At 66.0% G+C, this 56,466-nt stretch carries 57 protein-coding genes and 1 pseudogene (1 of these 58 only partly in view); 24 read left to right on the forward strand and 34 right to left on the reverse strand.

The window, feature by feature from the left end; genetic code table 11:
- Positions 1-356 precede the first annotated feature (356 nt).
- The 10 genes from A5782_RS13535 to A5782_RS13580 form a co-directional block, all read right to left on the reverse strand.
- Positions 357-2,081, reverse strand: coding sequence for a virulence factor Mce family protein (locus A5782_RS13535; RefSeq protein ID WP_067100474.1), 1,725 nt, complete (start codon positions 2,079-2,081; stop codon positions 357-359).
- 13 nt (positions 2,082-2,094) lie between these two features.
- On the reverse strand, positions 2,095-3,249 hold the full coding sequence (locus A5782_RS13540) for a virulence factor Mce family protein (protein WP_067100478.1): 1,155 nt from the start codon (positions 3,247-3,249) through the stop codon (positions 2,095-2,097).
- The gene (locus A5782_RS13545; protein ID WP_369815621.1) at positions 3,246-4,682 is read right to left on the reverse strand and encodes a virulence factor Mce family protein; all 1,437 of its coding nucleotides are present in this window, start codon (positions 4,680-4,682) and stop codon (positions 3,246-3,248) included. The genes A5782_RS13540 and A5782_RS13545 overlap by 4 nt, the downstream gene beginning before the upstream one ends.
- A complete protein-coding gene (locus tag A5782_RS13550) occupies positions 4,682-5,746 on the reverse strand; it encodes a virulence factor Mce family protein (protein WP_067100485.1) in 1,065 nt (354 codons plus the stop codon). The genes A5782_RS13545 and A5782_RS13550 overlap by 1 nt, the downstream gene beginning before the upstream one ends.
- Complete coding sequence (locus tag A5782_RS13555) at positions 5,736-6,791, reverse strand: virulence factor Mce family protein (protein ID WP_067100488.1); 1,056 nt, start codon at positions 6,789-6,791, stop codon at positions 5,736-5,738. Before A5782_RS13555 ends, A5782_RS13550 begins: the two co-directional genes overlap by 11 nt.
- Entirely contained in the window at positions 6,791-7,993 is a 1,203-nt protein-coding gene (locus A5782_RS13560; RefSeq protein ID WP_067100494.1) for a virulence factor Mce family protein, read from the reverse strand. The genes A5782_RS13555 and A5782_RS13560 overlap by 1 nt, the downstream gene beginning before the upstream one ends.
- Positions 7,994-8,012: 19 nt before the next feature.
- Positions 8,013-8,855, reverse strand: coding sequence for an ABC transporter permease (locus A5782_RS13565; RefSeq protein ID WP_067100498.1), 843 nt, complete (start codon positions 8,853-8,855; stop codon positions 8,013-8,015).
- A gap of 19 nt (positions 8,856-8,874) precedes the next feature.
- Positions 8,875-9,639: an ABC transporter permease gene (locus A5782_RS13570; protein ID WP_067100502.1), complete on the reverse strand. Its 765-nt coding sequence runs from the start codon at positions 9,637-9,639 to the stop codon at positions 8,875-8,877.
- A 235-nt stretch (positions 9,640-9,874) separates the two neighbouring features.
- Positions 9,875-10,789 (reverse strand): 3-oxoacyl-ACP reductase, encoded by a 915-nt coding sequence (locus A5782_RS13575; RefSeq protein WP_067100506.1) that lies wholly within the window; start codon positions 10,787-10,789, stop codon positions 9,875-9,877.
- Between the two features lie 44 nt (positions 10,790-10,833).
- Entirely contained in the window at positions 10,834-11,025 is a 192-nt protein-coding gene (locus A5782_RS13580) for a ferredoxin (RefSeq protein ID WP_003877155.1), read from the reverse strand.
- Positions 11,026-11,236: 211 nt separating this feature from the next.
- Here A5782_RS13580 and A5782_RS13585 point away from each other — a divergent pair, with 211 nt between their 5' ends.
- From A5782_RS13585 to A5782_RS13600, 5 genes are all read left to right on the forward strand, one after another.
- A complete protein-coding gene (locus tag A5782_RS13585) occupies positions 11,237-12,415 on the forward strand; it encodes an acyl-CoA dehydrogenase (RefSeq protein ID WP_067100509.1) in 1,179 nt (392 codons plus the stop codon).
- A 29-nt stretch (positions 12,416-12,444) separates the two neighbouring features.
- Positions 12,445-13,542: an acyl-CoA dehydrogenase family protein gene (locus A5782_RS13590; RefSeq protein WP_067100514.1), complete on the forward strand. Its 1,098-nt coding sequence runs from the start codon at positions 12,445-12,447 to the stop codon at positions 13,540-13,542.
- 5 nt (positions 13,543-13,547) lie between these two features.
- Complete coding sequence (fadD17, locus tag A5782_RS13595; RefSeq protein WP_067100517.1) at positions 13,548-15,059, forward strand: long-chain-fatty-acid--CoA ligase FadD17; 1,512 nt, start codon at positions 13,548-13,550, stop codon at positions 15,057-15,059.
- Positions 15,060-15,118: 59 nt separating this feature from the next.
- A complete protein-coding gene (locus A5782_RS25525; protein ID WP_082942918.1) occupies positions 15,119-15,346 on the forward strand; it encodes a hypothetical protein in 228 nt (75 codons plus the stop codon).
- A 138-nt stretch (positions 15,347-15,484) separates the two neighbouring features.
- Positions 15,485-16,198 carry a hypothetical protein gene (locus A5782_RS13600; protein ID WP_067100520.1) on the forward strand — a complete coding sequence of 238 codons (714 nt, stop codon included), beginning with the start codon at positions 15,485-15,487 and terminating at the stop codon, positions 16,196-16,198.
- Here A5782_RS13600 and A5782_RS13605 read toward each other — a convergent pair.
- The 4 genes from A5782_RS13605 to A5782_RS13620 are packed head-to-tail and all read right to left on the reverse strand — an operon-like array spanning position 16,184 to position 21,057.
- Positions 16,184-17,734 (reverse strand): acetolactate synthase large subunit, encoded by a 1,551-nt coding sequence (locus A5782_RS13605; protein WP_067100524.1) that lies wholly within the window; start codon positions 17,732-17,734, stop codon positions 16,184-16,186. The genes A5782_RS13600 and A5782_RS13605 overlap by 15 nt on opposite strands.
- The gene (locus A5782_RS13610; RefSeq protein WP_067100529.1) at positions 17,731-18,558 is read right to left on the reverse strand and encodes an amidohydrolase family protein; all 828 of its coding nucleotides are present in this window, start codon (positions 18,556-18,558) and stop codon (positions 17,731-17,733) included. Before A5782_RS13610 ends, A5782_RS13605 begins: the two co-directional genes overlap by 4 nt.
- 39 nt (positions 18,559-18,597) lie before the next feature.
- A complete protein-coding gene (locus tag A5782_RS13615) occupies positions 18,598-19,365 on the reverse strand; it encodes a fructosamine kinase family protein (RefSeq protein WP_067100533.1) in 768 nt (255 codons plus the stop codon).
- A gap of 30 nt (positions 19,366-19,395) precedes the next feature.
- Entirely contained in the window at positions 19,396-21,057 is a 1,662-nt protein-coding gene (locus A5782_RS13620; protein ID WP_067100537.1) for an acyl-CoA synthetase, read from the reverse strand.
- A 70-nt stretch (positions 21,058-21,127) separates the two neighbouring features.
- Here A5782_RS13620 and A5782_RS13625 point away from each other — a divergent pair, with 70 nt between their 5' ends.
- Together A5782_RS13625 and A5782_RS27285 are read left to right on the forward strand one after the other, a co-directional pair.
- Positions 21,128-21,964 (forward strand): crotonase/enoyl-CoA hydratase family protein, encoded by an 837-nt coding sequence (locus tag A5782_RS13625; protein WP_082942921.1) that lies wholly within the window; start codon positions 21,128-21,130, stop codon positions 21,962-21,964.
- Between the two features lie 169 nt (positions 21,965-22,133).
- Positions 22,134-22,334, forward strand: a pseudogene (locus A5782_RS27285) (hypothetical protein); the annotation flags it as partial.
- Between the two features lie 82 nt (positions 22,335-22,416).
- Here the strand turns inward: A5782_RS27285 and A5782_RS13635 are convergent.
- Positions 22,417-23,640 carry a cytochrome P450 gene (locus A5782_RS13635; RefSeq protein WP_067100543.1) on the reverse strand — a complete coding sequence of 408 codons (1,224 nt, stop codon included), beginning with the start codon at positions 23,638-23,640 and terminating at the stop codon, positions 22,417-22,419.
- A gap of 42 nt (positions 23,641-23,682) precedes the next feature.
- On the opposite strand from A5782_RS13635, the gene A5782_RS13640 reads away from it, so the two are divergent.
- The gene (locus A5782_RS13640) at positions 23,683-24,405 is read left to right on the forward strand and encodes an acetoacetate decarboxylase family protein (protein WP_067100546.1); all 723 of its coding nucleotides are present in this window, start codon (positions 23,683-23,685) and stop codon (positions 24,403-24,405) included.
- A 146-nt stretch (positions 24,406-24,551) separates the two neighbouring features.
- Here the strand turns inward: A5782_RS13640 and A5782_RS13645 are convergent, their stop codons facing one another.
- Entirely contained in the window at positions 24,552-25,583 is a 1,032-nt protein-coding gene (locus A5782_RS13645) for an LLM class F420-dependent oxidoreductase (protein WP_067100549.1), read from the reverse strand.
- A 65-nt stretch (positions 25,584-25,648) separates the two neighbouring features.
- On the opposite strand from A5782_RS13645, the gene A5782_RS13650 reads away from it, so the two are divergent.
- The 4 genes from A5782_RS13650 to A5782_RS13665 are packed head-to-tail and all read left to right on the forward strand — an operon-like array spanning position 25,649 to position 29,333.
- Positions 25,649-26,650 carry a Zn-ribbon domain-containing OB-fold protein gene (locus A5782_RS13650; protein WP_197694220.1) on the forward strand — a complete coding sequence of 334 codons (1,002 nt, stop codon included), beginning with the start codon at positions 25,649-25,651 and terminating at the stop codon, positions 26,648-26,650.
- Positions 26,651-26,665: 15 nt separating this feature from the next.
- Positions 26,666-27,730 (forward strand): thiolase domain-containing protein, encoded by a 1,065-nt coding sequence (locus A5782_RS13655; protein WP_067100555.1) that lies wholly within the window; start codon positions 26,666-26,668, stop codon positions 27,728-27,730.
- A complete protein-coding gene (locus A5782_RS13660; protein WP_067100558.1) occupies positions 27,730-28,929 on the forward strand; it encodes a thiolase domain-containing protein in 1,200 nt (399 codons plus the stop codon). Before A5782_RS13655 ends, A5782_RS13660 begins: the two co-directional genes overlap by 1 nt.
- Positions 28,926-29,333 carry a nuclear transport factor 2 family protein gene (locus A5782_RS13665; RefSeq protein WP_067100561.1) on the forward strand — a complete coding sequence of 136 codons (408 nt, stop codon included), beginning with the start codon at positions 28,926-28,928 and terminating at the stop codon, positions 29,331-29,333. The genes A5782_RS13660 and A5782_RS13665 overlap by 4 nt, the downstream gene beginning before the upstream one ends.
- Here A5782_RS13665 and A5782_RS13670 read toward each other — a convergent pair.
- Positions 29,330-29,854, reverse strand: coding sequence for a gamma carbonic anhydrase family protein (locus A5782_RS13670; RefSeq protein ID WP_067100564.1), 525 nt, complete (start codon positions 29,852-29,854; stop codon positions 29,330-29,332). The genes A5782_RS13665 and A5782_RS13670 overlap by 4 nt on opposite strands.
- Positions 29,855-29,981: 127 nt before the next feature.
- Here A5782_RS13670 and A5782_RS13675 point away from each other — a divergent pair, with 127 nt between their 5' ends.
- Positions 29,982-31,160 carry a Rieske 2Fe-2S domain-containing protein gene (locus tag A5782_RS13675; protein WP_067100568.1) on the forward strand — a complete coding sequence of 393 codons (1,179 nt, stop codon included), beginning with the start codon at positions 29,982-29,984 and terminating at the stop codon, positions 31,158-31,160.
- 5 nt (positions 31,161-31,165) lie between these two features.
- A complete protein-coding gene (locus A5782_RS13680) occupies positions 31,166-31,633 on the forward strand; it encodes a hypothetical protein (RefSeq protein ID WP_067100572.1) in 468 nt (155 codons plus the stop codon).
- 242 nt (positions 31,634-31,875) lie between these two features.
- On the opposite strand, the gene A5782_RS13685 is transcribed toward A5782_RS13680, so the two are convergent.
- From A5782_RS13685 to A5782_RS13715, 7 genes are all read right to left on the reverse strand, one after another.
- Positions 31,876-33,021 (reverse strand): sulfotransferase, encoded by a 1,146-nt coding sequence (locus A5782_RS13685; protein ID WP_067100575.1) that lies wholly within the window; start codon positions 33,019-33,021, stop codon positions 31,876-31,878.
- Between the two features lie 51 nt (positions 33,022-33,072).
- Positions 33,073-33,855, reverse strand: coding sequence for an SDR family oxidoreductase (locus A5782_RS13690; RefSeq protein ID WP_067100578.1), 783 nt, complete (start codon positions 33,853-33,855; stop codon positions 33,073-33,075).
- Positions 33,856-33,857: 2 nt separating this feature from the next.
- The gene (locus A5782_RS13695) at positions 33,858-34,985 is read right to left on the reverse strand and encodes a hypothetical protein (protein WP_067100582.1); all 1,128 of its coding nucleotides are present in this window, start codon (positions 34,983-34,985) and stop codon (positions 33,858-33,860) included.
- Positions 34,986-35,072: 87 nt separating this feature from the next.
- Positions 35,073-35,384 (reverse strand): hypothetical protein, encoded by a 312-nt coding sequence (locus tag A5782_RS13700; protein ID WP_067100719.1) that lies wholly within the window; start codon positions 35,382-35,384, stop codon positions 35,073-35,075.
- Between the two features lie 62 nt (positions 35,385-35,446).
- Positions 35,447-36,505, reverse strand: coding sequence for a 4-hydroxy-2-oxovalerate aldolase (gene dmpG / locus A5782_RS13705; protein ID WP_067100585.1), 1,059 nt, complete (start codon positions 36,503-36,505; stop codon positions 35,447-35,449).
- Positions 36,502-37,434: an acetaldehyde dehydrogenase (acetylating) gene (locus A5782_RS13710; RefSeq protein WP_067100588.1), complete on the reverse strand. Its 933-nt coding sequence runs from the start codon at positions 37,432-37,434 to the stop codon at positions 36,502-36,504. Before A5782_RS13710 ends, dmpG begins: the two co-directional genes overlap by 4 nt.
- Positions 37,435-37,442: 8 nt before the next feature.
- On the reverse strand, positions 37,443-38,228 hold the full coding sequence (locus A5782_RS13715; RefSeq protein ID WP_067100591.1) for a 2-keto-4-pentenoate hydratase: 786 nt from the start codon (positions 38,226-38,228) through the stop codon (positions 37,443-37,445).
- Positions 38,229-38,300: 72 nt separating this feature from the next.
- Between A5782_RS13715 and kstD the strand changes: the two genes are divergently transcribed.
- Both kstD and A5782_RS13725 read left to right on the forward strand, forming a co-directional pair.
- The gene (gene kstD, locus A5782_RS13720; RefSeq protein WP_067100724.1) at positions 38,301-39,992 is read left to right on the forward strand and encodes a 3-oxosteroid 1-dehydrogenase; all 1,692 of its coding nucleotides are present in this window, start codon (positions 38,301-38,303) and stop codon (positions 39,990-39,992) included.
- A 5-nt stretch (positions 39,993-39,997) separates the two neighbouring features.
- Positions 39,998-40,870, forward strand: coding sequence for a MaoC family dehydratase (locus A5782_RS13725; protein WP_067100594.1), 873 nt, complete (start codon positions 39,998-40,000; stop codon positions 40,868-40,870).
- Positions 40,871-40,933: 63 nt separating this feature from the next.
- On the opposite strand, the gene A5782_RS25530 is transcribed toward A5782_RS13725, so the two are convergent.
- The 7 genes from A5782_RS25530 to A5782_RS13755 all read right to left on the reverse strand — a co-directional run bounded on the left by A5782_RS25530 (position 40,934) and on the right by A5782_RS13755 (position 47,898).
- Entirely contained in the window at positions 40,934-41,779 is an 846-nt protein-coding gene (locus A5782_RS25530; protein ID WP_082942919.1) for a DUF559 domain-containing protein, read from the reverse strand.
- A 166-nt stretch (positions 41,780-41,945) separates the two neighbouring features.
- Complete coding sequence (locus tag A5782_RS13730) at positions 41,946-43,115, reverse strand: lipid-transfer protein (RefSeq protein WP_067100597.1); 1,170 nt, start codon at positions 43,113-43,115, stop codon at positions 41,946-41,948.
- Positions 43,115-43,516 (reverse strand): MaoC family dehydratase, encoded by a 402-nt coding sequence (locus A5782_RS13735; protein ID WP_067100600.1) that lies wholly within the window; start codon positions 43,514-43,516, stop codon positions 43,115-43,117. Before A5782_RS13735 ends, A5782_RS13730 begins: the two co-directional genes overlap by 1 nt.
- Positions 43,513-44,472, reverse strand: coding sequence for a bifunctional MaoC family dehydratase N-terminal/OB-fold nucleic acid binding domain-containing protein (locus A5782_RS13740; protein WP_067100603.1), 960 nt, complete (start codon positions 44,470-44,472; stop codon positions 43,513-43,515). The genes A5782_RS13735 and A5782_RS13740 overlap by 4 nt, the downstream gene beginning before the upstream one ends.
- Positions 44,469-45,632 carry an acyl-CoA dehydrogenase FadE29 gene (fadE29, locus tag A5782_RS13745; protein WP_067100606.1) on the reverse strand — a complete coding sequence of 388 codons (1,164 nt, stop codon included), beginning with the start codon at positions 45,630-45,632 and terminating at the stop codon, positions 44,469-44,471. The genes A5782_RS13740 and fadE29 overlap by 4 nt, the downstream gene beginning before the upstream one ends.
- Positions 45,623-46,648 (reverse strand): acyl-CoA dehydrogenase family protein, encoded by a 1,026-nt coding sequence (locus A5782_RS13750; RefSeq protein WP_067100610.1) that lies wholly within the window; start codon positions 46,646-46,648, stop codon positions 45,623-45,625. The genes fadE29 and A5782_RS13750 overlap by 10 nt, the downstream gene beginning before the upstream one ends.
- Positions 46,648-47,898 carry a cytochrome P450 gene (locus tag A5782_RS13755; protein WP_067100613.1) on the reverse strand — a complete coding sequence of 417 codons (1,251 nt, stop codon included), beginning with the start codon at positions 47,896-47,898 and terminating at the stop codon, positions 46,648-46,650. The genes A5782_RS13750 and A5782_RS13755 overlap by 1 nt, the downstream gene beginning before the upstream one ends.
- A gap of 132 nt (positions 47,899-48,030) precedes the next feature.
- On the opposite strand from A5782_RS13755, the gene A5782_RS13760 reads away from it, so the two are divergent.
- The 4 genes from A5782_RS13760 to A5782_RS13775 are packed head-to-tail and all read left to right on the forward strand — an operon-like array spanning position 48,031 to position 50,610.
- The gene (locus A5782_RS13760) at positions 48,031-49,194 is read left to right on the forward strand and encodes a steroid 3-ketoacyl-CoA thiolase (RefSeq protein ID WP_067100617.1); all 1,164 of its coding nucleotides are present in this window, start codon (positions 48,031-48,033) and stop codon (positions 49,192-49,194) included.
- Positions 49,195-49,217: 23 nt separating this feature from the next.
- Positions 49,218-49,610, forward strand: coding sequence for a hypothetical protein (locus A5782_RS13765; RefSeq protein ID WP_067100621.1), 393 nt, complete (start codon positions 49,218-49,220; stop codon positions 49,608-49,610).
- A gap of 55 nt (positions 49,611-49,665) precedes the next feature.
- Complete coding sequence (locus A5782_RS13770) at positions 49,666-50,118, forward strand: nitroreductase family deazaflavin-dependent oxidoreductase (RefSeq protein ID WP_067100625.1); 453 nt, start codon at positions 49,666-49,668, stop codon at positions 50,116-50,118.
- Between the two features lie 39 nt (positions 50,119-50,157).
- Positions 50,158-50,610, forward strand: a complete 453-nt coding sequence (locus A5782_RS13775; protein ID WP_067100628.1) for a nitroreductase family deazaflavin-dependent oxidoreductase — start codon at positions 50,158-50,160, stop codon at positions 50,608-50,610.
- Here A5782_RS13775 and A5782_RS13780 read toward each other — a convergent pair.
- Together A5782_RS13780 and A5782_RS13785 are read right to left on the reverse strand one after the other, a co-directional pair.
- Positions 50,607-51,521 (reverse strand): SDR family oxidoreductase, encoded by a 915-nt coding sequence (locus tag A5782_RS13780; RefSeq protein ID WP_067100631.1) that lies wholly within the window; start codon positions 51,519-51,521, stop codon positions 50,607-50,609. The two genes, A5782_RS13775 and A5782_RS13780, sit on opposite strands and share 4 nt — an antisense overlap.
- Positions 51,522-51,535: 14 nt before the next feature.
- Complete coding sequence (locus A5782_RS13785; RefSeq protein ID WP_197694221.1) at positions 51,536-52,321, reverse strand: SDR family oxidoreductase; 786 nt, start codon at positions 52,319-52,321, stop codon at positions 51,536-51,538.
- Between the two features lie 60 nt (positions 52,322-52,381).
- On the opposite strand from A5782_RS13785, the gene echA20 reads away from it, so the two are divergent.
- Genes echA20 through ipdC form a run of 4 tightly spaced genes read left to right on the forward strand, consistent with a single transcriptional unit; the run spans position 52,382 to position 55,840 of the window.
- The gene (gene echA20 / locus A5782_RS13790; protein WP_067100634.1) at positions 52,382-53,140 is read left to right on the forward strand and encodes a (7aS)-7a-methyl-1,5-dioxo-2,3,5,6,7,7a-hexahydro-1H-indene-carboxyl-CoA hydrolase; all 759 of its coding nucleotides are present in this window, start codon (positions 52,382-52,384) and stop codon (positions 53,138-53,140) included.
- On the forward strand, positions 53,137-54,021 hold the full coding sequence (gene ipdA / locus A5782_RS13795; protein ID WP_067100637.1) for a cholesterol ring-cleaving hydrolase subunit IpdA: 885 nt from the start codon (positions 53,137-53,139) through the stop codon (positions 54,019-54,021). The genes echA20 and ipdA overlap by 4 nt, the downstream gene beginning before the upstream one ends.
- Positions 54,018-54,770: a cholesterol ring-cleaving hydrolase subunit IpdB gene (gene ipdB / locus A5782_RS13800; protein ID WP_067100640.1), complete on the forward strand. Its 753-nt coding sequence runs from the start codon at positions 54,018-54,020 to the stop codon at positions 54,768-54,770. The genes ipdA and ipdB overlap by 4 nt, the downstream gene beginning before the upstream one ends.
- The gene (gene ipdC, locus A5782_RS13805) at positions 54,770-55,840 is read left to right on the forward strand and encodes a (3aS,4S,5R,7aS)-5-hydroxy-7a-methyl-1-oxo-octahydro-1H-indene-4-carboxyl-CoA dehydrogenase (RefSeq protein ID WP_067100645.1); all 1,071 of its coding nucleotides are present in this window, start codon (positions 54,770-54,772) and stop codon (positions 55,838-55,840) included. Before ipdB ends, ipdC begins: the two co-directional genes overlap by 1 nt.
- A 49-nt stretch (positions 55,841-55,889) precedes the next feature.
- Here ipdC and A5782_RS13810 read toward each other — a convergent pair whose 3' ends face one another.
- Positions 55,890-56,466, reverse strand: the 3' portion of a protein-coding gene (locus A5782_RS13810) for a phosphatidylserine decarboxylase family protein (protein ID WP_067100648.1). 677 nt of this gene lie beyond the right edge of the window; only the last 577 of its 1,254 coding nucleotides appear in the window; its start codon lies off the right edge, out of view; the stop codon is at positions 55,890-55,892.

A 56,466-nucleotide genomic window follows, 5' to 3' on the forward strand; every position in this document is an offset into this window, starting at 1 on the left:
CCCCCCCGGGGGGGGGGGGGGGTGCCCCCGCGTGTGCGGCGGGGGGGGGGGGGGGGGGGGGGGGGGGCCCCCCACCCCCCCCCCCCCCGCCACGCCACCGGCCAGGGCCCCGACGGCCAACAGTGCCGCCGCGAACGAGATCCATGCGACCAGGGCGCGGTGCGGTTGCCGCCGCGGCGGTGGCTTGAGCGACGTGAGGGTCTTGACGGGTTTTGCCGGCTGCGTCGGCGCGGTTGCAACGTCGGTGGCGACCGCAACGTTCTGGGCCGACTCGCCCTTGGCCGGACCAGCCGCGCGCGAGGCTCGTCGACGAGCACGCGGCGTGGTTGTTGGTTCGTCTGCCACGGCAGGGTCCATTACATCGGCCTTGGATCAAGCATGAGGTCCACCCAATTCTCGGCGCCGGAGGTGCCGGTAGCGCCGGCCGCGAAGATACCAGTGCCGCCGGCCGGATCGACAAACGCGCCGGTCTTTTCGTCGTAGGTGGCGTAGGCCGGGCCGCTGGCCTGGGGCTGCGGACCGGGTGGGGGCCCCCACGGCTTCTCCGGTCCAGGGCCCGCCGGCGGCGGACTGATGCCCTCCGGCGCCGGCGGCGGGGGCAGCCATTTCGGGTACGGAAGCTGAGGCGGCACCGGGGGTACCCCGGGCGGCTGCCACGACGTGAACGGCGGTGGCGGCCCGTTGTCATTGGGTGGCGGCGGATCGAATGCCGGCTGCTTGTTGGGCAACGGCCCCGGCCCGGGCACCACACCCGGAGGCGGCGGCCCGACCATGGGTGTACCCGGATCGGGTTCAGCGCCCGGCGGGATATACGGGAAATGGTTGGGCGGCAACACATTCAGCCCATTGGTGACGGGAGTGTCGTAGGGCACCGGCGGACCGCGCCACGGATTGCGGCCGACGGGCACGTAGCCCTTCGGATCACGACAGAGCTGGATCGTCGGTGCGCGTTTTCCGGGGAATTCCTGGCACGGGTAGTTGCGCGCGCCGCGCACCGTACTGGGATCGTTTTGGGCGGTCTTGCAGTACATGTCCTTCGGCAGCTCGCGCACCGTCTCGTCGGCCGGGGTGCGCATCAACGGCGGGGGCAGGAAGCCGACGGCGCATGGTGGGGGGTCGTTGAGGTCGAGCTTGAAGTCCAGCTTTCCGCCTTCGTCGATGGGCGGACCGCCCGCCATCGTGATGATGGCGGCGAACAGCGCCGGCAAGACGACCAGCAGCTGTTCGATCGACTTGTGGTAGATCACCCCCACCCGGCCCAGGTTGGACAGGCTGGCGGCCAGTGCCGGGAAGGAGGGACGGATGCCGGAGAACGCGGTGCTTGCTTCGTCCGTGGCGCCCGGAGCCGTCGCCAGGGTATCGCGAAGCTGCGGGTCGGCCTGACGGACCTCGGAGGTGAACCGCGCCAGCCCGTCGGATAGCGACTTGATGTCGCCGCCGGCGCGGATCTGGGCCTGCAGGAACGGGCCGGCCTGGTCGATCAACTGCGAGACTTGCGGATAGTTGGCATTGGCTTCGTCCACCAGCAGCCGAGCCGACTCGAACAGCCGCGCCAGCTCGGGACCCGATCCGTTGGCCGCGGTGAACGTCTCGTGCAGCAGCTCACGCAAGCGGGTATCGCCCAGGCTGTTGACCAACGTCTCCGAGCGCTTCAACAGGTCGGCGACGTCCTGACCGATCCGGGTGTTCTGCCGCGTGATGCGAGATCCGTTGCTCAACTTCGTCGTTGCCGGCGAGCTCGGGGGCACCAGGTCGATGTACTGCTCGCCCACGGCCGACACGCTTTTGACGGTGGCGGTGACGTTCGACGGGATGGCGGTCCCACTGTTCAGCCGCATATCGGCGATGACGCCGTTGGGGCTCAGACCCACCGACTCGACCCGACCGACGGCAACGCCGCGGTAGGTGACGTTGGCGTTCTTGTACAGGCCGCCCCCGGCAACGAAATCGGCACTCACGCCGTAGGTTCCGATACCAAACGTCGCGGGCAACCGCAGGTAGAAGATCGCCATCACGGTCAGGGTGATGACAGTGATCACGGCGAAGATCGCCAGCTGGATCTTGGTCAGTCTGTCATGCATCGGCGCCCACCCCCTACTGTCCTGAAGCCGTGCCGGGCGGAATCTTGAACGGATCCGCGGCCTGTCCGGACAGGTTGGCCAGTTCGCCGGTCAAGAAGTCGGGGGGATTGAGGATCTCGTTCATGTGGGCCATGTTCGGGTCGAAATACGCCGTGGTGAAGAACGTTTCACCAAGGCGGCGCAGGGTCAGGTCGAAGGTGGTGAACACGTTGAGGTAGTCGCCACGCACCGCCTGCTTGATCCCGTAATTGGGGAACGGGAATGTCAGCAAGATCTGCAACGAGGTGACGAGATTTTTCCGGTTGTCGTTGAGCGCTTTCACGACCGAGTACAGGTCCTTCATGTCGGCGGCGAAGTCCACCTTCGTCTTTGCCAAGATGTGCGAGGTGACGTTCGCCAGTTTGTGCAGCGCACTGAAGGCCTCAACGATGTGGTCGCGGTTCTTGTTGAGCACGCGAATCGCTTCGGGCAGCGTGTCCAGCGCCCGCCCCAGGTTGTCCTTGTCGTGCGCCAGCGTCGCCGAGAATCGATTTAATCCGTCGACTGCATCGATGATGTCGTTGACCTGGCGGTTGAGCCCCGAGGTCAGTTCCGCCAGCCTGGGGACCAAATCGACGAACTGGTCCTGCCGGCCGGCCACAGCCCGGTAGGTCTCGTCGGTGATCTCTTCCAGGGCACCGACGTTGCCCTTATTCACCACCACACCGAGCGCCGAAAGCACCTCTTCGGTGGTGGGATAGCGACCGGTGTTGGCCTCCGCGATTTTCGACCCGTCCTTCAGCTTGCCGACGGCCGGCTTGTCCTTCGGACGCGCCAAGTCGATGTGCATCGAACCGAGCAGAGATGTCTGGGCGACCGTCGCGGTCGAGTTGGCGGGCAGCACGACGTTTTTGTCCAACGCCAATTTCACTGCCGCATAGAACGATCCGTCGGATCGCTGTTCGGCCGCAATGCCCGCGACACTGCCGACGGTGACGTCGTCAACCATGACCGGGGAGTTCTGCGGCAGGGTCGCCACGTCGGGCAGTTCGACGGTGATCGAGTACGCGCCACTTCCGTGACCGGCAGTGCCCGGCATCGCCAACGAGTTCAGCCCGCTGAATTGGCAGCCGGCCAGCAGCATGCTGCCCGTCGCCAATCCGCCGGCGCGCAACCACATTCGGTTCATCTGCCACCGCCCAAGTCCGCAGCCGGCCCGTTAGGCGCCTGTCCCGGAGGCGGGCCCGGCAGCGGACCGAACGCGCTTCCGGCAGCGGGCCCGGGGGCGGGAGCAGCGCCCGCCGGCGACGGGCCAGGTGCAGTACCGGCCTGCGGCGCCGTCGGGACCAGCAGGGCCTGCAGATCCGCCGGGTTCTGAGCGGCCGGCGGTGTCTGGGCACCCTTGGCCGGGATCCAGGTCAGCTCCGGCACCGGAGTCGCCGACTTCGCCTGGGTTTCCGGGGTGTCGTAGATGATCTGACCCTTGTACGCCGTAATCGTGTTGAGCGGGTGGAACATCAGCGGCGGGTAGTTCACGGTGAGCCGGCGCAGCACCGGACCGAGCCGCTCACGACAGAGTTCGGCGCGCTTGAAATAGTCGGGTGCCCTGGGCCCGGCGGCGGTTTCGAAGGACCCACCGCAGATGAACTGCACCGGGTTGGCGAATTCCGGTATCGACAACAGGCCGTTGAGCGTGCCCTGCGCGGGGTCGTAGATGTTGTAGAAGTTGGCAATACCCGGACCCGCCACGTGCAGCACCTGCTCGATGTTGTCGCTCTGGTCGCTCAACGTCTTCGCAAAATCGTTGAGGTTGTTGACCGTGTCGATGATCGTCGAGTTGTTTTCGTGCAGGAACCCACGGATGTCCGACAGCGCTTTGTTGAGCGTCCCCAGCGTGGTGTCCAGATGGCGCGAGCTGTCGGCGAGCACCTGTGACACCGAGGCGACGTTTCCGGCGAACTGGACGATTTGTTCGTTACTGGACGAGAGCGCATTGACCAGTACCTGAAGGTTTTTCACCGTGCCGAAGATGTCGCCACGCGAATCCCCCAGGCGCCCAGCGGCTTGCGAGAGCTCGCGCAAGGCGCTGTGGAACGACTCGCCCTTGCCGTCGAAGGTGTCCGCGGCCTGGTTGATCGCCGCGCCCAACGGTCCCTGCATCGATCCGGCCGTCGGGCCGAGTTGGACGGCCAGCTGGGTCAGCGACTCCTTGACCTCGTCCCATTCCACCGGAACCGCGGTACGGCCCGGCCCGATGCTGGCGCCGTCGGGCATCGCCGGCCCACCGGTGTAGGCCGGCGTCAACTGGATGAACCTGGCCGCCACCAGGTTCGGCGACATGATGATGGCCTTGGCGTCCTTCGGGACCTTCACGTCCGTGGAGACCGCCATGGTGATCTTGACGTCGGACGGCCGCGGTTCGATCGTGTCGATGGTGCCGACCGGGACACCGAGGATGCGCACCTGGTCCCCCGGATACAAGCCGACCGCAGAAGTGAAGTAGCCGATGATCTTGCGGTTTTTCGCTTGCGACGACAGCACATACACGCCACCCACCAGCACCGCGACCAGCGCGATGACGGTGGCGTAGCGCAGCCCCCGGCTGTGCGTGATCCGCTGCATCACGGCGACTTCGGCCTGATGACCCAGCGCTCCTGAATCAAGCCGCGCAGGTAGTCGGCGAGGCTGGCAGGCATCTTGCCGGGCTGATAGAAGAAGTCGAACATGGTGGCAAGTAGCGGCGCCGGGATGACGCCGTAGACATTGACGTTGAATCCGGGACCCGAACCGACCACCTCGCCCAGCTCGGTGGCGTAGGTGGGCAGCCGCTTGAGGGCCTCGGTGATGTAGTCGCGGCGCTCATTGAGGTTGGACAGCACATCGTTGAGCTTGCCCAGTGCCGGACCGAATTCCTTGCGGTTGTCGGCGACGAAGCCGGAGATCTGCGTCGAGAGATCTCCGATTCCCGAAATCAGCTGGGCCAGCGCGCCGCGGCGTTCGTCGAGGGCGGCGAACAACTCGTTGCCATCATCGACCAGTTTGTTGACCTGGTCGGCGCGCTGGGACAACACACCGGTGACCGACTTCGCATGTGCCAGTAGGCTTTGCAGCGCCTCGTCGCGGCGGTCCAACGTGCGGGACAAGGACGTCACGCCGTCCAGCGCGCCGCGCAGCTGCGGGTTGGCGTCGTGCAGCGTGTCGGTCAGCACGTTCAGCGCCTTCTCGAACTGCGGCTTGTCCAGGTTGTTGGCGTTCTGACCCAAATCCTCCAGCGCGCCGGCGAGCGTATATGGCGTCGTCGTACGACTGAGCGGGATCGTGGTTGCCTTGCCGCCGCCGGCCGGGGTCACCGAGATGGAACGCTCGCCGAGGATGGTGTCGGTGCGGATCGCGGCCAGCGACTGGTCGCCGACGGCGACGTGGCGATCGACGCTGAAGCTGATCTTGGCGCTGTCGCCGGCCAGACCCACCGTGGTCACCTTGCCGACTTTGAAACCCGAAACATAAACGGCGTTGCCGGGATTGATCCCGCCCGCGTCGGTGAAGTAGGCGTCATAGATCTTGCCCTGCGGCCAGAACGGTAATCCGGCGTAGCCGAACGCGATGAGCACGACGCACACCACCAGCACCACGCCGAAGATGCCGGTGCGCAGTGGATCGCGCTCACCCTTTGCGTTACTTGGCAAAAGCGCACCTCCCCTTGCTGGGATCCACTTGACCACCGAGCGGCAGCAGGATATCGCTACCGGCCGGGCCGTTGATCTTGATCGTCACGGAGCAGAAGTAGATGTTGAAGAATGACCCATAGGCGCCGAGGGCGGACAGTCGCAGATAGTCCTCGCCCAGCTGCTCGACGTCGTTGTCGACTTCAGCCTTACGGTTGTCGATCTCCGTAGCCAGCGGACGAGTGTTCTCCAGGATGCCCTGCAGCGGCCGGCGCGAATTCTTCAGCAGCTCCGTCAAATCCGTCGTCGTCGAGGCCAGCGGCGGGATGGCGCCCGCGATGTCGTCTTTGTGCTGGGCCAGCCCGGTGATCAGCTGCTGTAACTGGTCGACGCTGGTCGAGAACTGTGCGCTACGTTGGTCGACGGTCGTCAGCACGGTGTTGAGGTTGTTGATCACGTCGCCGATGAGTTGGTCACGTTGGCCCAGCGCCGAGGAGAACGCGCTGGTGTCGGCCAGCACGTTCGACAACGCCCCACCCTGGCCCTGCAGCAGCTGGATGACCGCGCTGCTGATGGTGTTGACCTTGTCGGCGTCGAGGCCTTTGAGCACCGGCCGCAGCCCGCCCAGCAGCGCATCGAGATCCAGTGCGGGCTGGGTGTGTTGGCTGTTGATCGTCCCGCCGGCCGGCAGCTTCCGCAGCTCCCCCGGGCCCGACGTGATCTCCAGGAATCGGTCACCGACCAGGTTCTCGTAGCGGATCACCGCGCGCGTGGACGAGTACAGCGTGTAGCGCTTGTCGACTCCGAACTTGACGTCGATGGTGTTGTCGGGGTTGAGCTTGATGCCCGACACCGCACCGACGGGCACGCCCGCGATCCGCACCTTCTGGCCGGACTTCAGCCGGGATATGTCGGTAAACGTTGCGTGGTAAGTGCTTTCGGGACCGAACCGGAAGTCACCGAACACCACCACCAACCCCGCCGACACCAACAACATGGCCACCGCGAAGATGCTGACCTTGATGATCATCTCGCGGTGCGACGGCATTCCCGAGCTGGCCGCCATCAGAAGTCGTCCCGTTCCGCGAAGGCGCCGTGGAACAGGAACTGCAGCGTGGAGGGTGCGTCGAACTGCAGCTCGGTGAACGGCTCGTACGGGATATTGGCGTTGTCTGTCACCAGGAACGGCGCCCGGTACCACGACCCACCGTGTTGCTTGTTCGGGATGTCGGGCAACCCTCGGCAGTTGGGACCGCCGGAGGCGTTCACGATGGGCAGCGATTCCGGATAGGTGTACGACGGCGCGCCCAGCACGAAGCTCGACGACGTGAACAAGCCCGCTTTCTTCACGCCGAGAATTGGTCCGAACTCTTTGAGGCCCCGGTCGATTCCGGAGAACAGGCAACCGAATTCCGGTGAGTATTCGGCCGCCACCTTCAGCGGTGCCCGGAGCCGATTGATGGCGTCGATGAAGTCCTGTTCGGCAGGCGCCAGCGTGTCATAGGCGTTGTTCGACAGGCCGATGGTGGCCAACAGTGTGTCGTTGAGATTCTTCTGCTGGTCCACGACGGTCTTGTTGATCGTCGGCAGGTTGTCGATCACGGTGGTCAGGTCCGGTGCCGCGTCGGCGTACACGTTGGCCACCACCGCGGCCTTGCGGAAATCCTCCTGCAGTGCGGGCAGCTTCGGGTTTGCCTGGCGGGTCAGCGTATTCAGACCCGACAGGATGCCGCCGAGGTCGTCGCCGTGACCGCGCAGGCCTTCGGAGAACGCGCTCAGCGTTCCGTTGAGTTCGACGGGATCGATCTTGTGCAGCAGGTCCATCAGCGACTGGAACAAGGTGTTGACTTCCAGCTGCACCGAAGAGGCCGCCACGTGCGCCTCCGGACGCAGAGACGTTGGCGAAGGCGCTCGAGGGGGAATGAATTCGACCGACTTGGCCCCGAAAATGGTGTTACCCGCAATGTGCACCATCGCGTTGGACGGGATGAAATGCATGTCGTCGCTGTTGATGCTCAGCGTCAGCCGCGCCTGGTCACCGGAATACTCGATGGTTTCGACCTTGCCGATCTGGATGCCTCGGTACTTGACCTTGGCGCCCTTCTCCATCACCAGCCCAGCGCGCGGCGCCGACACAGTGACGGTGTCGATCGATGCGAAGGCCGCGGTATAGAAGAGGTAAGTCAGCACAGCGAAAGCCACCATCAGGCTGGCCAGCACTGCTGCTGCCAGCCGGACGGTGGTACGGCGCGCGTGTGTGTCTGCCATGTCCCTTTAAGCGGTCCTCTTATCCGGAGAGGTTGAAGTTACCGGACGCCCCGTAGACAGCGAGCGAGATGAACAAGGTGATGACGACCACGACGATCAGCGAGGTCCGCACGGCCTGGCCGACCGCGATCCCGACGCCGACCGGACCGCCGCTGGCGTTGTAGCCGTAATAGGTATGGACGAGCATCACCGCGATGGACATCACGATGGCCTGGAGGAACGACCACAAGAGGTCCGACGGGACCAAGAACGTGTTGAAGTAGTGATCGTAGAGGCCTTTTGATTGCCCATTGATGTACACCGTGGTGAAGCGGGCGGCGAAGAACGCGGCCAGCACCGACAGCGAGTACAGCGGGATGATCGCGATGAGGCCGGCGATCAAACGGGTTGATACCAGGTACGACACCGAGTGCACCGCCATGCATTCGACGGCGTCGATCTCCTCGGACACCCGCATGGCCCCCAATTGGGCGGTGGCACCGGCACCGATGGTGGCCGCCAGCGCGATGCCCGCGATCACCGGCGCGACGACCCGGACGTTCAGGAATGCCGACAGGAATCCCGTCAGCGCCTCGATGCCGATGTTGCCCAGCGACGAATAGCCCTGCACGGCAATGACACCGCCGGAGGCCAGGGTCAGGAAGGCCGCTACACCGACCGTGCCGCCGATCATGACGAGGGCTCCCGCACCCATCGTCATCTCGGCGATCAGCCGGATCGTCTCCTTGTGGTACCGGGTGAGCGCATTGGGGACGTAGCGCATGGTCTGCCCGTAGAACAGTGCCTGCTCGCCGAAGTCGTCCACCGGCTCCTGCAGCCGGGAAAAAAGTCGGCGGAATCGCAGCGTGGCGTCGTAACTCATGGCGTGCTCACCCGTCCCGTCACTTCGCCGAAATTCGCACGCCGATGGCGGTCATCACCACGTTGATCACGAACAGACAGATGAAGGCGTAGACGACGGTTTCGTTGACCGCGTTACCGACGCCCTTGGGCCCACCCTTGACGGTCAGGCCGCGGTAGCAGCCCACCATGCCGGCCATCACGCCGAACAGCAGCGCTTTGACTTCGGCCAACACCAGCTCACGCAGCCCGGTCAGCACGGTCAACCCGTTGATGAACGCGCCGGGGTTGACGCCCTGCAGAAAGACGGAGAACACATAGCCACCGGAAAGACCGATGGCGCACACCAAACCGTTGAGCAGCAGGGCCACCACCGTGGACGCCAGCACGCGCGGCACGACGAGCCGCTGAATCGGGTCGATGCCGAGCACCCGCATCGCATCGATCTCTTCGCGGATGGTCCGGGCGCCGAGGTCGGCGCAGATCGCGGTGGCGCCGGCGCCCGCCACCACGAGCACGGTCACCACCGGACCCAGCTGGGTGATGGTGCCGAAGGCCGTCCCGGCGCCGGACAGGTCGGCGGCGCCGATCTCGCGCAGCAGGATGTTGAGGGTGAAGGCCACCAGCACCGTGAACGGGATGGATACCAGCAGCGTGGGAACCAGCGACACGCGCGCGATCATCCAGGTCTGGTCGAGAAACTCACCGAATTGAAACGGCCGGCGAAACGCTGCCCGGCCGGTGTCGATCATCATTTCGAAAAATCCGCCGACGGCGCGGGCGGGGACCGCAAGTTGTTCCATCAACTCGTTTCCCCCTCGGTCTGGTCTCGGCGAAGTCTATGTCTGGCCTTTGCGTCGTCTACGGTCCCACGTGGCTCGGTGTGAGCCGGATCATATTAACTCAGAACAAGTTCACCATGTCAATGAACAGCGCTTCTTTATCCAAACCGTTAATTCGCCAGGTCAGAAGCACTTGGCACGTGTCAAACTGACACATGTTCTACCTGGCCAATCCCCCCAATCGACCAGCTTTTAGCGACTATTGCTCCATCAGCGCGCCAGCGGAAAAATTGTGCTCAGGATCACGGCCAGCAAAGTAATCCTGCAGTGTCGAACTCAACTGCGCAGGGTCCCAGGCGTCGCCGTCGGCGCTGAATTTGCGCTCCACGGTCGGCGCAGCGACCAATGTCACCTGTGGACCGTAGACGATGAACACCTGACCGTTCACCTCGGCGGCCGCCGGGGAGGACAGGAACTCCACCAGATTCACCACGTGCTCGGGCGACAACGGGTCGACGCCACCCGCCTCGACCTCCGGTGCGTCGCCGAAGACGTCGGCCGTCATCGCGGTGCGTGCGCGGGGGCAGATGGCGTTGGCGCACACCCCGTAACGACCCAGCGCCCGTGCGGCCGTCAGGGTGAGCGAAATGATGCCCGCCTTGGCGGCGCCGTAGTTCGCCTGCCCGACGGGACCGACCAGGCCGGCCTCCGACGCGGTGTTGACGATCCGGCCGAAAATCTGCCCGCCGGCGTTCTTGGCCTTGGAGCGCCAGTAGGTCGCCGCGTTGCGGGTCAGCAGAAAATGACCGCGCAGGTGCACGGCGATGACCAGATCCCACTCCTCGTCGGACATGTTGAACAGCATCCGGTCCCGGGTGATCCCGGCGTTGTTGACCACGATGTCGAGGCCACCCAGCGAGTCGGCCTGAGCAACCAGTTCGTCGGCGGTGGCGCGTTCGCTGATGTCGCCCGCCACGGCGATCGCCTTGGAGCCGGCGGAGTTGATTTCGTCGATGACGTCAGAGGCATCCAACGCCGCGGCGATGTCGTTGACGACGACGGTTGCGCCCTGGCGGGCCAGGCCGAGCGCCTCGGCGCGCCCCAGGCCCGCGGCCGCACCGGTCACCACCGCGACCTTTCCGGAGAGATCGGTCGCGTTCGTGCTGCTAGTCAATTTATGAATACCTCTAGTTTCGAGTTACGCGCTGTGGGCTCGGATTAGTCGCCGCGGGAAAGTGCGGCGCGCGGGCATTCGGCGATTGCCTGCTCGGCCAATTGCTCCTGATCGGCGGGGATCGGGTCGAGCTTCACCACGGCGTAATCCTCGTCGTCCAGGTCGAAGATATCTGGGGCAATTCCCAAGCACACTGCGTTACCTTCGCACCGGTCACGGTCCACGATCACCCGCACAGCACCCTCCTTGAACCTGGCCTTCACCGCAGGACTCGCCTCATCAGTATGTAGGTCCACCATAAGACCCTGACACCGCTGGGGAAACGGTCGCTGGATTCCCAGACTAGAACGTGTTACAACCGGGAAGACGAACGGGTAGCCGTTGGTCGAGCAGCGGCCTGTGACGAGGCTTGTTATCCGAACGTCGTTAATTTGAAGGACGGCTGAAATGCGCATCAGTTACACCCCGGAACAAGAGGAGCTGCGTCGCGAGCTGCGGTCGTACTTCACCACCCTGATGACTCCGGAGCGTCGCGAGGCGCTGACCTCGACACAGGGCGAGGTCGGGACGGGCACCGCGTATCGCGACACCGTCGCGCAGATGGGCAAGGACGGGTGGCTCACCCTGAACTGGCCCAAGGAGTACGGCGGCCAGGACCGCTCGCCGATGGACTCGCTGATCTTCACCGACGAGGCCGCCATCGCCGGCGTGCCGGTGCCGTTCCTGACGATCAACAGCGTGGCGCCGACCATCATGGCCTTCGGCACCGAGGAGCAGAAGAAGTTCTTCCTCCCCAAGATCGCGGCCGGCGAACTGCACTTCTCCATCGGCTACTCCGAGCCCGGCGCCGGCACCGACCTGGCCAGCCTGCGCACCACCGCGGTGCGCGATGGCGACGACTACGTCATCAACGGCCAGAAGATGTGGACCAGCCTGATCGCCTATGCGGACTGGGTGTGGCTGGCGGTGCGCACCAACCCCGAGGCCAAGAAGCACCGCGGAATTTCGATGCTGACGGTGCCGACGACCGCCGAAGGCTTCTCCTGGACGCCGGTGCACACCATGGCCGGTGTGGACACCAGCGCCACCTATTACTCCGATGTGCGTGTGCCGGTGACCAACCTCGTCGGCGAGGAGAACGGCGGCTGGAAACTGGTGACCAACCAGCTCAACCACGAGCGGGTCGCCCTGGTTTCGCCGCAACCGATCTTCCTGGCCCTGCGCGAGGTTCGCGAATGGGCGCAAAACACCAAGGACGCCGGTGGGGCCCGGCTGATCGATTCCGAGTGGGTGCAGATCAACCTGGCCCGCGTGCACGCCAAGGCCGAAGTGCTCAAGCTGATCAACTGGGAGTTGGCCTCGGCGGCAAGTGAAGCCCTGTCGCCCGCCGACGCGTCGGCGGCCAAGGTGTACGGCACCGAGCTGGCCACCGAGGCCTACCGGCTGCTGATGGAGGTGCTGGGTACCGCGGCGACGGTGCGCCAGAATTCGCCGGGCTCGAAGCTGGCCGGCCGGGTCGAGCGGATGCACCGGGCGTGTTTGATCCTGACCTTCGGCGGCGGCACCAACGAAGTGCAGCGCGACATCATCGGCATGGTCGCGCTCGGGCTGCCCCGGAACCGCTGAGCCGCTACGTAATAAAAGGACGGACGTTCATGGACTTCACCACAACCGAAGCGGCCCACGACCTCGGCAACCTGGTCGACACCATCGTGGACTCGGTATGCACACCCGAACACCATCGTGAGCTCGACGGCCTCGATCAGCGGTTCGACCGCGACCTGTGGCGAAAGCTGATCGACGCCGGCATCCTGTCCAGCGCATCGGCTTCATCGCTGGGCGGTGACGGCTTCGGTGCGCTCGAGCAGATCGCGATCCTGGTTGCGCTGGGCCACCAGCTGGCCGCGGTGCCCTACCTGGAGTCGGTGGTGCTGGGCGCCGGAGCGCTGGCCCGATTCGGCTCCGAAGACCTGCAACAGAGCTGGGGCGTGCCCGCGGTCAACGGCGAGAAGACACTCAGCGTCGCCCTCGACGGCGAGATGGGCGAGGGCCCGGTGCGGGCGGCCAGCGCCGGAGCCGGCTACCGGCTGACCGGAACCCGCACCCAGGTCGGATTCGGTCCGGTGGCCGACGCATTCCTGGTTCCCGCCGAAACCGATTCCGGTACCGCGGTTTTCCTGGTCGCCACCGACGACCCCGGTGTCACGGTGACCGCACTGGAAACCACCGGCCTGGGCAGCGTCGGGCACCTCGCGCTGGAAGGAACCGAAGTGGAGAACAGCCGCAAGGTCGGCGGCGCTGAGGTCTTGACGTGGCTCGGCACGCTGGGCACCTTGGGCCGCAGCGCTTTCCAGCTCGGGGTGCTCGAGCGGGGCTTGCAGAAGACGGCCGAATACGCGCGCGAGCGTGAGCAATTCGATCGCCCGATCGGCAGCTTCCAGGCGGTGTCGCAGCGGCTGGCCGACGGCTACATCGACGTGAAGGGGTTGCGACTCACGCTCACCCAGGCGGCCTGGCGGGTCTCGGAAGACATTGCGGCCGAGATCGACGTCGCCAGTGCCGCGTTCTGGGCCGCGGACGCCGGTCACCGGGTGGCGCACACCATCGTGCACGTGCACGGCGGTGTCGGGGTCGACACCGATCACCCCGCGCATCGCTACTTCCTTGCCGCTAAGGAGATCGAGTTCGCCCTGGGCGGCGCCACCGGACAGCTGCGCCGCATCGGCCGGGAGCTTGCGGAGACGCCCGCTTAGGTGCAATGGAACTCACCGATGACCTGACGGTAACCAAGCTGCTGGCGCCGCTGACCGAGATCGACGATCGGGGTATCTACTTCGAGGACTCGTTCACCAGCTGGCGCGATCACCTGCAGCATGGTGCCGCGATCGCCGCGGCGTTGCGTGCGCGGCTCGACCCCACCCGGCCGCCCCACGTCGGCGTGCTGTTGGAGAACACTCCGTTCTTCTCGGCGATGCTGGTGGCGGCGGGAATGTCGGGGATCGTGCCGGTGGGACTCAATCCGGTGCGCCGCGGTGAGGCGCTGCAGCGCGACATCGCCCGGGCCGATTGCCAATTGGTGCTGGCCGACTCGAAATCATCTGAGACGCTGGGTGATATCGAGCATCTGAACGTCGACTCGGCCGAGTGGGCCGACGAGGTTGCCGGGCATCGCGACGCCCAGATCTCTTTTCAGGACGCCTCGCCGGCGGATCTGTTCATGTTGATCTTCACGTCGGGCACCAGCGGCGAGCCCAAGGCCGTCAAGTGCAGTCATGGCAAGGTCGCGATCGCCGGCGTGACGATGTCACAGCGTTTCGGCCTGGGCCGCGACGACGTCTGCTACGTGTCGATGCCGCTGTTCCATTCCAACGCGGTGCTGGTCGGCTGGGCCGTGGCGGCCGCCTGCGAGGGCTCAATGGCCTTGCGGCGCAAGTTCTCCGCCTCGAACTTCATCGTCGACGTGCGTCGCTACGGCGCCACCTACGCGAATTACGTGGGCAAGCCCCTGTCGTATGTGCTCGCCACGCCCGAGCGGTCCGACGATGCGGACAACCCGCTGCGAGCGGTGTACGGCAACGAGGGCGTACCCGATGACATCGAGCGGTTCGGCCGCAGATTCGGGTGCGTCGTGCAGGACGGGTTCGGTTCCACCGAAGGCGGCGTGGCGATCGCGCGCACCCCCGATACACCGGCGGGTTCCCTGGGTCCGCCTCCCGAGGGAATCGACATCATCGATCCCGAGACGGGTGCGTCATGCCCGCCGGGCGTGGTCGGCGAACTGGTCAACACCGCGGGGCCGGGGCGTTTCGAGGGTTACTACAACGACGAGGCGGCCGAAGCCGAGCGGATGGCCGGCGGGGTGTACCACAGCGGTGATCTCGCCTACCGCGACGAGGCCGGCTATGCGTATTTCGCCGGGCGGCTGGGTGATTGGATGCGCGTCGATGGTGAGAACCTCGGTGCGGCCCCGATCGAGCGAGTGTTGCTGCGCCATCCCGACGTCACCGAGGTCGCGGTATATCCGGTGCCTGACAAGAGAGTCGGCGACCAGGTGATGGCGGCGTTGGTATTGGCGCCGGGCGCCGAGTTCGAGGACGAGAAGTTCCGCGCCTTCCTCGCCGAGCAACCGGACTTGGGTCCCAAGCAGTGGCCGTCGTACGTGCGGATCAGCGCCGAACTGCCGCGGACCGTGACCTTCAAGGTGCTGAAGCGACAGTTGGCCGCTCAGGGTGTCGACTGCGACGATCCGGTGTGGAAGATCCACCGCTAGGGGCCCGGGACGGGCATTGCCGCCGGATGCGGCCGTCCAGGCAGTAAACTCAGCGCTTGATGAAAATCCGCGAAATGATCGCCGGCTCGATCCTGGCTGTGTCGCTGGGTGGCGCCGCGCTCGGGCTGGGGGCCGGTTTCGCCGCGGCGGATCCGCCCCCGCAGCCTCCGGTGCCTCCACCACCGCCATTGGTATGGTCACCGCCGACGCCGGATCCCGAACCGTGGGAAGCTCCTCCCCCGCCCGAGCCAGGGCCGCCGCTTCCGCCGCTCCCGCCGTCAGGCTGATGATTTCGCCCGGCACACGTTGCGTTGAGGTGCGCCGGCCGCAATGAACACGCCGCAAAGACAAGGAGTCGCGATGTTTGATGCGCGAGGTCGCTACCTCGGCGTCGTGGGCGCGCGCGCCTATGGTGAAAGCCGCGCATGACTGCGCGGCCTCTCGAGCTCGCGCTGGAGGCGAGCTTTGAGCAGATTTCCGCGGCGGTGCCCGCGAACGTCGGCATCGCGATCGCCCGGCCGGACAGAACATTTTCTCTGGGCAGCTGGTGGTCTGGAGTGGCATGGTCGACGATCAAAGTGCCCATGGCGATAGCCGCACTGCGCAACGATTGGCTGGGCGCCCGCGATTTGGTCGTGAAAGCCATCACCGAATCCGACAATCGCGCTTCCGAACAGTTGTGGTCGCAACTGGGCGAGCCGATGGACGCGGCCCGGCGGGTTCAGGTCGTTGTGGCCGAAGGCGGTGACACCGCGACCGTGGTCGAATCACGCCGACTTCGCCGTGGTTTCACCGCTTTCGGCCAAACCCAGTGGAGCCTGCAGCGTCAAGCACGGTTCGCCGCGGAGTTGTCGACAATCCCCGACGCCGTCGAAGTGATCGACCTGATGCAACGGCTGGTTACCGGCGACCAGTGGGGGCTGGCCGCCAAAGGCCTTGCCGCGAAGGGCGGTTGGGGGCCGGGAGTACACGGTGAGTACCTGGTCCGGCAATTCGGCATCGTCCCCACCCCATCCGGCCAGTGGGGCGTGGCACTGGCGGCGGACGCCGAGGACGGCGCGTTCGAAACGGGCGTCGACGTGGTCAACACGATGACGGACTGGCTGCTGAGCCGGCTGCCGAGCCTAGCCCGTTATTGACGGCACTACGGCGTCGATCAGATGCGGCCCGGGTTCGGCGAAGGCGGCGCGCAGCGCATCGGCCAATTCCTCAGCCGTGGTGACGCGCCGGGCGGGCACTCCCATGCCCTCGCTGATCTTCACGAAATCCATTGTGGGGTCAGATAAGTCGAGTAGGGATAGCGCTTCGGGGCCGGCCGCCGACCCGGCGCCGACGCGTTGCAGCTCAATCCGCAGGATGTCGTAGGCGCTGTTGTTGTATAGCACGGTGGTCACGTTGAGGTTTTCCCGGGCCTGGGTCCACAGTCCCGAGATCGTGTACATCGCCGAGCCATCGGATTCCAGACACAGCACCGGACGCTTCGGGGCGGCCACCGCGGCGCCGACCGCCGCCGGGATGCCGTAGCCGATCGCACCACCGGTCAGGGTCAGCCAGTCGTGCGCCGGCGCCCCGGCGGTCGCCTGCGCCAGTAGCAGGCCCGAGGTGTTCGACTCGTCGACCACGATTGCCCCTTCGGGCAGCAGCGCCCCGATCACGTCGGCGGCCGACGCGGACGTCAGCGCGCCCCTCGGCAGTTGGGGACGCGATGCCGCCGCGACAGGCGCCTCGGTGCCGGGCGCCACCTGATCGGCCAACGCGGTCAAAGCCTCTGCCGCACCGCTGTATTCGGCGAGCACGTGCACCTCGCAGCCGGCCGGTACCAGATCGCTGGGCATACCGGGGTAGGCGAAGAACGACACCGGCGCCTTGGCGCCCGCCAGCACCAGATGCTTGGCGCCCTCCAGCTGGGCCGTGGCCGCTTCGGCGAAATAGGCGAGGCGGTCCACCGCGGGGACGCCCGCGCCGCGTTCCAGCCGGGCGGGGAAGGTCTCACACAGCACACGCGCACCCGTCGCCGCCGCGATGCGGGTGGCCGCCGCCAGGCCGGCATGGCGGGTGGCATCGCCGCCCACCATGATCACCGTCGGCTCGCCGGAGCGAAGCACCTCGAGCACCTCTGGGGCCAGCAGCGGATCTGCGCCGGCCGGCTGCGCGTCCAGGTTGGAGAACAGCTGAGCGCCGTCGGACCAGGACACATCTGCGGGCAGGATCAGAGTCGAAATCTGCGAACCCCATCGGCTGGCCGCGATGCCCTCGACGGCATCGGCCGAAACCTGGGAGGCGTCACTGGTTCGGCGCACCCATCCCGAAACGCTGCCGGCGAGCGCGTCGATGTCGGATTCCAGTGGGGCGTCGTACTTTTTGTGATACGTGGCGTGATCACCGACGACCACCACCACCGGCACCCGCGCGCGACGCGCGTTGTGCAGGTTGGCCAGGCCGTTACCCAGTCCGGGACCCAAGTGCAGCAGCACGGCGGCCGGGCGATCGGCGATGCGGGCATAACCGTCGGCCGCGCCCGTGGCGACCCCTTCGAACAACGCCAGCACGCCGCGCATCCGCGGGACAGCGTCCAGCGCCGAAACGAAGTGCATCTCCGACGTGCCCGGGTTGGCGAAACACACGTCGACCCCGCCGTCGACCAGGGTGTTGATCAGGGCCTGGGCACCGTTCACTTATCTGCCTCCAGTCTGAAAACTCGTTCGGCATTGCCGCGCATGAAGTCTCGGCGAGCCTCGTCGGACAGCCCGAGTTCGTCCAGACCCGCCAACGCGTGCTCGTGGGTGATCATCGGATAATTGGTGCCGAACAACACCTTTCGTCGCCCGGTACCGGTCTTCATGAATCTGACGAGTTCGTCCGGGAACCGCTTGATCGTGTACGCCGAGGTGTCGATGTAGACGTTTTCGTGCTTGCGGGCCACCGCGACCATCTCCTCGGTCCACGGGTAACCGACGTGGCCGCAAACGATCACCAGCTCCGGGAAATCGAGCGCCACCTGGTCGATGTAGGGAATCGGGCGGCCGGTCTCCGACGGACGTAACGGGCCGGTATGGCCGACTTGGGTGCAGAACGGCACACCGGATTCCACGCACTGGGCGAACAGCGGATAGTAGCGGCGATCGGTGGGCGGGGCATCCCACAACCACGGCACCACCCGCAGGCCGACGAATCCCCCATCGGCTATCCGGCGCCGCAACTCCCGTACCGCTTCCATCGGGCGGTCCAGGTCGACGGTGGCCAGGCCGACGAACCGGTTCGGATGCGCGGCAATCCATTGCGCCACCTCGTCATTGGAGATCAGGTCCTGCCCGCCCGGCCCGCGCCAGGCGCTGAGTACACCCAATTCGACGCCAGCGGCGTCCATCGACGTCAGAGTCGCCTCGATCGGGATGTCGGTGTCGGGGATCGACCCGCCCGTCCACCGCCGCAGGGATGCCAGCATGTCGCTGCGCAGGAACCGCGCAGTCGGATGCTGCATCCAGGCATCGATCGTCATGCGAGTCGACTCTAGACCGAGGCCGGCGGCGCTCCGAGCTCAGATGCCCAGGGCGGCGCGCGCGCAGGCGTGCGTCTGCTGCGCGTACCCGCCGCCGAACAGCACGACATGGACCAGCAGCGGAAAGAGCTGGTGCAGGCCGATGCGGTTGCGCCAGCCGGGCCGTAGCGGACGCACCTGTTGGTAGCCGTCGATGACGGCGTCGTACTGCGGGCAGCCGAACAGCGCGAGCATCGCCAGGTCGGTCTCGCGGTGACCGGCGTGCGCGGCCGGGTCGATGAGCACCACGCCGTCGGGCGTCCACATCACGTTCCCGCTCCACAAATCGCCGTGCAGTCGGGCCGGCCGGTCGTCGTCGTCGAAATCGCCCGCACGGCAACGCGCCGCAACGGAATCGATGGCCTCGCGGGTGGCGGGATCGAGCTTCCGGGCCGCGAGTTCGGCCATCGGGGCCAGCCGTTCCTCGGCGTAGAACTCACCCCAGTGCCGGTGCCGGCGCAGCGACAGCGGCAAGGGCTGCGAAAGCGGTCCGAAAAAACCCGGCCCGTCCCAGCCCTGGGGTGCGGCGCCGAACGCCGGGGCGCCGGCGTCGTGCGTGACGGCCAGTCGGTTGCCGAACGTGCGCGCCGCCTCCGGGGTGGGGCTCACCGAGTCCAGGCGCCGCAGCGTCAGGCTCGCGTCATCAACGGAGACGACCTGCGCACACGGCACGCCGCCCTCGACGGCGGAAAGCCATTGCAGCCCTGCGGCTTCCCACGCGAAGAACCCGGCGGGCGCGCCCGAACGGTGCTTGACGAAGTCGGTCACACGGGGGGCGGGCCTAGCGCTGAAAACGCATCACGCGGGCGCGTGGGCGGCGTGTACGTCGTCGGCCGGGCGGGCCTCGGTCTGCTCCTTGGCCCAGCGGTAGTCGGGCTTGCCCGCGGGCGACCGCTTGACCTCGTCGACCAGCCACAGGCTGCGCGGCACTTTGTATCCCGCGATCTCGGAGCGCACGAAGCTGTCCAGCTCCGAGAGCGCGGGCCGCGTTCCCGGCCGCGGCGCTACGACGGCGGCGACGTGCTGGCCGTACCGGGGGTCGGGCACACCGACCACCAGGGCGTCGAAGACGTCGGGGTGCCCCTTGAGCGCGGCCTCGACCTCCTCGGGGTAGATCTTCTCGCCGCCGCTGTTGATCGACACCGAGCCACGGCCCAGCATCGTGACGGTGCCGTCCTCCTCGACCGTCGCGAAGTCGCCGGGGATCGCGTAGCGCACGCCGTTGATGGTCTTGAACGTCTCGGCGGTCTTCTTCTCGTCCTTGTAGTAGCCGACGGGAATGTTGCCCTTCTTGGCGATGAAGCCGCGCACACCGGAGCCGGGCTTGACCTCGTTGCCGTCCTCGTCGAGCACGACGGTGCGGTGGTCGATCGTCACGCGCGGGCCACCGGCGTGCGGTGCGTCCTTGGCGACGATGCTGGTGCCTCCGAATCCGGTCTCCGAAGATCCGATCGAGTCGGTGATGATCCGATTGGGCAGCAGCTCGAGGAGTTTCTCCTTGATGCTGGGTGAGAACAGCGCCGCGGTGGAGGCGAGCAGGACCAGTGACGACAGGTCGTACTCGTTGCCCTTGTCCTGGTGGGCCAGCAACGCGTCCAGCAGCGGCCGCGCCATGGCGTCGCCGGTGAAGAACAGCAGGTTCACCTTGTGGTCGTGAATCGTGCGCCAGACTTCGTCGGCGTTGAATTCCGGTGCCAGCACGGTGGTTTGGCCCGAGAAGATCGACATCCAGGTGGCCGACTGGGTGGCGCCGTGGATCATCGGCGGAATCGGGTGGCGGACCATCGGCGGACTGGCCGCGGCGGCCTTGGCCAGGTCGTACTCGTCCTTGACGAATTCGCCTGTGGCGAAGTCGGTTCCGCCGAGCAGCACCCGATAGATGTCCTCGTGGCGCCACATCACGCCCTTCGGGAAGCCGGTGGTGCCGCCGGTGTAGAGCAGGTAGATGTCGTCGGCGCTGCGCGGGCCGAAGTCGCGCTCGGGTGAGCTGTGTGCGATCGCCGAGTAGAACTCGACGCCGCCGTAGCGGCCGAAGTCGTCGTCCGGAACATCCGAGCCGTCCTCGACGACCAGGATGGTCTTGACGTTGGGCGTCTCGGGCAGCACGTTGGCGACGCGGCCGGAGTACTGGCGCTCGTGCACCAGCGCGACCATGTCGGAGTTGTCGAACAGGTAGCGCAGCTCGCCCTCGACGTAGCGGTAGTTGACGTTGACCAGGATGGCGCCCGCCTTGATGATGCCGAGCATCGCGATGACGATCTCGATGCGATTGCGGCAGTACAGCCCGACCTTGTCGTCCTTTTTCACCCCCTGCTCGAGCAGGTAGTGAGCCAGGCGGTTGGCCTTCTCCTCTAGCTGGGCATAGGTCAACTTCTCGTCGCCGCAGATCAGGGCGACACGCTCGGGCACAGCGTCAATGGCGTGCTCTGCAAGATCAGCAATATTCAAGGCCACGGCCACCAAATTAGAACGTGTTACATTTCGAGGCAAGCTCGTGCCCATTGTCGAGGGAAAGGCGGTAGCCGTGACCGTGGAGAATGCCGGGACTCCAGCAAACACCGAAAACGGGGAAACCGGGCGCGCTGAAGCCGACGCGCTGGTGGAACAGCGCGGTCACACCCTCATCGTGACCATGAACCGGCCGCATCGCCGCAACGCCTTGAGCACGGAAATGATGGAAATCATGGTCCAGGCCTGGGACCGTGTCGACAACGACGACGACATCCGCTGCTGCATCCTCACCGGGGCTGGTGGCTACTTCTGCGCGGGCATGGACCTCAAGGCAGCAACCCAGAAGCCGCCGGGTGAGTCGTTCAAGGACGGCAGCTACGACCCGTCGCGAATCGACGCCCTGCTCAAGGGCCGCAGGCTCAAGAAGCCGCTCATCGCCGCCGTGGAAGGCCCGGCCATCGCCGGGGGCACCGAGATCCTGCAGGGCACCGACATCCGGGTTGCCGGCGAGAGTGCCAAATTCGGCATCTCGGAGGCCAAGTGGAGCCTGTACCCGATGGGCGGATCCGCCGTGCGACTGGTGCGCCAGATCCCCTACACCGTGGCCTGTGATCTGCTGCTGACCGGTCGGCACATCACCGCCGCCGAAGCCAAGGAGATGGGTCTGATCGGCCACGTCGTTCCCGACGGCCAGGCGCTGACCAAAGCGCTCGAAATCGCCGAGGTCATCGAGAACAACGGCCCGCTCGCCGTGCAGGCGATCCTCAAGACGATCCGCGAGACCGAGGGCATGCACGAGGAAGAGGCGTTCAAGCCCGACACCGCGAATGGCATCCCGGTGTTCCTCTCGGAGGACTCCAAGGAAGGCCCCCGCGCGTTCGCCGAGAAGCGCAAGCCCAACTTCAAAAACCGCTAGATCGGTCGTCGGGCCGCGCCGGCTCGCAGGACCGCCTCCCTCTTCGCCGAGGGACCCCGGCCGCCTCCCGTCTTCGCCCGAGCGTGATCTCAGGGCGGCTTTTCGGTCGATTTGTCACCCTGACGTCACGCTCGGCGTCACTGTCAGTCCTTAGCGCCACACTGCTTGCGTGCGCGAACCCTTCATCGGTAGCGAGGCACTCGCGGCCGGCACGGTGACCCGGCACCGACTGCGGAGCCGATTCGTCGCGTTGCACCCCGACGTCTACGTGGCTCCCGGCACGGAGCTCGGCTGGATCGTCGTTCGAGTAACCGCGGAGGACGTTCCCGGCGGGATCCTGCGTCGGGTCGCGGCGGCATGGTCACGCCGAGGGTGAACTCAGGGCGAGAAATACGCCGAAATCTCGCCGTGAGTGCACGCTCGGCGCAAGGACCGCAGCCGCACAGCCCGAATCAGCTCAGCAGCGGCGCGCTCGGGGTGAACACCACCGGCATCGCTTCCAGGCCGCTGACGAAGTTCGCCGGCCGCAGCGGCAGGGTCGAATCGTCATCGGCCAGCCTGAGATCGGGTAGCCGCTTGAGCACCCGCTCGGTCATCATCGACAGCTCCAGGCGGGCCAGCTGGTTCCCCAGGCAGAAGTGCGTGCCGAACCCGAAAGCCATGTGGCTGTTGGGGTTTCGCCGAATATCGAATTTGTCCGGCTCTTCGAACATCGACTCGTCGAAGTTGCCCGACTCGAACAGCAGCATGATCTTCTCGCCCTCGCGCAGTGCGGTGCCGTGAAACTCGGTGTCGGCGGTCAGGGTTCTGCACATGTTCTTCACCGGCGAGGTCCAGCGCAGCATCTCCTCGATGGCACCGGGAAGCAGCGAGGGATCGCGCACCAGAGCCTCCCACTGGTCGCGGTGGCGCACCAGCTGCTCGGTGCCACCGCTGAGCGTGTGGCGGGTGGTTTCGTCGCCGCCGATGAGGATGAGCAGCGTCTCCATGACGATCTCGTCGTCGGACATCCGTTGCCCCTCGACCTCGGCGTTCACCAGGATGGAGAACAGGTCCTCGGTGGGCTCGCCGCGCCGCTTGGCGATGATGTCCATGGTGAAAGCGGTGTAGGCGGCGAAAGCCTCCATCACCGTTTGGAATTCGGCCGACGTGGGGTCGATGTGTGAGCTCAGCCCGCACACCAGGTCGTCGGACCACTTCAACAGCATGCCGCGTTCGGAGGGCAGCACACCCAGCATGTCGCCGATCACCGCCATCGGCAGCGGGGCGGCGATGTCGCGGACGAAGTCACACTCGCCGCGCTCACACACCGCGTCGATCAGGGTGTCGCACAGCTTGGCGATGGACGGCTCCTTCTCCTTCACCCGCTTGCGGGTGAAGCCGGCGTTGACCAACTTGCGCCGCAACAGATGCGCGGGATCGTCCATGTCGATCATGTAGGGCATGCCGGGCTGTTCGGGGCGGATGCCGCCCGTGCTGGAGAACAGTTCCGGATTGCGCTCGGCGTCGAGGATGGCTTGATAGGTGGTGGCGCCGGCCAGGCCATTACGATCCCGGAACACCGGCTGGTTGGCGCGCATCCAGCGATATGCCTCGCGCGAGGTGTGACGGTCGGCGTAGAAATTGCCGTCTGCCAGGTCGATGTTCGAGATTGCTTCCGGGATGGTCGAAGTCATCTACAGCCTCCAAATGTTGACGAGCGGATTACAGTAACCGGCATGCCTGAGTCACAACACGTAGTTGCGGGAACAGTCCTCACCATGCCGGTGCGGATACGAAAAGCGGACGTGCACACCGCGATGTTTTCGGTGGATGCGCAAGCGGCGCAACGCCTTATCGACTACAGCGGCCTGAAAGTCTGTCAGCAGCGCCCGGGCCGGGCGGTGGTGAACCTGATGCTGGCCCGCTATATCGACGGCGATTTGGGGCAGTACCACGAATTCGGCACCGCCGTCATGGTCAACCCGCCCGGCTCGACGGCACGCGGCTGGCGGGCACTCGGTGACGCGGCCGCGTTCATCCACCACCTGCCCGTCGACCAGAGCTTCACCCTGGAAGCGGGGCGCTCGATCTGGGGATTCCCGAAGATCATGGCGGACTTCACCGTCCGCGAGCACGGCCGGTTCGGATTCGACGTCAGCGCCGACGGCGCGCACATCGCGGGCATCGACTTCGCCCGGGGGTTGCCGGTGCCCTCGATCTTCACGTCGCGCCCGCAGGTCCTCAAGACCTATACCTTTGCCGACGGCACCACCCGGGAAGTGCCCTGGGAGATGCGGGTGCGCGGGCTGCGCGGTCAGCTCGGCGGGGCGACGTTGCGACTGGGCAACCACGCCTACGCCAAGGAGCTGGCGTCGCTGGGCCTGCCAAAGCGGGCGATGGTCTCTGGATCCGTCGGCCACGTCGAGATGACTTTCGGCGACGCCCACCCGCTCGGCTGACCGGCCCGGCCGGTGTCGATTGCCCGGCTCCTCATCGCGCGTCGCGCTCTGCATCGTCGTCGGGCGTGCCATCCGGACAATCTAGAACGCGTTCTAAGCCGCTGGCAAGGAAATTAGAACGTGTTCTAGTTTGTCGTGCCTGACTGTCAGATCAGGCTCGCCAGCTCGCGGACCTGCTCTGTACTGCGGCCGGACACCACCATCATGGTGACGCCGGCGGCCTCCCAGGCCTTGATCTGCTTACGCACGTAGTCGATGTCGCCGACGATCGCGGCGTCGTCGATCACCTCGTCGGGGATGATCTCCGCGGCCTTGTCCTTCTGGTTGCTGCGGAACAGTTTTGTCACGTCGTCGACCACCTCGGCGTAGCCCATCCGGCGGTAGACATCGGCGTGGAAGTTGGTGTCCTCCGCACCCATCCCGCCCATGTAGAGCGCGATGTAGGGCTTCATGGCCGCGAACGCGGCGCTGCGGTCCTCGGTGATGACGATGTTGGCCGTCGCGCAGATCTCGAAGTCCTCGCGGCGCCGGCGTGCGCCCGGGCGGGCGAACCCCTCGTCCAGCCACTCGTTGTAGGTGTCGGCCATGCGCGGCGTGTAGAAGATCGGCAGCCAACCGTCGCAGATCTCGGCGGCCAGCGCGACGTTCTTCGGCCCCTCGGCGCCCAGCATGATCGGGATGTCGGCCCGCAGCGGATGGGTAATGGGCTTGAGCGGCTTGCCCAGTCCCGTTGCGCGCTCACCGGAGAACGGCAGCGGGTAGTGCGGCCCGGCGCTGGTCACCGGCGCCTGCCGCGCCCACACCTGCCGGATGATGTCGATGTATTCGCGGGTGCGGGCCAGCGGCTTGGGGAATGATTGGCCGTACCAGCCCTCGACCACCTGCGGGCCGGAGACGCCCAGGCCGAGGATGTGCCGCCCGCCGGACAGGTGGTCGAGCGTCAAAGCCGCCATCGCGCAGGCTGTCGGGGTGCGGGCGGACAGCTGAACCACCGAGGTGCCCAGCCGCACCCGCGACGTCGACGAACCCAACCACGCCAGCGGCGTATAGGCGTCGGATCCCCACGCCTCGGCGGTGAAGACGGCGTCGTAGCCGGCCTCCTCGGCCGTGGCGACGAGCTCGCCGTGGTTCTGCGGCGGCTGAGCGCCCCAATATCCCAGCTGCAATCCCAGCTTCATCGTCTGGCCCTTCCGTCGCCCACCCGATGTTGAATCCGTTCTTAGAACCTGTTCTACTCGATGGCGTGACAGCCAGCTCGAGTAGCCCGCCCCTGATGGATCACCCTGAGCCACCGCTCGCCGCGCCACTGACGTTGTCCTTCGACTACACCCGTTCAGTCGGCCCCACGCTCGGCAAGTTCTTCACCGCGCTGCGCGACCGCCACATCCTGGGTGTGCGCGGATCGGATGGTCGGGTGCATGTGCCGCCGGCGGAGTATGACCCGGTCACCTATGAGCCGCTGGGCGAGATGGTACCGGTGTCCAGCGTCGGCACCGTTGTCTCGTGGGCCTGGCAGCCCGACCCCCTGGAGGGTCAGCCGCTGGACCGGCCGTTCGCCTGGGCACTGATCAAGCTCGACGGCGCCGACACCCCGTTGATCCATGCCGTTGATGTTGGAGCCGCGGGCCCTTCCGCCATCAGGACCGGTAGCCGGGTGCATGTGCACTGGGTCGACGAGCCGGTGGGCGCCATCACCGACATCGCGTATTTCGCGCTCGGCGAGGAAGCCGAAGCCGTGACCGAGCAGTCGGACGGCAGCAAAGACCCGGTGACCATGATCGTCACGCCGGTCTCGCTGACCATCCAGCACACCGCCTCGCACGAGGAGAGCGCATACCTGCGCGCCATCTCGCAGGGGAAGCTGCTGGGCGCGCGCACCGGCGAGAACGGAAAGGTCTACTTCCCGCCGCACGGCGCGGACCCGGCCACCGGCCAGCCGACGACCGAGTTCGTGGAGTTGCCGGACAAAGGCACGGTCACGACGTTCGCGATCATCAACATCCCGTTCCAGGGTCAGCGCATCAAGCCGCCCTATGTGGCTGCCTACGTGCTGCTCGACGGAGCCGACATCCCGTTCCTGCATCTGGTCGCCGACATCGACGCCCACGAAGTACGGATGGGTATGCGCGTCGAGGCGGTGTGGAAACCCCGTGAGGAGTGGGGATTTGGCATCGACAACATCGAGTACTTCCGGCCGACGGGGGAACCCGACGCCGAGTACGACACCTACAAGCACCACCTGTAAAGGGCTTACCTGCACATGAGCGCTCGCAACGTTGCGGTAGTCGGCTTTGCCCACGCCCCACACGTCCGCCGCACCGACGGCACCACCAACGGTGTCGAGATGTTAATACCGTGCTTCGCCCAGCTGTATGAGGAGCTGGGCATCGGCAGGACCGACATCGGCTTCTGGTGTTCCGGATCATCCGATTACCTTGCCGGACGGGCATTTTCGTTCATCTCGGCGATCGATTCGATTGGTGCCGTTCCGCCGATCAACGAGTCACACGTCGAAATGGACGCCGCCTGGGCGCTTTACGAGGCCTACATCAAAATCCTGACCGGCGAGGTCGACACCGCACTGGTGTACGGCTTCGGCAAGTCCTCGGCCGGGATCCTGCGTCAAATCCTGACGCGACAGACCGACCCCTATACGGTCGCCCCCTTGTGGCCCGATTCGATCTCGATGGCCGGGCTGCAGGCGCGCATCGGGCTCGACGCCGGCAAGTGGACCGAGGAGCAGATGGCGCGGGTGGCCTTCGATTCCTTCGCTAATGCGCGCCGGGTGGACAATGTCGAGGGGTCGATCACCGTGGCCGAATTGCTCGAGCGGCCGTTCTTCGCCGACCCGCTGCGGCGTCACGACATTGCACCGATCACCGACGGTGCCGCGGCCATCGTGCTCGCGGCCGGCGACCGGGCGCGCGAGCTGCGCGAAAACCCCGCCTGGATCACCGGAATCGAGCACCGTATCGAAACACCGTCGCTGGGTGCGCGTGACCTCACCGAGTCCCCGTCGACCATGGCCGCGGCCCTCGTGGCCACGGGCGGCCGGAACAACAACCTGGACGTGGCCGAGATCTGCGCGCCCTTCACCCACCAGCACCTGATCATCGAGGAAGCCCTCCGGATACCGGGACCGACCAAGGTCAATCCGTCCGGCGGCGCACTGGCGGCCAATCCCATGTTCGTCGCCGGTCTCGAACGCATCGGCTTTGCAGCACAACACATCTGGAACGGCTCGGCTGAGCGCGTGCTTGCGCACGCCACCAGCGGGCCGGCGCTACAACAGAACCTGGTCGCGGTGATGGAAGGAAAGAACTGATGGCCGGTGCAGGGCCAAACGTTGCTGCGGTACTAGGTACCGGACAAACGAAGTACGTCGCCAAACGCCAAGACGTTTCGATGAACGGCATGGTGCGCGAGGCGATCGATCGGGCGCTGGCCGACTCCGGCAGCACCTTCGACGACATCGACGCCGTCGTGGTCGGCAAGGCGCCAGACTTTTTCGAGGGCGTGATGATGCCCGAGCTGTTCATGGCCGACGCCATGGGCGCCACGGGCAAGCCACTGATCCGGGTGCACACCGCCGGATCGGTCGGCGGGTCCACCGGGGTGGTGGCCGCCAGCCTGGTGCAGTCCGGCAAATACCGTCGCGTGCTGGCGATGGCCTGGGAAAAGCAATCGGAATCAAACGCGATGTGGGCGTTGTCAATTCCGATCCCCTTCATCAAACCGGTCGGTGCCGGCGCGGGTGGGTACTTCGCCCCGCACGTGCGTTCGTACATCCGTCGATCCGGCGCGCCGACGAACATCGGGGCCATCGTCGCGGTCAAGGACCGGCTCAACGGCAGCAAGAACCCCCTGGCGCACCTCCACCAACCCGACATCACCGTGGAAAAGGTGATGGCGTCGCCGATGCTGTGGGACCCGATCCGCTACGACGAGACGTGCCCGTCGTCCGACGGTGCGGCCGCCGTCGTGATCGGTAACGAGGAGGCCGCCGAAGCCCGCTTGGCGCAAGGACATCCGGTGGCATGGATCCATGCCACCGCATTGCGCACCGAGCCGCTGCAGTTCTCCGGACGCGACCAGGTCAGCCCGCAGGCCGGCCGCGACGCGGCCGCTGCACTGTGGAAGGCGGCCGGCATCGAGAGCCCCATCGACGAGATCGATGCCGCCGAAATCTACGTGCCGTTCTCCTGGTTCGAACCGATGTGGTTGGAAAACCTGGGTTTTGCCGCCGAGGGTGAAGGCTGGAAACTCACCGAAGCCGGCGAGACCAAGATCGGCGGCCGCCTGCCGGTGAACCCGTCGGGCGGCGTGTTGTCGTCGAACCCGATCGGCGCCTCGGGCCTGATTCGCTTCGCCGAGGCGGCGATCCAGGTAATGGGCAAGGGTGGCGACCACCAGGTGCCGAACGCGCGAAAGGCCTTGGGACACGCGTACGGCGGTGGCTCCCAGTACTACTCGATGTGGGTGGTGGGCGCCGAAAAGCCCGCGGCCCAGAAGGTAGATGCGTGAGCGAGCATCCCGCGCACGAGGCCGGCCGCCGCTCCCGCGAGGCGGTGGCGGCCCGGGACAAGGATGCGTGGCTGGCGGTGTTCGCCGACGACGCCGTCGTCGAAGACCCGATCGGGCCCTCGGTATTCGACCCCGAAGGCCTCGGGCACCGTGGACGCAACGCGATCTCGGCCTTTTGGGACAAGGCGATCGCCCCCACCACGAAGATCGAGTTCTTCTTCCGCGACACGTATCAGTGCGGAAACGAGGAAGCCAACGTCGGGCACATCCTCATCACGACGGGCGAGTACCAGACGACCGCCGAAGGCGTGTTCACCTACAAGGTCAACGACGAGGGCAAGATGGTGGCCCTGCGCGCCTACTGGGAGATGGAGCGCGCGGCGGCCAACACGCGCAAGGTCTAGATCGGATCCAGCCCGGCCAGGTGCCGCTGAGCAAGATCGCGGTAGGCCTGCGGGTTCACCTTGACCCACATCTCGGCGCCGGTCCCGGCGACCGGGCCCTTGATCTGCGCCGGCGCGCCGACGGCCAGCATCCCGGGCGGAATCTGGGTGCCGGCCGTCACCAGTGAATGCGCGGCGACCAGGCTGCGCGCGCCGATCACCGCACCGTCCAGCACGGTGGCGTGGTTCGCGATCAACGCCTCAGGCCCGACGTGGACCCCGTGAATGACGCACAGGTGCGCCACCGTCGCGCCGGGGCCGATATCGACCGGGATACCGGGTGGCGCGTGCAAAACCGACCCGTCTTGGACATTGGCGCCCTCGCGCACCACGATGGGCCCGTAGTCGCCGCGCAACACGGCGTTGAACCAGACCGAGGCCCCCGCCTCCACCACAACGTCGCCGATCAGAGTGGCTGTCGGCGCGACGAAAGCGGTGGGATCGACCCGTGGCGCGCGGCCCTCGAACGCAAACAGCGGCATCGTTTAGATATACCTTGAGACCGCATACGTCGCGGGATATCCCAGGCAGACTCGCCGTCGTTGCGCGCCCCCGGCAAAAAACTGTAACGTGTTCTAGTTAGAGGCCCAGTGAGTTGGAGGTGACCAGGTGAGTACCGACACCAAGGCGGTCGGCATCCGGGAGATCGATCCCGGCGCATTGCCGACCAGGTACGCCCGCGGCTGGCACTGCCTGGGCGTCGCAAAGGACTTCCGGGACGGTAAGCCGCATTCGATTGAGGCTTTCGGCAGCAAGCTGGTGGTCTTCGCCGACTCGCAGGGCGACCTGAAGGTGCTCGACGGCTACTGCCGCCACATGGGTGGCGACCTGTCCGAGGGCACCATCAAAGGCGACGAGGTGGCCTGCCCGTTCCACGACTGGCGCTGGGGCGGGGATGGCCGGTGCAAGTTGGTGCCCTACGCCAAGCGCACGCCCAAGACGGCGCGCACCCGGTCGTGGGCGACCGACGTGCGTGGCGGCCTGCTGTTCGTGTGGCACGACCACGAGAACAATCCCCCGGATCCCGCCGTCCAGATTCCCGATATTCCGGAATCCCACAGCGACGAGTGGACCGAGTGGCGGTGGAACAGCCTCCTCATCGAGGGGTCCAACTGCCGCGACATCATCGACAACGTCACCGACATGGCGCACTTCTTCTACATCCATTTCGGGTTGCCGACGTACTTCAAGAACGTCTTCGAAGGTCACATCGCGTCGCAGTACCTGCACAACGTGGGCCGACCCGACGTCAATGATCTCGGCACCTCTTACGGTGAGGCACACCTGGATTCCGAGGCGTCCTACTTCGGGCCGTCGTTCATGATCAACTGGCTGCACAACAGCTACGGCGGCTACAAGGCCGAGTCGATCCTGATCAACTGCCACTACCCGGTGACCCAGAACTCGTTCGTGCTGCAGTGGGGCGTCATCGTCGAAAAGCCCAAGGGCATGGACGAAAAGATGACCGACAAGCTGTCCAAGGTGTTCACCGAGGGTGTCAGCAAGGGCTTCCTGCAGGACGTCGAGATCTGGAAACACAAGACCCGCATCGACAATCCGCTGCTGGTCGAAGAGGACGGCGCTGTCTACCAGCTGCGCCGCTGGTATCAGCAGTTCTACGTCGACGTCGCCGACATCGAGCCGGAAATGGTGGAGCGCTTCGAGATCGAAGTGGACACCACCCGCGCCAACGAGTACTGGAATGCCGAGGTCGAGGAAAACCTCAAGGCCAAGGACTCCGAGGCGGACGAGGCGGTCACCGACGACGTGCCGGCCAAGCAACACTAGGAATCATGGGCGACGATCAGCCGGCAGTACCGGACGTCGATCAGCTTGCGCGGTCGATGTTGTTGCTGCACGGCGATCATCACGACCACGACGAGCAGCAGCCGGCCGGTTCCGGGCGCAAGGGCGGAGCTCGGTCTCGTTTAACGTCGAAATCAAGAGATTTCGCCGATGATCCGCAGCGCGCCGCGGCGGTTGCCGATGCCAGTCGCGCCGACCGCGAACGCTACCTCAACTCGGGTCTGCTGCCGGTGGACTGCCGGTTCTGCCACGTACGGGTCACCGTTCGCAGGCTCGGGCCTGGCCATACCGCGGTGCAATGGAACACCGAAGCGTGGCAGCGCTGCGCGCACTTCACCGAGGTGCGCGAATCGGGGGGCGATACCGCACGCATCCGGTCGTGCCCCAAACTCGCTGACAGCATTGAGCATGCGGTCGCCGAGGGCTACCTCGACGACGATTCGGACGAAGACTGAGCGCCGGCGCAACGGCAACGTGGGTCCGCGCCCAGGGCGGGCTCGGTGCGCGCCCGGTTCGGCTCGGCTTAGCCCGGCCCGGCTAAGTCCGCCCGGCCCGGCTTGGCCCGCCGGGGAGCACTGTGGTGTTTGCCCACCTTTGAGCGACAACCGTGGCGCGCCGGGGAGGGTCGTGACTTTGTCGCTCAAAGGCGGGCAAAAGGTGTGCCCACCGACACGGAAACCCCTGTGGCGCTTGTGACTTACAGACCCGCGAATCGCTCCTTGACCGCCTCGGTGCTCAGACCATAGTCGGCCAGCGAGTAGGTGTGCTTCGGTGCCCGCTCGCCGGACTGGCTGTCGGCATGGGACTTTTCCATCGCAGCCCTAGCCTCGTCGGTGAGCGTCATACCGAAGTGCCGGTAGATGTCGGCCACAATGCCCATCGGGTCGGCGATCAATTCCTTGTAGTCGACGTCGTAGAACTGGGCCGGGCTGTATCTGGCCCGCGCGGTGTTGAACCGCTGCAGCCCTCGCGACCAGGTTTCCATTGCGTCAGCGCCGATTTGGGCCCCGGTGAACGACGTCGACCATCCCTCTGCGGTGTGCTGCGCCAGCGAGCACATCGAGGCCATGATCGTTTCGACCGGACGATGAGTCTGGATCACCAACGCGTCGGGATAGGTCGCCATCAACGCGTCCAATGCGAACAGGTGGCTGGGATTCTTCAGCACCCACCGTTTGTCGGCATCGTTGAGCCCGATCAGCTGCAGATTGCGGCGGTGCCGCTGATATGACGGAGTCCAGTCCTGCTCCGAGAGCCACTGCGCGTAGCTCGGCAGGTGCGCCAACGTTTCGTAGGACACCGAATGCAGCGACTGCCGCAGCAGCTGCCAGCACTCCTCCAGCTCGTAGGCGGCCATGAAATGCAACCCGGTGTAGCCGGGGTTTTCCTGGTGGTGCTGGGTGAATTGCGCATCGAGCTGTCGATACAGCGGGTGCGACTCCCAGGTCTCGCGCGGCGGACGCGGCTGGGGAAACTCGGCCAGCCACATGTGCAGACCCTGATGCGTGGGATCGGCGCCCAAAAGGCGGTGCAGCGCCGTGGTTCCGGTGCGCACCAGACCGGTGACGAAGATGGGCCGTTCGATGACGACGTCGGCGTACTGCGGGTACTGCTTCCAGGCGGCCTCGGACAGCAATCGCGCAACCAGCGCACCGCGCAGGAAGAAGCGATTCATCTTGCTGCCCAACACCGTAAGCCCGGCTTCGGTCCGGTAGGAGTCCAGCAGCACTTGCAGCGCTTCGCGATAGTTGTCGTCGTCGGCGCCGAAGTCGTCGAGCCCGGTCAGCTTGGTGGCCGATGCGTGCAGCTCCTCAACGGTTCCGATATCGGTGCGATCACTCATTGTCGCGCCGCCTCCTCCTCATCGCTGCGCTCTGCATCGTTAGCGACGTCATTAGACGTGATACTCCCCGCAGTTGACGTCCAGGGTCTGCCCGGTGATGCCGCTGGACAGATCGCTGGCCAGGAACAGGATGGCCGACGCCACTTCTTCCTCGGTGGGCAAGCGCTTGAGGTCGGAGTTCGCCGCAGTGGCCGCGTAGATCTCCTCGACCGTGGTGCCGTACTTGCCCGCCTGATGCTCGAAATAGGCCTGTAATGTGTCGCCCCAGATGTAGCCCGGTGCAACGGAATTGACCCTGATGCCCTTGTCGCCCAACTCGGTGGCCAGCGATTGCGACATGGCGAGCAGCGCGGACTTGGCCATCTTGTAGGCGCCGTATTTAGCTTGCGAGTGACGCAGCACCATGGAGTTGACGTTGACGATCGATCCGTGCGACGTCTCCAGCGCGGGCGTGAAGGCCTGGACGAGTCGCAGCGCGCCCAGCGCGCTGAGCTCGATCGCGTCACGGATGTGCTGAAAGCTGGTGCCGGCCAACGGCTTCATCGACGGCACCCGAAACGCGTTGTTGATCAGCACATCGACCTTGCCGTAGGTGGCCATGGTGGTCTCGACCAGGTAGGCGACCTCGTCGTCGTCAGTGATGTCGGTGCGCACCGCCAAGGCCCTGCGGCCGGAGTCATTGATCCGCTTGGCGACCTCGTCCAGCCGCTCGACGGTACGTGCCGCCAGCACCAGGTCGGCACCGCTGTCGGCACATCGTTGCGCCAGCGTGGTACCGAGGCCCGGACCGACGCCACTGATGATCACTACCTTGTCGTTGAGCATCCCTGACATCGTCACCCCAGCATCCTTGCCGCAATTTGTTGTTGGCGCAGGGCGATTCGCGCGCGCCAATCGTCGTCGGAAATCTTGTTGTGCTCGAAGTACGGCAACGTGGCGCCGATGGCGTCGATGTCGACCAGCTCGACGTTAGGACCGTCGGCTTCGGTAAGTTCACGCGACACTCGTTGCCAGCGGAACTGCAGGATGCCCTTGCGATGCCCGAGGGTTTCCGCCCAGTTGGTCACGCCCGGGTTCTGGTCGGCGACGACGATGCGCACCTTGCCGTCCGGATCCGCTTGCGCCTGAGTGTTGTTCAGCGAAGTCTGGTGGTTGATGTAGTCCAGCGAGATGTACCACAGGCTGCCCAGCTGGAAGCCGAGGTAGGGCGCATCCGTGACCGGGATGGTGATCACCAGCGCCTGGTCGGGCCGCAACTCGTAATGCCCCACCGACGAGTACTGGGTCGCCAGTCCGCCGGGCGTCAGACGGGGAGCGACCATCGTGTTGACCGGGATGGGGAAGTAGAACCACTGCGGGAACTGCAGCCACGTCTTTACCCGGTTTACAAGCTGCTTTCCGGCTGTGGCATAACGCTTTTCGATGGTTTCGCGAGTCAGCGGCGGCGGCGCGGTGCCCGCGGTGTCCAGCCGGGAGATGGCCAGCGTGCCGCGCTGCGCCGCCCAGTCCCCGTACACCTCGCGGATGACCAGTTGCCCCGGGCTGGTCGGCCGCACCCGCCACTCGAAGCTGCCGTCGGGCCCGATCTGCAGCTCCCGGTCGTCGAACGCAGCTTGGCTGGCGGGCACGTTGTCGTCGGTGTACTCACCGCCGAGCAGCTGAAAACTCAGGTCGGTGGTGGTGCCGCGCCGGCCGGTGACGACGTAGTCGTGATTGGCGTGCACTCGCGTGCCGAAGTAGAGCGTGTCCGGGTTGTCCAGGCCCATCTTGGTGAACGGACCGGTGCCCGACTGCAGGAAAGGATGGTCGCGGTCGTAGTCGAACGACAGGTGCATGCAGCCGGCGATGCAGCCGGCCAGGTACTGCAGCCCTTCCAGCAGGTCGGCTTCGGTCTCGATGTGAGGCGCCGCGGCCACCAGCTTTTCGGATTCGGCGATGGCTTCGGTGAGGGAGTCAGAGAACACGCCTAGACGCTAGAACGTGTTCTACTTTTTCGTCAATGGCGAACATTCCCCCGCGTGGCCACAGCGTTCAGAGACGACGCCGACTCACTAGGGTGGGCACGAGTGGGAAAGGTCGATCAGGTGCTGGCGGACGTCCGGATGCCGGTTCAGGTAGTCCATGACGTTGCCGTTGCCGCCATCGGCCGAAGCCTTGGCCTGCAGTTGCTGGTGCAGGTCGGGATGCTTCTGCAGGTACGAGTCGATGGATGAACCCACGTCCTGATTGCATTGCGGATCCGCGCTGGCTATGCCCGCGACGGGTAGCGCGATCACCGTTGCGGCGGTCGCGGCCATTAACCCCCCGGCGAGCAGGCCGTACAGCCCACGGCGACGGGCGCCGACTGTGTTGGATGTGCTCATACGCGCCAGATTACTCGCGGCACCTTTGCGCCGCCTCTGCGTGCCGTAGCCGACGCGGCGGGTCACCGCTGGGCGGCGCCGCTTTCCTGCTCGCGCTTGATCTCCAGCGCGATGTCGATGAGCTGGTCTTCCTGGCCACCGATGAGTTTGCGCTGACCGGCGCGGTGCAGCAGCTCATGCGCCGGGACGCCGTAGCGCTCACCCTGGCGGATGGCGTGCTTGAGGAAGCTCGAGTACACGCCGGAATAACCCATGATCAGGGCGTTGCGGTCGAGCAGGCATTCGGCGGGCATGGCCGGGGCGACCACCTCTTCGGCGGCGTCGGCGATGTCGAAGAAGTCGATCCCGGTCTTCACGCCGATCTTGTCGAACACCCCGATCAACGCCTCGACGGGCGCGTTGCCGGCGCCGGCGCCGAACCGGCGGCAGGAGCCGTCGATCTGCTTGGCGCCCGCCCGGACGGCCTCGACGCTGTTGGCCACCCCGAGCCCGAGGTTCTCATGGCCGTGGAAGCCGACCTGAGCGTCGTCGCCGAGCTCGGCGACCAGCGCCGCGACCCGGTCACGCACACCCTCGAGGACCAGCGCGCCGGCCGAATCGACCACGTAGACGCACTGGCAGCCCGCGTCGGCCATGATGCGGGCCTGGGCGGCCAGCTTCTCCGGGGAGATGGTGTGGCTCATCATCAGGAACCCGACGGTTTCCAGGCCGAGTTCGCGGGCCAGGCCGAAGTGCTGGATCGACACGTCGGCCTCGGTGCAGTGCGTGGCGATGCGGCAGATCGAGCCGCCGTTGTTCTGGGCCTCTTTGATGTCTTCCTTGGTGCCGACGCCGGGCAGCATCAAGAAGGCGATCTTGGCTTCTTTGGCGGTCTCGGCGGCGAGCTTGATCAGCTCCTGCTCGGGGGTCTTGGAGAACCCGTAGTTGAAGCTCGAGCCGCCCAGGCCGTCGCCGTGGGTGACCTCGATGACGGGCACTCCCGCGGCGTCCAGGGCGGCCACGATGGCGCCGACCTCGTCGGTGGTGAATTGGTGACGCTTGTGATGGGAGCCGTCGCGCAACGACGTGTCCGTCATCCGGACGTCCCAGATCGGGTTGAAGAAAATCTCCTGAGTGCTCATGACTGCGCTCCTCCGGCCGTCGCGCTCAATGACTCCTTGGCGATCTCCTCGCCGACCTTGGTCGCCGCGGCGGTCATGATGTCCAGGTTGCCCGCATACGGGGGCAGGTAATCGCCGGCGCCCTCGACCTCAACGAAGGTGGTGACCAGGGCCTGGCCGCCGGAGTTGATCGACGGGTCGTCGAACTGGGGCTCGTTGAGCAGCCGGTAACCCGGCACATAGGTCTGCACCTCGGCCACCACGTCGTGGATGGACTTGGCGATCGCGTCCCGGTCGGCGTCCTCCGGGATGGCGCAGAAGATGGTGTCGCGCATGATCATCGGCGGGTCGGCGGGGTTCAGGATGATGATCGCCTTGCCGCGCTTGGCGCCGCCGATGGCCTCCACGCCCCTACTGGTCGTCTTGGTGAACTCGTCGATGTTGGCCCGGGTGCCGGGGCCGGCCGAGAGCGACGCGACCGAGGCGACGATCTCGGCGTAGGGCACGCCACCGATGTCGGCGACGGCGCGTGACACGGCGTAGACGATCGGGATGGTCGCCTGCCCACCGCAGGTGATCATGTTGACGTTCGGTGCGTCCAGGTGCTGGCGCAGATTGGCCGGCGGGATCACCGCCGGACCCACCGCGGCCGGCGTCAGGTCGATGGCCCGGATCCCGGCGGCCTCGTACTTGGGGGCCGCGTCACGGTGCACGTAGGCGCTGGTCGCCTCGAACACCAGGTCGGGCTTCTCCGGCTGCGCCAACAACCAGTCGACACCCTCGTGGGTGGTCTCCAACCCGAGCTTGCGGGCCCGGGCCAAGCCCTCGCTGTCGGGGTCGATGCCCACCATCCAGCGCGGTTCCAGCCAGTCCGATCGCAGCAGCTTGTAGAGCAGGTCAGTGCTGATGTTCCCCGACCCGACAATGGCCACAGTTGCCTTAGTCGGCATGATGCTCCTTACTCGAAAGACAATCGGACCGAACCGAGGCCCGCGAAGTCGGCGACGAAGTTGTCGCCGGGGTGCGCATCGATCGCCCGCGTGCACGACCCGGGCAGCACCACGTCGCCCTTGCGTAACCGCACGCCGAAGCCGTCCACCTTGCGGGCCAGCCACGCCACCGCGGTCACCGGGTTGCCCAGCACCGCGTCGGTACGGCCTTCCGCGACGACTTCACCGTTGCAGCGCAACACCGCATCGATCCCCTTGACGTCGATGTCGCGGGGCGAAACGCGCGCCTCACCGAGCACGAAACCCGCCGACGAGGCGTTGTCGGCGATGGTGTCGCACAGCTCGATCTTCCAGTTGGTGATCCGGGTATCGATCAGCTCGATGGACGGCACCAACGCTTCGGTGGCCGCCAACACGTCGTCCTCGGTGCAGCCGGCTCCCGGCAGGTCCGCGTTCAGGACGAAACCCACCTCAACCTCGACCCGGGGGTACAGGTAGCGGTTGGCCTTGACCGGGGTGTCTTCGAACAACTGCATCTCGTCGAGCAGATGTCCGTAGTCCGGCTCGTCGACGCCCATCATTTGCTGGATCGCCAACGACGACAGCCCCACCTTGTGTCCCAGCACCCGAGCCCCCTCCGCGACTCGCTGGCGGATGTTGATCAGCTGAATCTCGTAGGCGTCGACGACGTCGATATCCGGATAGGCGGCCGTTAGCGGGGCGATCGGCTCGCCGCTCCGCTCGGCTTGCGCCAAGTCGGCAGCCAGCTCGTCGCGCGTGGCAACACTGAGCATTTTTCCAAGTCTCCTCGTACGGTCGACCGGGCCAGTAGCGGCCGCCCCAGGCAATTCTATAACGTGTTCTACATGTCAGCGCAGGAGTACGACGTCGTCGTGGTCGGGAGCGGCGGAGCCGGCATGGTAGCCGCCCTTACCGCCGCTCACCGGGGTCTTTCCACCATAGTCATCGAGAAGGCCCCGCACTTCGGTGGCTCGACCGCGCGCTCAGGCGGCGGTGTTTGGATCCCGAATAACGAAGTGCTCAAGCGTGACGGGGTCCGCGATACCCCCGAGGCCGCCCGCACCTATCTACACGGGATCGTCGGCAACGTCGTCGAGCCCGAACGCATCGATACCTACCTCGAGCGCGGCCCCGAGATGCTGTCCTTTGTGCTGAAGCACACGCCGCTGAAGATGTGCTGGGTGCCGCGGTACTCCGACTACTACCCGGAGTCGCCGGGCGGCCGCGCGGAGGGCCGGTCGATCGAGCCGAAGCCGTTCAACGCCCGTAAGCTCGGCGCCGACGAATCCGGCCTGGAGCCGGCGTACGGCAAGGTTCCGCTGAACGTCGTGGTGATGCAACAGGATTACGTGCGGCTGAACCAGCTGAAGCGTCACCCGCGCGGGGTGCTGCGCAGCCTGAAGGTCGGCGCCCGCACCGTGTGGGCCAAAGCGACCGGCAAGAATCTCGTCGGCATGGGCCGCGCGCTGATCGGGCCGCTGCGTATCGGCTTGCAGAAGGCCGGAGTTCCGGTGGTGCTCAACACCGCGCTCACCGACCTCTACGTCGAAGACGGCGTGGTGCGCGGCGTCTACGTGCGCGTTGCCGGCGATGCCGAATCTGGTGAGCCCCGGCTGATCCGGGCCCGGCGCGGGGTGATCCTTGCATCGGGTGGATTCGAGCACAACGAACAGATGCGAGTGAAATACCAGCGCGCACCGATCAGCACCGAGTGGACCGTCGGCGCGGTGGCCAACACCGGCGACGGAATCCTGGCGGGCGAAAAGCTCGGCGCCGCATTGGACATCATGGAAGACGCCTGGTGGGGGCCGACCGTCCCGCTGGTGGGCGCACCCTGGTTCGCGTTGTCCGAGCGCAACTCGCCCGGGTCGATCATCGTCAACATGTCGGGCAAGCGGTTCATGAACGAGTCGATGCCCTACGTCGAAGCCTGCCACCACATGTACGGCGGCGAATACGGTCAGGGTCCCGGACCGGGCGAGAACATTCCCGCGTGGCTGGTGTTCGACCAGCAATACCGGGACCGCTATATCTTCGCGGGATTGCAGCCCGGACAACGCATTCCGCGCAAGTGGCTGGAGTCCGGCGTCATCATCCAGGCCGACACGCTTGCGGAGCTGGCGCAGAAGGCCGGCCTCCCGGTGACCGAATTCACCGCGACCGTAGAGCGTTTCAACGGCTTCGCGCGCTCCGGCATCGACCAGGACTACCAGCGCGGCGAGAGCGCCTACGACAGGTACTACGGCGACCCGACCAACAAGCCGAACCCCAACCTCGGCGAGCTCAGTCACGCGCCGTACTACGCGGCCAAGATGGTGCCCGGTGACCTGGGCACCAAGGGCGGCATCCGCACCGACATTCACGGCCGGGCGCTGCGCGACGACGGCAGTATCATCGAAGGCCTCTACGCCGCAGGCAATGTCAGCGCTCCGGTGATGGGCCACACCTACCCCGGTCCGGGCGGCACCATCGGTCCGGCCATGACGTTCGGCTACCTGGCGGCGTTGCACATCGCCGGCGGAGCCGGGGAAAGGTAACCGCAATGCCCATCGACGTAGACGTCGCGCTGAACGCCGAGCTGGACCCCATCGAGTTCTCTTGGGCCAGCAGTGATGTGCAGCTCTATCACCTCGGCCTGGGTGCGGGGGCAGACCCGATGAACCCTCGCGAGCTGCGGTACTTGGTCGACGACACCCCGCAGGTGCTGCCGACGTTCGGCAACGTGGCCGCCACCTTCCACGCCACGAAACCGCCGACCGTGCGATTTCCCGGGATCGACATCGAACTGGGCAAGGTGCTGCACGCCAGCGAGCGGGTCGAGACGCCCGCAGCGCTGCCACCGTCGGGCTCGGCGAAGGCCGTCACCCGGTTCACGGACATCTGGGACAAGGGCAAGGCCGCGGTGATTTGGAGCGAGACGACGGTGACCGCGCCCGACGGGACACTGTTGTGGACGCAGCGCCGGTCGATCTTCGCCCGCGGCGAAGGCGGATTCGGCGGCGAGCGTGGTCCGTCATCGTCGGACGCCGCCCCGGACCGGGCTCCCGACTTTGAGGTCGACGTGCCGATCCTGCCGCAGCAGGCGCTGCTCTACCGGCTGTGCGGGGACCGCAACCCCCTGCACTCGGATCCCGAATTCGCCGCTGCCGCAGGCTTTTCCCAGCCTATTCTGCACGGGCTGTGCACTTACGGCATGACCTGCAAGGCGATCACCGATACGGTGCTCGACGGTGATGCCGGCGCGGTGGCTGCCTACGGCGCGCGTTTCGCCGGGGTGGCGTTCCCCGGTGAAACGCTCAAGGTCGGCATCTGGAAGGACTCGGGGCCTGCCGGAGACCGCTTCCTGGCCAGCGTTGTCGCTCCCTCGCGTGACAACGCCGTCGTCCTCGCCGGCGTCGAACTAATCCCGGCGTAGGGATTTGCGTTTTCTTTTGCGCCGAGCGTCGCGCTAGCGTGGCGTTCGGCGTCCACTGCCACGCTAGCGTGACGCTCGACGGGCAATTGCCGATTGAACCCGTCGAACAATCTCGGCCGGCCGATCGCCCGCGACTACCCGGACAACGATCCAGCCCAGCCGCTCGAGCATTTCGGCGCGCCGGATGTCCCATGTGTACTGCCATCGATCACTGCGGTGTTGCTCGCCGTCGTATTCGACGGCGACTTTAACGTCCTCCCAGCCCATGTCGAGATAGACGGTCAGATCGCAAAACTCGTCGCTAACGGCAATTTGCGTTTGGGGAGGAGGTAGGTGGGCCTGTATCAACAGAAGCCGCAGCCACGACTCTTTGGGTGACTGTGCTCCGGGGTCCGCTAGACGTATCGCGGTCCGCGCTCGGCGGATACCGCGACGAGCGTTATACCGCTCCGCCAATATTTCAACGTCAGCTACTTTTACGGCTACTGCCCGCATTAACGCATCGATGGCCGCGACCGCTTCATTAGTCGGGTACCAACAACCCAAGTCGAGTACCGTCCGTGCCGGCGTCGTCACCGGTATCCCATCAATCGATTCGACCTCGTCACATTCGATGTGATCACCGCGCACTCGCAGTCCTGGTAACCGATTTCTGTTGCTGTGCAGGATTTCCAGCGGCGCAGCGGAGTCGATCCACCGAGCACCATGCAGTGCGGAGGCCGAAAGCCCAGCAACGATTCCGCGGCGTCGTGACCACAGCCATCCCGCTCGGGCCCGAACAATTGGGGTCAGCTCAGCGCCCGAGCAGACATACACGTCGCGGAACAGCTTGGTGTACCGAGTCCGCAACGCACTCTTGACGACGGCGCCGTTCGCAACCGCTTCGCTGCCGATGAATGGCTCTGCCATCGCGGCAGCGTTGCACGAGTGGCGTCGAGCGTCACGTCAGTGCATGGCAACCATCCACAGCGTCACCCTAGCGTGACGCTCGGCGGCCACAGCCACGCTAGCGTGACTGCAGTGTGACGCTCGGCGGGAAATGGCCGCACACTCTGCGTTCAGAGCGCCGAGACCACTAGCCCAGGATCAGGCCCGACGTGGGCACGCCGGTGCCCGCGGTGACCAGGACGTGCTCGACGTCGGGCACCGGGTTCACCGAGGTGCCCCGCAATTGCCGCACACCCTCGGCGATGCCGTTCATGCCGTGGATGTAAGCCTCACCGAGTTGGCCGCCATGGGTGTTGATCGGAAGCCGCCCACCGATTTCGATGGCGCCGTTCGCGATGAAGTCCTTGGCCTCGCCCTTCCCGCAGAATCCCAACTCTTCCAACTGAATCAGGGTGAACGGGGTGAAGTGATCGTAGAGCACGGCGGTCTGGATATCGGTCGGCTTCAGGCCCGACTGCTGCCAGAGCTGCTGACCTACGACCCCCATCTCGGGCAGGCCGAGCTCGGGCCGGTAGTAGCTGACCATCGTGTACTGGTCAGGGCTGGAGCCCTGCGCGGCCGCCTCGATGATCGCCGGTCGCTGCTTGAGGTCCCGCGCGCGTTCGGGCGACGTCACCACGATGGCGACCGCCCCGTCGGTTTCCTGGCAGCAGTCCAGCAACCGCAGCGGCTCCGCGATCCACCGCGAATTCTGGTGGTCCTCAATGGATATCGGCTTCTCGTAGAAATACGCCTTCGGGTTCTTGGCCGCATGCTTGCGGTCGGCCACCGAGATCGCGCCGAAGTCCCGGCTGGTCGCACCGGACAGGTGCATGTAGCGCTGAGCGATCATCGCGACCTGAGCGGCCGGTGTGGAAAGCCCGTGCGGATAGGAGAAGGAATTATCCGCCGCCGTCGAATCCGCCTGCATGCCGGCGTTTCCCACCAAGCGGGTCTGCACCTGACCGAACCGCATGCCCGAGCGCTCGTTGAACGCCCGGTACGCGACGACGACGTCGGCCACCCCGGTGGCCACGGCGAGCGCCGCCTGTTGAACCGTCGCGCACGCGGCGCCGCCGCCGTATCCGATCTGCGAGAAGAACTTCAGGTCACCGATGCCGACCGCCCGCGCGACGGCCGTCTCGTTGTTGGTGTCCATGGTGAAGGTGGTCAACCCGTCGACGTCGGACGGGCTCAACCCGGCGTCGTCCAACGCAGCCAAAACCGCCTCGGCCGCCAGCCGCAGCTCACTACGGCCGGAGTCCTTGGAGAAGTCGGTGGCGCCGATGCCGACGATCGCAGCCTTGCCCGACAACATCAGGCACCCCCGATCGTCAGCGTCACGTTCGCGATGACGTGGTCGCCGAGGCTGTTGCGGCCGAAAACCTTCAGCGTGATCAGGCCGTCGTCGATTCCGGTCACCTCGCCGGAGAAGGTGACGGTGTCGTAGGCGTACCACGGCACACCGAGCCGCAACCCGATCGACTTGATCAGCGCCGTCGGACCGGCCCAGTCGGTGACGTAGCGCTGCACCAGCCCGGTGTCGGTCAGGATGTTGACGAAGATGTCCTTGGAACCTTTGGCCTGGGCCAGATCCCGGTCATGGTGCACGTCCTGAAAGTCCCTGGTGGCCAGGGCCGTTGAGATGATAAATGTCGGCGAGCCGTGCAGCTTGAGTTCGGGCAGAGTGGTGCCCACTTCAACAACAGGTGCGCTCATGCTTGATCTCCCAAGGGCTCCCAGGCGTAGAGGCTCCACTCCGGGCCGGACTCACCGGCCGGGAAGTCGATATAGGTTGCGCGAACCGGCATCCCGATTTTAATCTCGGCGGGTTCGACGTTGCGCAGCTCGCCGAGCATACGAACGCCCTCTTCCAGTTCGACCAACGCGATCACGAATGGCAGCGTGCGACCGGGCACCTTCGGTGCGTGATGCACCACGAAGCTGAACACCGTGCCACGGCCGCTGGCCACCGCGAAGTCGACGGGCTCGGCCTTGTCCTGCCATACCGCCGGCACCGGCGGGTGCTGCAGGGTGCCGTCGGCGAGACGCTGGATACGCAGCTCGTGCGCTTTAACGCCCTCCCAGAAGAAGGCGGTGTCGCGTGACACCGCCGGACGCATCATGGCGTCGGCGTCCAGGTCCTCCGGGACCGCGCCGGCATCAGACTTCTCGTGAGGCCTGAATTTCAAGATGCGCCATGCCATCTCGGCGACGTCTTCGTCACCGACCCGCCACGTGATGTGTTGGTTGATGAACCAGCCCTCACCGAGCCCGGTCTGCTTGGGGCCGACGACGTCGCGCATCTCCGAGACGACGGTGACCTGTTCCCCCGGACGCAGATACCGATGGTAGGTCTGCTCGCAGTTGGTCGCGACCACCCCGATGTAGCCGGCCTCGTCGAACAGCTCCATGATCGGGCCCATGGGGTCGTCGGTCGGGCGTTCCCCACCCAGACCGAACATCGTCCACACCTGAATCATGGCCGGCGGGGCCACAATTCCGGGGTGACCGGCGGCCCTGGCGGCGGCCTCGTCGACGTAGATCGGGTTGCGGTCGCCGAGCGCCTCGACCCAGTTGTTGATCGTCGGCTGGTTCACCGGATCCCGGGCGTCACGCGGCTTGGCGACGACGGTGGCCGTGATTTCCGCGATGGCGTCCTGAATGTCGGTCATCGAGGCACCCGCGGCACTTTGAGTCCCGCCGCCGCGATCATCTCCCGCATCACTTCGTTCACGCCCCCGCCGAAGGTGATGACCAGGTTGCGCTTGGTCTGGGAGTCCAGCCAGTTGAGCAGGTCGGCGGTGTCCGAATCGGCGGGGTTGCCGTACCTGCCGACGATCTCCTCGGCGAGTCGCCCGATGTACTGGATGCGCTCCGTGCCAAAGACTTTGGTCGAGGCGGCATCGGCCACGTTGATGTCCTCGCCGGCGGCGGCCACCTGCCAGTTCAGCAACTCGTTGATCCGCCACATCGCATGGATTTCACCGAGGGCCCGCTTAACGTCCTGGTGATCGATCGGCGTGACGCCGTCGCTACCGGGCTTGGACGCCCAGGCGTGCACCCGGTCGTAGATGCCTGCGGTGCGGCCCGCGGGGCCCAGCATGACCCGCTCGTTGTTGAGCTGGGTGGTAATCAGTCGCCATCCACCGTTCTCCTCGCCGACCAGCATGTCGGCGGGCACCCGCACGTCGTTGTAGTACGTGGCGTTGGTGTGGTGGGCACCGTCGGACAGGATGATCGGCGTCCAGGAGTAGCCGGGATCCTTGGTGTCGACGATCAGGATCGAAATGCCTTTGTGCTTCACGGCTTCCGGGTCGGTGCGGCAGGCCAGCCAGATGTAGTCCGCGTCATGGGCGCCGGTGGTGAAGATCTTCTGCCCGTTGACGATGTATTCGTCGCCCTGACGAATGGCGGTGGTTCGCAGGGAGGCCAGGTCGGTGCCGGCCTCGGGCTCGGTGTAGCCGATCGCGAAGTGCACCTCACCGGCCAGGATGGCCGGCAGGAACTTCTTCTTCTGTTCTTCGCTGCCGAACTGCTGCAGTACCGGACCCACCGTCTGCAACGTCACCGCGGGCAGCGGCACGTCGGCCCGGTGCGCCTCGTTGACGAAGATCGACTGCTCGATCGGGCCGAAGCCCAGGCCGCCGAACTCCTTTGGCCATCCGACGCCGAGCTTGCCGTCCCGCCCCATCCGCCGGATCACCGCGCGATAGGCCTCGTTGTGACGGTCTTGTTCCATCGCCATCATCTCGTCGGACGAGATCAGGTTCGAAAAGTATTCCCGCAGTTCGGCTTGCAGCTGACGCTGCTCCGGAGTCAGGTCTATGAACATTGCGCTCCCACCAGATCGAGACGATGAGATGAACCGCCCAGCAGCCGGGACAGGTCCTTGATCGTGGAGTAGTACCGGTGCATCGGATAGGTGATGTCCATGCCCATCCCGCCGTGCAGGTGATGGCAGAGCTGCATCACCGGCGGCGCCTGTGAGGTGATCCAGTAGCCCAGGACATCCAGGTCGTCTTGTACTTGTGGGGCGGATCCGCCCCGTTCCGACAGCCCCCAGGCGACCGACTTCGCCGCCAGATCGATGGTGCGCGAGGCGATGTAGACCTCGGCGAGCTGCGCGGCCACGGTCTGGAACGTCGACAGCGGCTTGCCGAACTGCTTGCGGTTGGCCACGTAGTCGGCCGTGAGACGCAGCGCCCCGGCCACCAGGCCGTCGACGTAGGCACCGTTGGCGGCCAGCACCAACTGGTTGACCCGGGGCGCCCCAGCGCCCGCCAATACGTCGGAGTCTTCGACCGCGACGTCGGCGAACGTGACCGTGCACTCCTGGGAGTCGTTCGAGGTCGGCGTTTGAACCACCTCGACGCCGTTGGCCTTCGGCGACACCACGACCACCGCGCTGTCGGCGGTGACGATGATCCAATCCGCTTGTCCGGCATAGCCAACGCCGACCTTGGTGCCCGACAACCGGCCGTTGGCGAACGTGGTCGAGGGCCGGTCCGGCAGCGCGGTACCCGGCTCGTTGAGCGCAGCGGTCAGGACGGCGCCCTTGGGGACGTCGGCCAAAAACCGATCTTGTTGTTCGTCGGAAGCCAGGTCAACCAGCGCCAGCACGCCGAAACCCAGCGTGGTCAGGGCCGGCGTGATGGCGCCGTGGCGACCGATCTCGGTCAGCACGGTGGCGACCTCGAGCAGACCCACGCCGTCGCCGCCGAGACGCTCGGGCACCGGTAATGCCGTCACACCCCCGTTGACCAACGCGTCCCAGCTCAATTCACGCTCGAACACGGACGTCACCACATCGGCGACGGCCTGTTGCGTCGCAGTGAGATCGAAGTCCATCAGGACTTCACCGCGGCTTTCCCGGCGTAGTCGACCTGCCAGTGCTTGATGCCGTTGAGCCAGCCCGACCGCAACCGCTCGGGCTCACCGACCGGCTTGAGGTCCGGCATGTGATCGGCGACCGCGTTGAAGATCAAGTTGATGGTCATGCGGGCCAGGTTCGCGCCGATGCAGTAGTGGGCGCCGGTGCCGCCGAAGCCGACATGCGGATTCGGGTCGCGCAGGATGTTGAAGCTGTGCGGGTCCTCGAAAACCTCTTCGTCGAAATTGGCCGACCGGTACGACATCACCACCCGCTGGCCCTTCTTGATCTGCACGCCGGCCAACTCGGTGTCCTCGCTGGCGGTGCGCTGGAAGGCCGAAACCGGAGTGGCCCAACGGATGATCTCGTCGGCCGTGGTTGCCGGGCGCTCCTTCTTGAAGAGCTCCCATTGATCGGGGTTGTTCGCCATGGCGATCATGCCGTGCGTGATCGAGTTGCGCGTGGTCTCGTTGCCCGCCACCGCCAGCATGACCACGAAGAAACCGAACTCGTCGTCGGAGAGCTTCTCGCCGTCGATGTCGGCCTGGATGAGTGTGGTGACGATGTCGTCGGTGGGGTTCTTGCCCCGCTCCTCGGCCATGGCCATCGCGTACGTGATCAGCTCCATCGACGACTGTGCCGGATCGACGTGGGCGTACTCGGGGTCGGTGCCACCGGTCATCTCGTTGGACCAGCGGAAGAGCTTGTCGCGGTCCTCCTGGGGAACGCCGAGCAGACCCGCGATGGCTTGCAGCGGCAGCTCGCACGAGACCTCCTCGACGAAGTCGCCGCTACCCTCGGTCGCCGCGGTCTTGGCGATGTTCTGGGCCCGCTGAGCCAGTTCGGCTTCCAGCCGCCCGATCGCCCGCGGGGTGAACCCGCGGGAGATGATCTTGCGCAGCCGGGTGTGGTGCGGTGCGTCCATGTTCAGCATGACGCTGCGCTGCAGTTCGACCTGCTCGCGCTTCATCTCCGGCGGCCAGGTCGGGATGGCGCCGTTCATCCAGCTGGAGAAGATGTCGCTGCGCTTGGACACCTCCTTGACGTCGGCGTGCTTGGTGACGAGCCAGTATCCGTGGTCCTCGAATCCACCCGCGCCATTCGGGATGTCAACCCAGTGGATCGGCTCTGCCTTGCGCAGCTGGGCGAGTTCCTCGACGGGCAATCCGGCAAGGTTGACGTCGGGGTCCAGAAAGTCGAAGTCGGCGGGAATGTTGGGGGGTGCCATGTAGGGTGTGCTCCTTTTACAACACTAATTGCAACGTGTTCTAGTTCCAGTAAAACACGCCTCGTAGGCAGATAAAAGGCAGGTCACCATCCTCGCTTGTCAGAGTAATGAAACGTGTTCTAGCCTGACGGAATGGGTAACCCTGTCATCGTTGAAGCCACTCGTAGCCCCATCGGCAAGCGGAACGGATGGCTGTCCGGTTTGCACGCCACCGAGCTGTTAGGAGCGGTCCAGAAGGCGCTGATCGAGAAGGCCGGCATCGACGCCGGTGAGGTCGAACAGGTGATCGGCGGCTGCGTGACACAGTACGGCGAGCAGTCCAACAACATCAGCCGGGTCAGCTGGCTGGTGGCCGGGCTGCCGGAGCACGTCGGCGCGATGACGGTGGACTGCCAGTGCGGCAGCGGTCAACAGGCCAACGGCCTGGTCGCAGGTCTGATCGCGGCGGGTGCCATCGACATCGGTATCGCGTGCGGCATCGAGGCCATGAGCCGCGTCGGACTCGGCGCCAATGCCGGTCCGGACCGCACCATCCTGCGGCCCGCGTCGTGGGACATCGACCTGCCCGACCAGTTCACCGCGGCCGAGCGGATCGCCAAGCGGCGCGGCATCACCCGGGAAGACATCGACGAGTTCGGTTTGGCCTCGCAGACCAAGGCCAAGCAGGCCTGGGAAGAAGGCCGCTTCGACCGCGAGATCTCCCCGATCGAAGCCCCGGCGCTCGACGAGAACAAACGACCGACGTCCGAGCGCGTCACCATCAGCCGCGACCAGGGTCTGCGCGAGACCACGCTGTCGGGCTTGAGCGCGCTGAAGCCGGTCCTCGAGGGCGGAATCCACACGGCGGGAACGTCGTCGCAGATTTCGGACGGCGCGGCGGCCGTGCTGTGGATGGACGAGGACAAGGCCAAGGCGCTCGGCCTTCGGCCGCGGGCCCGCATCGTCAGTCAGGCCCTGGTCGGTGCCGAGCCGTACTACCACCTGGACGGGCCGGTGCAGTCGACGGCGAAGGTGCTGGAGAAGGCCGGGATGAAGATGGGTGACATCGACATCACCGAGATCAACGAGGCATTCGCGTCGGTGGTGCTGTCGTGGGCACGGGTGCACGACCCGGACATGACCAAGGTCAACGTCAACGGCGGTGCCATCGCGCTGGGCCACCCGGTCGGCAGCACCGGCAGCCGTCTGATCACCACCGCTCTGCACGAGCTGGAACGCTCCGACCAGACCACCGCGCTGATCACCATGTGCGCGGGCGGCGCCCTGTCGACCGGCACCATCATCGAGCGCATCTAGCGCTCGATCATTTCCAGCTTCCGGTGAGCATCTCCGATGAAAGCCGCATCGCTGCGGCACAGTCCTACATCGACGCGCTGGTCAACCATGACGGTGACGCCGTTCCGTTCGCTGCTCGCTGCACCCGCATCGAGCAGGGGATAAAGAACGGTTTCTCCGGAAATCATCTGCGGCGCAGCCTCAATCGCGGACTGCAGTATCGGGTGCTCGCGGACACGACGCCACCGGAGTACCGCATCGACGGCGACCGGGTGTACGCGGCGTACCAGGTGCTGACCAAGGCGGCGTTCGGTCGCCGGCGGCTCGCCGCGCACGTCAACGAGACCTTCGTCATTCCCGCCGAAAGCGCAACAGGGAAGGCCGAAATCCAGCACATCGACGTTCGCTTCCAACCGTTCATCCAGCAGCGCCGGTAACGACCTAGCCCGCAGCGCCGGGTCCGGAGGAACCGGCCGAGCACAGAGGAACATCATGCCGAAATCGAAGCCGCGTGCACTGAACGCGCCGTGGGTCAGCTTCATCATCAAATGGATGGCCAAGAGCAACGCGTGGATCTATCAGCGCAGCAACGGAAAATTCGGCGACACCTTCCAGAAGGCTCCCGTCGCGCTGCTCACCACCACGGGCCGCAAGAGCGGCGAACCGCGAGTCAGCCCGCTGCTTTACCTGCGCGAGGGGAACCGGGTGATCCTGGTCGCCTCGAAGGGCGGCAGCGACAAACACCCGCAGTGGTATCTCAACCTCAAGGCCAATCCCGGAGTCTCCGTGCAGATCAAGGACGAGGTGCTGCAGCTACAGGCCCGCGATGCCACCGAGGCGGAGCGGGCCGAGTACTGGCCCAAGTTGGACGCCATGTATCCCTCCTTCGACGACTACCGGGCCTGGACCGATCGCGTCATCCCGGTAGTGATCTGCGATCCGTAGCGTTTCCCGTGGCCCAGGCGGGGAATCATCCGGGGCAAGATGTCCCACCGTCGCTGGATTCGTAACTCGCGCCCGATTGCGCTGCTGCTCAAGTATTTCGCGCGTGCGCATATCTGGGCGTACCAACGAACGAACGGCAAGATCGGTGCCAAGCTGGTGCGGTTCCCGGCGGCCTTGCTGACCACCACCGGGCGCAGGTCCGACGAGCCCCGAACCACGGCAACGCTGTACCTGCGCGACGGCGACCGGGTGATCGTGCCCGCGTCCTTCGGCGGGCGCGACGAAGATCCGTTGTGGTACCTCAACCTCAAAGAGAACCCCGACGTGCGGGTACAGATCCGCGCCCAGCACCTGGACTTGGTCGCCCGCGACGCGACCAACGCTGAGCGCGAACGGTATTGGCCACGATTGACGCGAATGTATCCGCCCTATCGCAAGTATCGCGAGGCCGCCGACCGGGTCATCCCGCTCGTAGTGTGCGAACCGCGCTAGGCGCCGTAAACCGGGACCGGCCGGCGCGCCTTGGCGAGCAGGTCGGCGACGACACGTCCCAATTCCGCGGGATCCCACCTCGCGCCCTTGTCGATCTCCGGTCCGTGGGCCCAGCCCTCGGCGACGCGGATCTTGCCGCCCTCGACCTCGAACACCTTGCCGGTGACATCGCGGGATTCGGCACTGCCCAACCAGACCACCAGCGGCGAGATGTTTTCCGGCGCCATGGCGTCGAAATCCTGGTCCTGCGTCGCCATCATCTCGGCGAACACGGTCTCGGTCATCCGGGTGCGGGCCGAGGGCGCGATGGCGTTGACGGTGACGCCGTAACGCCCCATCTCGGCGGCGCCGACCAGCGTCAACGCCGCGATGCCCGCCTTGGCGGCACTGTAGTTGCCCTGCCCGACGCTGCCCTGCAGGCCGGCACCCGAACTGGTGTTGATGATCCGGGCGTCAATGTCTTTCGGGGCTTTTCCCTCTTTGGACAGACGCCGCCAGTACGACGCGGCGTGGCGCATCATGGCGAAGTGACCCTTGAGGTGCACGGCGATGACGGCGTCGAACTCCTCTTCGCTGGTGTTCGCCATCATCCGATCGCGCACGATCCCGGCGTTGTTCACCAAAATGTCCAGCCCGCCGAATGTTTCGACGGCGGTCTGGATCAGGCTCGCCGCCTGGTCCCAATCGGCGATGTTGGATCCGTCGGCGACGGCTTCGCCACCGGCGGCGGTGATCTCGTCGACGACACCCTGAGCGGCGCTGCCGCCGCCGGCCGGTGAACCATCAAGGCCCACCCCGATGTCGTTGACCACCACCCGTGCCCCTTCCTCGGCGAAGGCCAGCGCGTGCGCGCGACCGATGCCGCCGCCCGCTCCGGTGACGATGACGACGCGGCCGTCAACCACTCCCATATCTGTTGTCTCCTCTACTTGATCGCGCTCGCGTTGGTGGTGGCCAGATAGTGCGGCGGCTCGCCACCGCCGTGCACCTCTAGCGAGGCCCCGCTGATGTAGGACGCCGCGTCGGATGCCAGGAATGCTGCGGCCCAACCGATGTCGGCTGGCTCGGCCAGCCGGCCGAGCGGCACGTTCTTGGAGATCGCGGCGATGGACTCGGCGTCACCATAGAACAGTTCGGACTGCTCGGTCTCCACCATGCCGACCACACAGGCGTTCACCCGGACCTTCGGCCCCCACTCCACGGCCAGCGTCTGCGTGATGCTTTCCAGGCCCGCCTTGGCCGCCCCGTACGCGCCGGTTCCCGGGGATGGCCGACGGCCGGACAGACTGCAGATGTTGACGATCGAGCCACCCTGCTGCTGGCTTTGCATGTGAGCGTTCGCGTGCTGCGAAACCGACAGCGCACCAAGCAGATTGAGCTCGATGATCTTGCGGTTGAACTTGGCGCTGGACTCCGCGGTCAGCACGTAGGGCGATCCGCCGGCGTTGTTGACGACGACGTCGAGGCGCCCGTGCCGGTCCACGATGGTGTCGATCAATCCTTTGACGGCGTCGTCGTCGCGGACGTCGCAGGAGTGGAATTCATACGGCAGTCCCTCGACCGCGCGCCGCGCGCAGGTGACGACGGTGGCGCCTTGCTGGGCGAAAACGGAGCTGATGCCGGCACCCACCCCGCGAACACCGCCGGTGACGAGAACCACCCGCCCGGCCAGCCCCAAGTTGATGGCGTCGGATGCTTCGGCGCGAGTCACTGTGCTAGCGTACCAAGCAAGTGCTTGCTTAGGTAGTTACCCCCACAAGGAAGTGGCACCTTGCCCATCACATCCACAACCACCGAACCGGGCATCGTCGCGGTTACCGTCGACTTCCCGCCCGTCAATGCCATCCCGTCGCGCGGCTGGTTCGAACTTGCCGACACCATCACGGCCGCGGGTCATGACCCCAAGACCCACGTGGTGATCCTGCGCGCCGAGGGCCGCGGCTTCAACGCCGGGGTCGACATCAAGGAGATGCAGCGCACCGAGGGATTCGCCGCGCTGATCGACGCCAACCGCGGCTGCTTCGCCGCGTTCCGCGCGGTGTACGAGTGCGCGGTGCCCGTCGTCGCGGCCGTGAACGGATTCTGCGTGGGCGGCGGCATCGGATTGGTCGGCAACTCCGACGTCATCGTGGCCTCCGACGACGCCACCTTCGGGCTGCCGGAGGTGGAACGCGGCGCCCTCGGCGCGGCCACCCATCTGTCCCGGCTGGTGCCCCAGCACCTGATGCGGCGATTGTTCTTCACCGCCGCCACGGTCGACGCCGCCACCCTGCACCACTTCGGTTCGGTGCACGAGGTGGTGCCGCGCGACGAGCTGGACGAGGCCGCGTTGCGGGTCGCGCGCGACATCGCCGCCAAGGACACCCGCGTCATCCGGGCCGCCAAGGAGGCGCTGAATCTGATCGACGTCCAGCGGGTCAACTCGAGTTACCGCATGGAGCAAGGCTTTACGTTCGAGCTCAATCTTGCCGGGGTGTCCGACGAGCACCGCGACGCGTTCGCCGGCACGACGAAGGGTGAGAAGTCGTGAGCGACAAGAGAACCACCGTCGACGACGCCGTCGCGCAATTGCGCAGCGGCATGACGATCGGTATCGGCGGCTGGGGCTCGCGGCGCAAACCCATGGCGTTCGTCCGTGCCCTGCTGCGCACCGACATCACCGACCTGACCGTGGTCACCTACGGCGGGCCCGACGTGGGCCTGCTGTGCTCGGCCGGCAAGGTCAAGCGCGTCTACTACGGATTCGTCTCGCTGGACTCCCCGCCCTTCTACGACCCCTGGTTCGCCAAGGCCCGCGCCAATGGCGCGATCGAGGCCCGGGAGATGGATGAAGGCATGCTGCGCTGCGGTCTGCAGGCCGCCGCGCAACGCCTGCCGTTCCTGCCGATTCGGGCGGGGCTGGGCAGCTCGGTCCCGGACTTCTGGGACGGTGAGCTGCAGACGGTCACCAGCCCGTATCCGGCACCCGGCGGGGGGCACGAGACCCTGATCGCGATGCCGGCGCTGCGCCTGGACGCCGCGTTCGCCCACCTCAATCTGGGTGACGTGCAAGGCAATGCGGCCTACACCGGCATCGACCCCTACTTCGACGACCTGTTCCTGATGGCCGCCGAGAAGCGCTTCCTGTCGGTGGAGCGCGTCGTTTCCACCCAGGAGTTGGTCAAGGCGGTCCCCCCGCAGGCGCTGCTGGTGAACCGCATGATGGTCGACGGCGTCGTCGAGGCTCCCGGCGGTGCCCACTTCACCACCGCCGCACCGGATTACGGCCGTGACGAGAAGTTCCAGCGGCATTACGCCGAAGCGGCTTCGACGGATGAGGGTTGGCAGCAGTTCGTGCAAACCTTCCTGTCGGGCGGCGAAGACGACTATCAGGCGGCCGTGCGCGCTTTCATCCAGGAGGCTTCTTCATGAGCGGCGAAGCGATCACCCGACCCGAGATCTGCGCAGTCGCCTGTGCCGAATTGTTCCGGGACGCCGGCGAGATCATGGTCAGCCCCATGACGAACATGGCCTCGGTCGGCGCGCGTCTGGCCCGGTTGACCTTTTCGCCGGACATCCTGCTGACCGACGGCGAGGCGCAGCTGCTGGCCGAGACCCCGGCTCTGGGCGCGTCCGCCCCCGTCGAGGGCTGGATGCCGTTCGCCCGGGTTTTCGAAACCCTGGCGTGGGGCCGGCGCCACGTGGTGATGGGCGCCAATCAGGTTGACCGCTTTGGCAATCAGAACATCTCGGCGTTCGGCCCGCTGCAGCAACCCAAACGCCAGATGTTCGGCGTCCGCGGTGCGCCCGGCAACGCCATCAACCACGCCACCAGCTACTGGGTGGGCAACCACTCCAAGCGGGTGTTCTGCGAGAAGGTCGACATCGTCTGCGGAATCGGCTGGGACAATGTGGACGCCGACAATCCGGCGTTTCGCTTCGCCAACACCTATCGCGTGGTGTCCAACCTCGGCGTGTTCGACTTCGACGGCCCCGAGCGCAGCATGCGGGCGGTGTCCCTGCATCCCGGCGTTTCGGCCGACGAGGTCGCCGAGAACACCTCGTTCGAGCTGCACGGCCTGGACGGCGCCGCGGAGACCAGGCTGCCGACCGACGATGAGCTCCGCCTGATCCGAGAGGTCATCGATCCGAAGGCGCTGCGCGACAGAGAGATCCGTTGATGAAGCTGCGCACGCCGCTGACCGAGCTGGTCGGTGTCGAGCACCCGGTGGTCCAGACCGGGATGGGCTGGGTGGCCGGCGCCCGGCTGGTGTCCGCCACGGCCAACGCCGGCGGGCTCGGCATCCTGGCTTCGGCCACCATGACGCTGGACGAATTGGCGACCGCCATCGCCAAGGTCAAGGCCGCCACGGACAAGCCGTTCGGGGTGAACATCCGCGCCGACGCCGCCGACGCCGGCGACCGCGTCGACCTGATGATCCGCGAAGGCGTCAAGGTGGCGTCCTTCGCCCTGGCGCCCAAGCAGGAGCTCATCGCTCGGCTCAAAGATGCCGGAGCCGTGGTGATTCCGTCGATCGGCGCGGCCAAGCACGCCCGCAAGGTCGCGGGCTGGGGCGCCGACGCGATGATCGTGCAGGGCGGCGAGGGCGGTGGGCACACCGGACCGGTCGCCACGACGCTGCTGCTGCCCTCGGTGCTCGACGCCGTGCAGGGCAGCGGCATCCCGGTGATCGCGGCGGGCGGATTCTTCGACGGGCGCGGCCTGGCGGCCGCGCTGAGCTACGGCGCCGCCGGCGTGGCAATGGGAACCCGGTTCCTGCTCACCTCGGATTCGACTGTGCCGGAAGCTGTGAAGCGCCGTTACCTGGAGTCGGCGCTGGACGGCACGGTGGTCACCACCCGCGTCGACGGGATGCCGCATCGGGTGCTGCGTACCGGCCTGGTCGAGAAGCTGGAAGGCGGTTCGCCGGTGCGGGGTCTGACCGCGGCCGTGCGCAATGCCGCCAAGTTCAAGCACATGTCGCAGATGACCTGGCGGTCGATGATCAGCGACGGCCTCGCGATGCGCCACGGCAAGGAGCTGACCTGGTCGCAGGTGGTGATGGCGGCCAACACGCCAATGCTGTTGAAAGCCGGCCTCGTTGACGGCGACACCGATGCCGGCGTACTGGCTTCCGGACAGGTGGCCGGCATTCTCGATGATCTGCCGTCATGCGCCGAGCTGATCGAGTCGATCGTGCGCGACGCCATCGAGCACCTGCAAGCGGCATCCGGTTTCATCCAGGGCTAACCGCATCAAAAGGGTTGCTGCGCGCCCGGGCGCGATGCGATACCAGCGCTCAGTTCGCAGTCGCGAGTTTGGAGCGGACGCGGACCAGCGGCGGATTGGGGTTCTGTGGCTGCGGAACGGCGGCCAGGCTGAAGTCCGCGATCACGCCCGGGCGGAAGATGAGGCACTCGGTAGAGCCACCGAACTGGAAGTAGCCCAGTTCATCTCCTTTGGCGATCCGAGTGCCCGGCTTGACGTTCGGGCTGATCATGCACGAGGACACCTCGGACATGCCTACGCCGAGGAAGGCGACAAGACCGATGTCCGGATCGTCGGCCTCGATGAGGATGATTGCGCGCGCGGCGACATGGGCCAAATAGGACTGCGACGTGGTCGGGTCGACCGCTTGGGCGCCCTCCGAGTCGTCCTCGGAGTAGTAGGTACCGTCCTGGACGAATGCGCGCACGATGGTGCCGGTGACGGGGCTATGCCAGCGGTGGTAGTTGGTGGCGCTCAAAAACGCTTGGTAGACGGTGCCGCCGACGAACTCATCGACCGCCTCGTCGTTGGCCAGCAGGTCGTTGAGTGAATAGGGTTGGCGTTTGATCCAGAAGCGGTCCTGGCGTTGCACGCCGGTGCTGATCCGG

It is taken from the genome of Mycobacterium sp. 852002-40037_SCH5390672, from assembly GCF_001665875.1.
GTDB lineage: Bacteria > Actinomycetota > Actinomycetes > Mycobacteriales > Mycobacteriaceae > Mycobacterium.

Coding starts and splice junctions, on each gene's coding strand:
- A5782_RS13730 (WP_067100597.1), bottom strand. CDS start 43,115: ATGTTGTCGGGCAAGGCTGCGATCGTCGGCATCGGCGCCACCGACTTC.
- A5782_RS13565 (WP_067100498.1), bottom strand. CDS start 8,855: ATGAGTTACGACGCCACGCTGCGATTCCGCCGACTTTTTTCCCGGCTG.
- A5782_RS13585 (WP_067100509.1), top strand. CDS start 11,237: ATGCGCATCAGTTACACCCCGGAACAAGAGGAGCTGCGTCGCGAGCTG.
- A5782_RS13775 (WP_067100628.1), top strand. CDS start 50,158: ATGTCCCACCGTCGCTGGATTCGTAACTCGCGCCCGATTGCGCTGCTG.
- A5782_RS13710 (WP_067100588.1), bottom strand. CDS start 37,434: ATGCCGACTAAGGCAACTGTGGCCATTGTCGGGTCGGGGAACATCAGC.
- A5782_RS13535 (WP_067100474.1), bottom strand. CDS start 2,081: ATGCATGACAGACTGACCAAGATCCAGCTGGCGATCTTCGCCGTGATC.
- A5782_RS13590 (WP_067100514.1), top strand. CDS start 12,445: ATGGACTTCACCACAACCGAAGCGGCCCACGACCTCGGCAACCTGGTC.
- ipdB (WP_067100640.1), top strand. CDS start 54,018: ATGAGCGGCGAAGCGATCACCCGACCCGAGATCTGCGCAGTCGCCTGT.
- A5782_RS13725 (WP_067100594.1), top strand. CDS start 39,998: ATGCCCATCGACGTAGACGTCGCGCTGAACGCCGAGCTGGACCCCATC.
- A5782_RS13560 (WP_067100494.1), bottom strand. CDS start 7,993: ATGGCAGACACACACGCGCGCCGTACCACCGTCCGGCTGGCAGCAGCA.
- A5782_RS13685 (WP_067100575.1), bottom strand. CDS start 33,021: ATGAGTGATCGCACCGATATCGGAACCGTTGAGGAGCTGCACGCATCG.
- A5782_RS13670 (WP_067100564.1), bottom strand. CDS start 29,854: ATGCCGCTGTTTGCGTTCGAGGGCCGCGCGCCACGGGTCGATCCCACC.
- kstD (WP_067100724.1), top strand. CDS start 38,301: ATGTCAGCGCAGGAGTACGACGTCGTCGTGGTCGGGAGCGGCGGAGCC.
- A5782_RS13740 (WP_067100603.1), bottom strand. CDS start 44,472: ATGACCGACATTCAGGACGCCATCGCGGAAATCACGGCCACCGTCGTC.
- A5782_RS13680 (WP_067100572.1), top strand. CDS start 31,166: ATGGGCGACGATCAGCCGGCAGTACCGGACGTCGATCAGCTTGCGCGG.
- dmpG (WP_067100585.1), bottom strand. CDS start 36,505: ATGAGCACTCAGGAGATTTTCTTCAACCCGATCTGGGACGTCCGGATG.
- A5782_RS13715 (WP_067100591.1), bottom strand. CDS start 38,228: ATGCTCAGTGTTGCCACGCGCGACGAGCTGGCTGCCGACTTGGCGCAA.
- A5782_RS13760 (WP_067100617.1), top strand. CDS start 48,031: ATGGGTAACCCTGTCATCGTTGAAGCCACTCGTAGCCCCATCGGCAAG.
- A5782_RS13750 (WP_067100610.1), bottom strand. CDS start 46,648: ATGGACTTCGATCTCACTGCGACGCAACAGGCCGTCGCCGATGTGGTG.
- A5782_RS13645 (WP_067100549.1), bottom strand. CDS start 25,583: ATGAAGCTGGGATTGCAGCTGGGATATTGGGGCGCTCAGCCGCCGCAG.
- A5782_RS13635 (WP_067100543.1), bottom strand. CDS start 23,640: ATGACTTCGACCATCCCGGAAGCAATCTCGAACATCGACCTGGCAGAC.
- fadE29 (WP_067100606.1), bottom strand. CDS start 45,632: ATGTTCATAGACCTGACTCCGGAGCAGCGTCAGCTGCAAGCCGAACTG.
- A5782_RS13610 (WP_067100529.1), bottom strand. CDS start 18,558: ATGACGATCGATGCCTGGATGCAGCATCCGACTGCGCGGTTCCTGCGC.
- A5782_RS13545 (WP_369815621.1), bottom strand. CDS start 4,682: ATGCAGCGGATCACGCACAGCCGGGGGCTGCGCTACGCCACCGTCATC.
- ipdC (WP_067100645.1), top strand. CDS start 54,770: ATGAAGCTGCGCACGCCGCTGACCGAGCTGGTCGGTGTCGAGCACCCG.
- A5782_RS13655 (WP_067100555.1), top strand. CDS start 26,666: ATGAGCGCTCGCAACGTTGCGGTAGTCGGCTTTGCCCACGCCCCACAC.
- A5782_RS13640 (WP_067100546.1), top strand. CDS start 23,683: ATGCCTGAGTCACAACACGTAGTTGCGGGAACAGTCCTCACCATGCCG.
- A5782_RS25530 (WP_082942919.1), bottom strand. CDS start 41,779: ATGGCAGAGCCATTCATCGGCAGCGAAGCGGTTGCGAACGGCGCCGTC.
- A5782_RS13600 (WP_067100520.1), top strand. CDS start 15,485: ATGACTGCGCGGCCTCTCGAGCTCGCGCTGGAGGCGAGCTTTGAGCAG.
- A5782_RS13555 (WP_067100488.1), bottom strand. CDS start 6,791: ATGGCGGCCAGCTCGGGAATGCCGTCGCACCGCGAGATGATCATCAAG.
- A5782_RS13770 (WP_067100625.1), top strand. CDS start 49,666: ATGCCGAAATCGAAGCCGCGTGCACTGAACGCGCCGTGGGTCAGCTTC.
- A5782_RS13700 (WP_067100719.1), bottom strand. CDS start 35,384: ATGAGCACATCCAACACAGTCGGCGCCCGTCGCCGTGGGCTGTACGGC.
- A5782_RS13690 (WP_067100578.1), bottom strand. CDS start 33,855: ATGTCAGGGATGCTCAACGACAAGGTAGTGATCATCAGTGGCGTCGGT.
- A5782_RS25525 (WP_082942918.1), top strand. CDS start 15,119: ATGAAAATCCGCGAAATGATCGCCGGCTCGATCCTGGCTGTGTCGCTG.
- fadD17 (WP_067100517.1), top strand. CDS start 13,548: ATGGAACTCACCGATGACCTGACGGTAACCAAGCTGCTGGCGCCGCTG.
- A5782_RS13540 (WP_067100478.1), bottom strand. CDS start 3,249: ATGAACCGAATGTGGTTGCGCGCCGGCGGATTGGCGACGGGCAGCATG.
- A5782_RS13780 (WP_067100631.1), bottom strand. CDS start 51,521: ATGGGAGTGGTTGACGGCCGCGTCGTCATCGTCACCGGAGCGGGCGGC.
- A5782_RS13660 (WP_067100558.1), top strand. CDS start 27,730: ATGGCCGGTGCAGGGCCAAACGTTGCTGCGGTACTAGGTACCGGACAA.
- A5782_RS13735 (WP_067100600.1), bottom strand. CDS start 43,516: ATGAGCGCACCTGTTGTTGAAGTGGGCACCACTCTGCCCGAACTCAAG.
- A5782_RS13755 (WP_067100613.1), bottom strand. CDS start 47,898: ATGGCACCCCCCAACATTCCCGCCGACTTCGACTTTCTGGACCCCGAC.